Source organism: Poseidonocella sp. HB161398, from assembly GCF_005870025.1.
In the GTDB taxonomy this organism is placed as follows: domain Bacteria; phylum Pseudomonadota; class Alphaproteobacteria; order Rhodobacterales; family Rhodobacteraceae; genus Mangrovicoccus.
Genome location: NZ_VATA01000057.1, coordinates 1 through 40,829, shown reverse-complemented (window position 1 = coordinate 40,829; position 40,829 = coordinate 1). Strand labels below are relative to the sequence as shown.

At 68.2% G+C, this 40,829-nt stretch carries 37 protein-coding genes and 1 other RNA gene; 25 read left to right on the top strand and 13 right to left on the bottom strand.

What is annotated here, in order from left to right; all coding sequences use genetic code 11:
• Window positions 1–66: 66 nt before the first annotated feature.
• Together FGX59_RS28750 and FGX59_RS28745 are read right to left on the bottom strand one after the other, a co-directional pair.
• On the bottom strand, window positions 67–369 hold the full coding sequence (locus FGX59_RS28750; RefSeq protein WP_138470853.1) for a hypothetical protein: 303 nt from the start codon (window positions 367–369) through the stop codon (window positions 67–69).
• Window positions 366–590 carry a helix-turn-helix domain-containing protein gene (locus FGX59_RS28745; RefSeq protein ID WP_138470852.1) on the bottom strand — a complete coding sequence of 75 codons (225 nt, stop codon included), beginning with the start codon at window positions 588–590 and terminating at the stop codon, window positions 366–368. Before FGX59_RS28745 ends, FGX59_RS28750 begins: the two co-directional genes overlap by 4 nt.
• Before the next feature lie 80 nt (window positions 591–670).
• Between FGX59_RS28745 and FGX59_RS28740 the strand changes: the two genes are divergently transcribed.
• The 4 genes from FGX59_RS28740 to FGX59_RS28725 all read left to right on the top strand — a co-directional run bounded on the left by FGX59_RS28740 (window position 671) and on the right by FGX59_RS28725 (window position 2,864).
• A complete protein-coding gene (locus FGX59_RS28740) occupies window positions 671–907 on the top strand; it encodes a hypothetical protein (protein ID WP_138470850.1) in 237 nt (78 codons plus the stop codon).
• 96 nt (window positions 908–1,003) lie between these two features.
• Window positions 1,004–1,534, top strand: a complete 531-nt coding sequence (locus FGX59_RS28735; RefSeq protein WP_138470849.1) for a hypothetical protein — start codon at window positions 1,004–1,006, stop codon at window positions 1,532–1,534.
• A 12-nt stretch (window positions 1,535–1,546) separates the two neighbouring features.
• Window positions 1,547–1,795 carry an AlpA family transcriptional regulator gene (locus FGX59_RS28730; RefSeq protein ID WP_138470847.1) on the top strand — a complete coding sequence of 83 codons (249 nt, stop codon included), beginning with the start codon at window positions 1,547–1,549 and terminating at the stop codon, window positions 1,793–1,795.
• Complete coding sequence (locus FGX59_RS28725) at window positions 1,788–2,864, top strand: integrase (protein ID WP_138470845.1); 1,077 nt, start codon at window positions 1,788–1,790, stop codon at window positions 2,862–2,864. The genes FGX59_RS28730 and FGX59_RS28725 overlap by 8 nt, the downstream gene beginning before the upstream one ends.
• A 33-nt stretch (window positions 2,865–2,897) precedes the next feature.
• On the opposite strand, the gene ssrA is transcribed toward FGX59_RS28725, so the two are convergent.
• Window positions 2,898–3,246: a transfer-messenger RNA gene (gene ssrA, locus FGX59_RS28720) on the bottom strand.
• Between the two features lie 202 nt (window positions 3,247–3,448).
• On the opposite strand from ssrA, the gene FGX59_RS28715 reads away from it, so the two are divergent.
• The 5 genes from FGX59_RS28715 (at window position 3,449) to FGX59_RS28695 (ending at window position 9,366) form a co-directional block, all read left to right on the top strand.
• Window positions 3,449–4,879, top strand: a complete 1,431-nt coding sequence (locus FGX59_RS28715) for a sodium:alanine symporter family protein (protein WP_138470844.1) — start codon at window positions 3,449–3,451, stop codon at window positions 4,877–4,879.
• Window positions 4,880–4,984: 105 nt separating this feature from the next.
• Window positions 4,985–5,962: an iron exporter MbfA gene (gene mbfA / locus FGX59_RS28710; RefSeq protein WP_138470842.1), complete on the top strand. Its 978-nt coding sequence runs from the start codon at window positions 4,985–4,987 to the stop codon at window positions 5,960–5,962.
• Window positions 5,963–6,028: 66 nt separating this feature from the next.
• Window positions 6,029–6,535 (top strand): DinB family protein, encoded by a 507-nt coding sequence (locus tag FGX59_RS28705; protein WP_138470840.1) that lies wholly within the window; start codon window positions 6,029–6,031, stop codon window positions 6,533–6,535.
• 61 nt (window positions 6,536–6,596) lie between these two features.
• Complete coding sequence (locus FGX59_RS28700) at window positions 6,597–8,009, top strand: deoxyribodipyrimidine photo-lyase (RefSeq protein WP_138470838.1); 1,413 nt, start codon at window positions 6,597–6,599, stop codon at window positions 8,007–8,009.
• 115 nt (window positions 8,010–8,124) lie between these two features.
• Window positions 8,125–9,366: a cyclopropane-fatty-acyl-phospholipid synthase family protein gene (locus tag FGX59_RS28695; RefSeq protein WP_138470836.1), complete on the top strand. Its 1,242-nt coding sequence runs from the start codon at window positions 8,125–8,127 to the stop codon at window positions 9,364–9,366.
• A gap of 114 nt (window positions 9,367–9,480) precedes the next feature.
• Here FGX59_RS28695 and FGX59_RS28690 read toward each other — a convergent pair whose 3' ends face one another.
• The 3 genes from FGX59_RS28690 to FGX59_RS28680 all read right to left on the bottom strand — a co-directional run bounded on the left by FGX59_RS28690 (window position 9,481) and on the right by FGX59_RS28680 (window position 12,126).
• Window positions 9,481–10,227 (bottom strand): DUF502 domain-containing protein, encoded by a 747-nt coding sequence (locus FGX59_RS28690; protein WP_138470834.1) that lies wholly within the window; start codon window positions 10,225–10,227, stop codon window positions 9,481–9,483.
• A 94-nt stretch (window positions 10,228–10,321) separates the two neighbouring features.
• Window positions 10,322–11,236: a pseudouridine-5'-phosphate glycosidase gene (locus FGX59_RS28685; RefSeq protein WP_138470832.1), complete on the bottom strand. Its 915-nt coding sequence runs from the start codon at window positions 11,234–11,236 to the stop codon at window positions 10,322–10,324.
• Complete coding sequence (locus FGX59_RS28680; protein WP_138470830.1) at window positions 11,236–12,126, bottom strand: PfkB family carbohydrate kinase; 891 nt, start codon at window positions 12,124–12,126, stop codon at window positions 11,236–11,238. The genes FGX59_RS28685 and FGX59_RS28680 overlap by 1 nt, the downstream gene beginning before the upstream one ends.
• 355 nt (window positions 12,127–12,481) lie before the next feature.
• Here FGX59_RS28680 and rpsB point away from each other — a divergent pair, with 355 nt between their 5' ends.
• From rpsB to FGX59_RS28660, 4 genes are all read left to right on the top strand, one after another.
• Window positions 12,482–13,270, top strand: coding sequence for a 30S ribosomal protein S2 (gene rpsB / locus FGX59_RS28675; protein ID WP_138470828.1), 789 nt, complete (start codon window positions 12,482–12,484; stop codon window positions 13,268–13,270).
• A gap of 92 nt (window positions 13,271–13,362) precedes the next feature.
• A complete protein-coding gene (tsf, locus tag FGX59_RS28670; RefSeq protein WP_138470826.1) occupies window positions 13,363–14,238 on the top strand; it encodes a translation elongation factor Ts in 876 nt (291 codons plus the stop codon).
• An 88-nt stretch (window positions 14,239–14,326) separates the two neighbouring features.
• Window positions 14,327–15,493 carry an RsmB/NOP family class I SAM-dependent RNA methyltransferase gene (locus tag FGX59_RS28665; protein ID WP_138470825.1) on the top strand — a complete coding sequence of 389 codons (1,167 nt, stop codon included), beginning with the start codon at window positions 14,327–14,329 and terminating at the stop codon, window positions 15,491–15,493.
• 109 nt (window positions 15,494–15,602) lie between these two features.
• Window positions 15,603–17,912: an ATP-binding protein gene (locus tag FGX59_RS28660; protein ID WP_240722788.1), complete on the top strand. Its 2,310-nt coding sequence runs from the start codon at window positions 15,603–15,605 to the stop codon at window positions 17,910–17,912.
• 75 nt (window positions 17,913–17,987) lie between these two features.
• Here FGX59_RS28660 and FGX59_RS28655 read toward each other — a convergent pair whose 3' ends face one another.
• From FGX59_RS28655 to FGX59_RS28645, 3 genes are all read right to left on the bottom strand, one after another.
• Window positions 17,988–18,260, bottom strand: a complete 273-nt coding sequence (locus FGX59_RS28655) for a hypothetical protein (protein ID WP_138470823.1) — start codon at window positions 18,258–18,260, stop codon at window positions 17,988–17,990.
• A 570-nt stretch (window positions 18,261–18,830) separates the two neighbouring features.
• The gene (locus FGX59_RS28650; RefSeq protein WP_138470820.1) at window positions 18,831–20,498 is read right to left on the bottom strand and encodes a sulfotransferase family protein; all 1,668 of its coding nucleotides are present in this window, start codon (window positions 20,496–20,498) and stop codon (window positions 18,831–18,833) included.
• Between the two features lie 71 nt (window positions 20,499–20,569).
• Window positions 20,570–21,988: a short-chain fatty acyl-CoA regulator family protein gene (locus FGX59_RS28645; protein WP_138470818.1), complete on the bottom strand. Its 1,419-nt coding sequence runs from the start codon at window positions 21,986–21,988 to the stop codon at window positions 20,570–20,572.
• Between the two features lie 154 nt (window positions 21,989–22,142).
• Here FGX59_RS28645 and FGX59_RS28640 point away from each other — a divergent pair, with 154 nt between their 5' ends.
• From FGX59_RS28640 to scpA, 6 genes are all read left to right on the top strand, one after another.
• A complete protein-coding gene (locus tag FGX59_RS28640) occupies window positions 22,143–22,688 on the top strand; it encodes a biotin transporter BioY (protein ID WP_138470817.1) in 546 nt (181 codons plus the stop codon).
• 23 nt (window positions 22,689–22,711) lie between these two features.
• Complete coding sequence (locus tag FGX59_RS28635; RefSeq protein WP_138470815.1) at window positions 22,712–24,244, top strand: acyl-CoA carboxylase subunit beta; 1,533 nt, start codon at window positions 22,712–22,714, stop codon at window positions 24,242–24,244.
• Between the two features lie 123 nt (window positions 24,245–24,367).
• Window positions 24,368–24,739 (top strand): hypothetical protein, encoded by a 372-nt coding sequence (locus FGX59_RS39385; protein WP_255471653.1) that lies wholly within the window; start codon window positions 24,368–24,370, stop codon window positions 24,737–24,739.
• A 121-nt stretch (window positions 24,740–24,860) separates the two neighbouring features.
• The gene (locus FGX59_RS28625; RefSeq protein ID WP_138470813.1) at window positions 24,861–26,855 is read left to right on the top strand and encodes an acetyl/propionyl/methylcrotonyl-CoA carboxylase subunit alpha; all 1,995 of its coding nucleotides are present in this window, start codon (window positions 24,861–24,863) and stop codon (window positions 26,853–26,855) included.
• A gap of 162 nt (window positions 26,856–27,017) precedes the next feature.
• Complete coding sequence (locus FGX59_RS28620; protein WP_138470812.1) at window positions 27,018–27,539, top strand: hypothetical protein; 522 nt, start codon at window positions 27,018–27,020, stop codon at window positions 27,537–27,539.
• Between the two features lie 148 nt (window positions 27,540–27,687).
• Window positions 27,688–29,817, top strand: a complete 2,130-nt coding sequence (scpA, locus tag FGX59_RS28615; RefSeq protein WP_138470810.1) for a methylmalonyl-CoA mutase — start codon at window positions 27,688–27,690, stop codon at window positions 29,815–29,817.
• 57 nt (window positions 29,818–29,874) lie between these two features.
• Here scpA and FGX59_RS28610 read toward each other — a convergent pair whose 3' ends face one another.
• Complete coding sequence (locus FGX59_RS28610) at window positions 29,875–30,735, bottom strand: hypothetical protein (protein ID WP_138470808.1); 861 nt, start codon at window positions 30,733–30,735, stop codon at window positions 29,875–29,877.
• A 136-nt stretch (window positions 30,736–30,871) separates the two neighbouring features.
• Between FGX59_RS28610 and FGX59_RS28605 the strand changes: the two genes are divergently transcribed.
• Both FGX59_RS28605 and FGX59_RS28600 read left to right on the top strand, forming a co-directional pair.
• The gene (locus tag FGX59_RS28605; protein ID WP_171060875.1) at window positions 30,872–31,717 is read left to right on the top strand and encodes an AraC family transcriptional regulator; all 846 of its coding nucleotides are present in this window, start codon (window positions 30,872–30,874) and stop codon (window positions 31,715–31,717) included.
• Window positions 31,718–31,962: 245 nt separating this feature from the next.
• The gene (locus tag FGX59_RS28600) at window positions 31,963–32,442 is read left to right on the top strand and encodes a VPLPA-CTERM sorting domain-containing protein (protein ID WP_138470804.1); all 480 of its coding nucleotides are present in this window, start codon (window positions 31,963–31,965) and stop codon (window positions 32,440–32,442) included.
• Between the two features lie 475 nt (window positions 32,443–32,917).
• On the opposite strand, the gene FGX59_RS28595 is transcribed toward FGX59_RS28600, so the two are convergent.
• Both FGX59_RS28595 and ftsZ read right to left on the bottom strand, forming a co-directional pair.
• Window positions 32,918–33,277: a hypothetical protein gene (locus FGX59_RS28595; RefSeq protein WP_138470802.1), complete on the bottom strand. Its 360-nt coding sequence runs from the start codon at window positions 33,275–33,277 to the stop codon at window positions 32,918–32,920.
• A 184-nt stretch (window positions 33,278–33,461) separates the two neighbouring features.
• Window positions 33,462–34,970, bottom strand: coding sequence for a cell division protein FtsZ (ftsZ, locus tag FGX59_RS28590; protein WP_138470800.1), 1,509 nt, complete (start codon window positions 34,968–34,970; stop codon window positions 33,462–33,464).
• 421 nt (window positions 34,971–35,391) lie between these two features.
• On the opposite strand from ftsZ, the gene FGX59_RS28585 reads away from it, so the two are divergent.
• The 4 genes from FGX59_RS28585 (at window position 35,392) to FGX59_RS28570 (ending at window position 39,463) form a co-directional block, all read left to right on the top strand.
• Window positions 35,392–37,098, top strand: a complete 1,707-nt coding sequence (locus FGX59_RS28585) for a chloride channel protein (protein WP_138470798.1) — start codon at window positions 35,392–35,394, stop codon at window positions 37,096–37,098.
• A gap of 79 nt (window positions 37,099–37,177) precedes the next feature.
• Complete coding sequence (locus FGX59_RS28580) at window positions 37,178–37,483, top strand: ATP-dependent Clp protease adaptor ClpS (protein WP_138470796.1); 306 nt, start codon at window positions 37,178–37,180, stop codon at window positions 37,481–37,483.
• A 98-nt stretch (window positions 37,484–37,581) separates the two neighbouring features.
• On the top strand, window positions 37,582–38,715 hold the full coding sequence (locus FGX59_RS28575) for a Ppx/GppA phosphatase family protein (RefSeq protein WP_138470794.1): 1,134 nt from the start codon (window positions 37,582–37,584) through the stop codon (window positions 38,713–38,715).
• 10 nt (window positions 38,716–38,725) lie between these two features.
• A complete protein-coding gene (locus FGX59_RS28570) occupies window positions 38,726–39,463 on the top strand; it encodes an RlmE family RNA methyltransferase (protein ID WP_138470792.1) in 738 nt (245 codons plus the stop codon).
• A gap of 69 nt (window positions 39,464–39,532) precedes the next feature.
• Here FGX59_RS28570 and FGX59_RS28565 read toward each other — a convergent pair whose 3' ends face one another.
• The gene (locus FGX59_RS28565) at window positions 39,533–40,669 is read right to left on the bottom strand and encodes a calcium-binding protein (RefSeq protein WP_138470790.1); all 1,137 of its coding nucleotides are present in this window, start codon (window positions 40,667–40,669) and stop codon (window positions 39,533–39,535) included.
• Window positions 40,670–40,829: the final 160 nt, after the last annotated feature.

Genomic DNA, 40,829 nt, shown 5'->3' with positions numbered 1-40,829 from the left:
ACCGCGCTCGGCATACCCGTCACTGTGGCCGTAGGATAAGTCCGTCCGGGGAAAGGGGAACCGCGCTCAGCCCCCGATTTGTGCAACAAGGCCGAGTTGATCCTGAAATTCTGGCTTCTTTGAGTAGAATGGATTGCTTCCTTCCCAATGCTTTATCCTATTTAAAAGGTTTGTTTGGCTGCTCAGCTCAACGTCAGCTCGTCTGCTTGCAACTCTCGCTCTATGGTAGGATTTCAAAAGAGATATTCTTAGGTCAAGTAAGTTTTTATTGCTGTTGAATCGGAACGACTGAACGGCAACGAAAATTGCAATTAGCGAAAATGCCGGGGAAATATTTTTGAGGAAGTTCCAGAAGTCGCTCAAAGTCATTTTTTAAGCCTTACTCCTACCCCGCCGCCATTCTCCGGGATGAACTCGACACCGGCTGCTTCGAGGGCAGCGCGGATGGCTGCGATTGCCTGATTTGAAACGACCCTGCGACTCTTCTCCAAATCAACGACCGTCGAAAGCCCCAGGCCGGCCGCTTCCGCAAGCTTCGGCTGTGTCATTTCAAGAAGTGCACGAGCGGCACGGCACTGCGCAGGCGTCATTTCAACATTTTCTGTTGACTGGTGGAGGGAGGCGAGAGTAGCAACATAAACTGTTGATACCACAACCGGAGAACAGATCAATGACCGAAGACCGCGCCCGCGCGAACGATTTCTCCTTGCCCAACGCCCGCACCCTGTCCGACGCCCTCTGCGAGATTGGAAATCTCGCCCTGGTGGGCCGCAGCGCCTGCGATGGTGACCTTGCAGATGTCCCCGTGGGCTCCCGCATGCGCGCCTTGGAATGCCAGTTCGAGCACATCGAGCGCCTTGTAGAGGAAGCGCTGGATATGGCGAGCAAGGCCGGGGCGCTGGAATAGGGCTGTTGATGGGCCGAATAAAGAACGTAGGAGCGTCGTATTTTTCTTGCCAGCCAAAAACGACGCTGCTACGTTCTATGTATAGGAGATCGGCTCATGATGTACGAAGACAAATTCACCTTGGCGAAAGTGGTCGAAGTCCTTGAGGCCGAGCCCCGCGCCGTCCAGACGTGGTGGAACAAGCATCTGCCCGGCGGAGCCGTCGTCGGCGGTGGCAGCCCTGGCAAGCGCAAGACCTGCGACTTCCCCGCCCTGATGCACATGGCGACTGCGAAAGCTCTCATCGATGGGTTTGGCATCAATGCCACGCGTGCCTTCGAAATGGCGGTGGAATTCGCTCATTTCGGCGCGGCTGACGAAGAAGAGCCGGAGATGGTCCGATACCCGAGCTTGCCCTACCGGGAAGAATGGCACGACCCGACGCTGTTGGTGGTCACGCCCAAGGGCAGCAAGGTGGTTCGGAAAAGCAACTTTGCGAACACGGTGAAGCCTCGTGACCACATGAACATCTCCGACGCGGGCGGGGTGTTGGCCCTCAACGTGTCGGAAGTCTTCAACAGCCTCGTCGCCAAGATCGAGCCCGGGCGCGACCCGCAAGAGATCTTGGCCGAGACCTACGGGAACTAGGAGAACTGGCAGATGGCAGAGCGTAAGCCCATCTTCGGAGATCGCCCGCCGGCATATCCCGGCAAGGCAACCTTGGCGGCAGAGCTCGACATGAGCGAGTCCACCGTGGACTCCTACGTCAAGCGCGGGTTGCTGCCGCCGCCGGTTATGCGTGGCGGTGCTGTTCGCTGGTGCTGGGCTGAGGTGGTCTCGTATCTCGACGCAGGCGCCAAGGGTGCGGACGGCGAAGATCCCTTCATGACGGGGATCAACAATGTCTAAGGTTTCGCTCCCGCCGCATGTCCATAAGGTAACGTCTGGCGGTCGCGAGTATTTCTACTATCAGGAGGGCAGGGGCACGCCTCATGCAGGCGAACGGATCCGGCTGCCGAATGACCCTCAGACCCCGGAATTTTGGCACGCGGTTCGGCAGGCACAGGGCACGTTCGGCCCGACCCCGACCGGTACGATTGGCGCTCTGATCGACGCCTATGAGGTTGCATGGCCGACGCTGCAACGGAAGCTGAGCGAGGGCACGCAGGACCAGTACCGACGTTATCTCAGGCCAATCCGCGCTGCGTGGGAAAACCTTCCGGCCAGCGAGATCAGGCCGAAGCACGTCGATGCCCTTATCCGCAAGATCGGGATGGAGACGCCTGGCGCCGCGAACAACACGCTCGACGCTTTCAAGGCGATGTGTGCTTGGGCGAATGGGCCGGTAGAGCTGATGATCCACGATCCGACCAAGGGCGTGCATCGGTTCGCGAAGGGCGAGGGGCATCCGCCGTGGACGCCCGAGCAGCTTGCCTTTGCCGAAGAGAACTTCACCGGTGTTCTGCGGCGTTGGTACTTTCTCAGCCGCTACACCGGTCAGCGGATCAGTGACGCGGTGCGCCTCGGGCCGAACGACGAGGACGATGGCGGGTTCAGCCTTCCCCAGAAGAAGACCGGTGTAAGGCCGTGGTGCCCGATCTTCCCGGAGCTGGAAGCCGAGATGGCGACATGGGAGCGACGCCCCGGCCCGTATCTTCTGCAGGAGGAAGGCAAGAGCAAAGGCAAGCCGTTTGGCCCCAACCAGATGTGGAAGGTCTTCAACAAGGAGCGGAAGAAGCACCCGATCTTGGAGGGCGCGGTCCCGCACGGTCTCCGAGCCAACGCCGTGATCCGTCTTCGGTTCGCCGGTTATACGGCCGAGCAGATCTCGGACATGGTCGGTATGTCGGTCGAGATGGTCGAGCACTACTGCCGATATGCAGACCGTAAGGCAAGCGGGCAGGAGGTGTTGAGGGAATTCCGGGAACGTCAGGAAGCCAAGATTGTAAAACCCTTGAAAAATGGAAAAGGGAAATGATGGAATATCAAGACGTTAAGATGTGGAAAGAAGAGTGCAGGTTTCTGTTGCCAGGTACCTGCGAACCCCGCCTTACGCTGCTAGGCGCAAGGGCTTAAAGATCGATGTTTCGCACAGCTTACGCTGCGAGAGCCATCGGAGCACGATTGTTGTTGGCAATTATGCTTAGCGAACCGATAACGGTGGTATCTCACCGGGACAAAGCTAACACCTTTAGACGTCCGTCGATCCTATTTCGGCCCCAAGATCCCCCAACAAGGGATATTTGGTGGAGCCGCCGGGTACCGCCCCCGGGTCCGATCCGCTTATTACGTGCGCGTTTATGCCCATAGTCCCGAAGGACAAGCCGAAGATAGGGGCCCGCGCGCCCAGGTTCAAGGGGAGATTTCGCCAACTGCCTGCCGGACCGGCAGCGCTGCCCGGAAGCAGGCAGGAACCGGGCCCGGGCCCGCGACACATGTGCCGATAATTCAGGCCGATGGCGAAATTCGCGGCTGCGGCGCCGGAACTTGCGGGTTAAGGATGGTTTACGCGGCTCCGCAATGACGGAGGCGAGACGATCTATAGCAGGGAAGGTGCCCGAAATGGGTCTATTGGAAGGCTTTTTCAACAGGATAAACGACCTCACCTGGGGCTGGTCGCTGATCCCGTTCCTCGTCGTTCTCGGCGTGTTCTTCACGCTGGTCTCTAATTTCGTCCAGATCCGCTTTTTCAAGCAGATGTTCGCCGTGCTGAAGGGCGATCCCGAAGCGGGCAAGCACGACCATGTCAGCTCGCGCGAGGCGCTGCTGGTCTCGGTCGGCGGCCGGGTCGGCGGCGGCAATATCGCGGGGGTCGCGGTGGCGATCACGCTCGGGGGGCCGGGCGCGGTGTTCTGGATGTGGATGATCGCGCTCGTCGGCATGGCCACCAGCCTGTTCGAATGCGTTCTGGCGCAGGTCTACAAGGAGGCCCAGCCCGACGGCACCTACCGCGGCGGGCCCGCGCGCTACATCACCCACGGGCTCGGGCCGGAATTCCGCTGGCTCGCCGTGGTCTACGCGATCTGCCTGATCGCCGCCTTCGCGCTCGGCTTCAACGCCTTCCAGGGCAATACCGTGGCCGGCGCGATCGAGGAGAGCCTGGGCGTCAAGCGGCTCTATAGCGGCATCGCCCTGGCGGCAGTGGCCGGGCTCGTGGTCTATGGAGGCATCAAGCGGATCGCCAAGGTCGCGGATGTCATCATCCCGATCATGGCGATCGGCTATCTCGGCATGGCCCTGATCGTCATCCTGCTCAACATCCTGCACGTGCCGGGCATGATCGTGGACATCGTCGCCAATGCCTTCGGCCTGCGCGAGGCGGTGGCCGGCGGCATGGGCGCGGCGATCGCCCAGGGCCTGCGCCGCGGGCTCTTCTCCAACGAGGCCGGGCTCGGCTCCGCCCCGAACGTCGCCGCGGTCGCCTATGTGCCGCATCCGGTGAACCAGGGCATCGTGCAGTCGCTGTCGGTCTTCATCGACACGATGGTGATCTGCACCTGCACGGCCTTCGTCATCCTGCTCAGCGATGTCTACCAGCCGGGCGCCGAGGGCATGGACGGGGTGGTGCTGACCCAGCAGGCGCTGGCCAGCCATGTCGGCGAATGGTCGAAATACTTCCTGACCGCGGCGGTGCTGCTCTTCGCCTTCTCCTCGATCATCTACAACTACTACCTGGGGGAGAACGCGCTGAGCTTCCTGACCGGCAAGCCCGGGGCGCTGCACGGGCTGCGGATCCTGGTGATCTTCCTGGTCTTCCTCGGTGCCACGGCGCCGGCGGCGACTTCGGTCTTCTTCTTCTCCGACCCGATGATGGGGATCCTGGCCCTGGTCAACCTGATCGCGCTGGCGATGCTCTTCCCGACGGCGATGCGCATCCTCAACGACTACCGCGCGCAGCTGGCGGAAGGGAAGACGCCGGTCTTCGACCCCGAGAAGTTCCCGGACCTGGCCATCGACAAGGCCGCCTGGGCGGACGCCAAGGAAGACGTCTGACACGGCTGTGGCCCCGGCGCGGCAGATGCGCCGGGGCCCGCCGAAACCGCTTGCGGCAGGCCGCCGGCTCTGGTTTGGAATGATTCTAAATCAAGAGGGCCAGCCATGAGATTCTTCCAGCCAGCCAAGAAGCACTTCAGCGATCTCACCGAGAAGGAGATCGTCGCGCTCGCGATTTCCTCCGAGGAGGATGACGAGCGGATCTACCGCTCCTATGCCGAGATGCTGCGCGACGACTTCCCCGCCTCGGCGGCCGTCTTCGACGGCATGGCCGGCGAGGAGACGCAGCATCGCGACATGCTGATCGAGCTCTTCCGCGCGCGCTGGGGCGAGGTGATCCCGCTGATCCGCCGCGCCCATGTCACCGGCTTCTACAACCGCCGTCCGGTCTGGCTGGCCGAGGCGATGCCGCTCGACGAGATCCGCGACCAGGCGAAGATCATGGAACGCGACGCGCAGCGCTTCTACGCGCTGGCGGCGCGGCGCTGCGAGGATGCCTCGACCCGCAAGCTGATGGGCGACCTGGCCGCGGCCGAGGCGGGCCATGTGCGCGCCGCGGTGTCGCTCGAGCACGAGCATCTGGACCCCGAGACCCGGCAGGCCGAGGACGATTCCGAGCGCCGGCAGTTCATCCTGACCTGGGTGCAGCCGGGGCTGGCAGGGCTGATGGACGGCTCGGTCTCGACGCTGGCGCCGATCTTCGCCGCCGCCTTCGCCACCGGCGACACCTGGCAGACCTTCCTCGTCGGCCTTGCCGCCTCGGTCGGGGCGGGGATCTCGATGGGCTTCACCGAGGCCGCCTCGGATGACGGCCAGCTCTCGGGCCGCGGCTCGCCGCTCAAGCGCGGCATCGCCTCGGGGGTGATGACCGCCATCGGCGGGCTCGGCCATGCGCTGCCCTACCTGATCCCGCATTTCTGGACGGCGACGATCATCGCCTTCTGCGTGGTCTTCTGCGAGCTCTGGGCGATCGCCTGGATCCAGAAGAAGTACATGGAGACGCCCTTCCTGCGCGCGGCGCTGCAGGTCGTGGTCGGCGGCGCGCTGGTGCTGGCGGCGGGGATCATCATCGGCGGGGCGTGACGGCGCGGACCTTGACGCGGGCGCCCGCGGGGGCGCAGGCAGGGCGCGAGCAATGGGAGAGGCCCGATGATCACGCCCGACTGGATGCGCGTCATGGCACGCTACAACCGCTGGCAGAATGCGGGCCTGATGGCCGCGGCCGGCACGCTGACGGAGGAGGCGCGGCAGGCTGATCGCGGCGCCTGGTTCGGCTCGATCTCGGGCACGTTCAACCACCTGCTCTGGGGCGACCTGACCTGGCTGTCGCGCTTCGGCCGGAACGACCGGCCGGAGGTCGCGCTGAAGGACAGCCCGCGGCTTTTCCCGGACTGGGAGGGCTTCCGGGCCGCGCGGATGGCGCAGGACGCGGTGATCGCCGTCTGGGCGGAGGCGGCAACCCCGGCCGATCTGGAGGGCGACCTGGTCTGGACCTCGGTGGGCGACGGCGCAGAGCTGCGGCGTCCGCGGGCCATCTGCATCATGCAGATCTTCAACCACCAGACCCATCACCGCGGCCAGATCCACGCGATGCTGACCGCGGCGGGGGCGCGGCCGGGCACGACCGACCTTCCGTTCCTGCCGGATGACGCCTGAGCCATTGACCTTCGCGCCGGCGTCCTAGCTACCTCTCACGGCAAGGTGACGGAGAGACTTCATGGGCGAGGCGGTGATCTGGTGGGTGCGCAAGGATCTGCGGCTGGCGGACAATCCCTGCCTGGCGGCGGCGATCGCGCAGGGCGGGCCGGTGATCCCGGTGGCGATCCTCGATCCGCTGCATGAAAGCTGGGGCGCGGCGCCGCGCTTCCGCTGGGGGCTGGGGCTGGGGCGCTTCGCGCAGAGCCTGGAGGAGATCGGCGGACGGCTGGTCCTGCGCCGCGGCGATCCGCTGGAGATCCTGACGGCGTTGTCAGAGGAGACCGGCGCGCGCAAGGTCCTGTGGTCGCGCCATTACGATCCCGACTGCATCGCCCGCGACACCACCGTGAAGGCCGGGCTGGAGGAGGCCGGGCTGGCGGCGAAAAGCCATGCCGGGCACCTGCTTTTCGAGCCCTGGCGGGTGAAGACCAAGACCGGCGGCTTCTACAAGGTCTTCACGCCGATGTGGAAGGCGCTGCGCAGCACCGACCTGCCGGCGCCCGAACGCGCCCCGGCGCGCTGGCCCGCCCCCGGGCGCTGGCCCGCCTCGGAGGCGCTCGCCGACTGGGCGCTCGGCGCCGATATGCGCCGCGCCCAGCCGATCCTCGAAAGCCACCAGCGCGTGGGCGAGGCCGCGGCGCGCGAGCGGCTCGACTGGTTCATGGAAGGGCCGGTCGACGATTACGACGCGGCGCGCGACATCCCGGGGCAGGACGGCACCTCGCGCATGAGCCCGCATCTGGCCTGGGGCGAGATCGGCCCGCTGACCTGCTGGCATGCCGGGCTGCGCCGCCGCGAGGAGGGCTCTAAAGGCGCCGAGACCTTCCTGAAGGAGCTGGTCTGGCGCGAATTCGCCTATCACCTGGCGTGGCACACGCCGCAGATCACGCGCGAGAACTGGCGGCCGGAATGGGACGCCTTTCCCTGGTCGGAGGAGATCACCGGCAAGGTCCGCGCCTGGCAGCAGGGCCGGACCGGCATCCGCTTCGTCGATGCCGCGATGCGCGAGATGTGGGTGACCGGCACGATGCACAACCGCGGCCGGATGATCGTGGCGAGCTACCTGACCAAGCACCTGATGACCGACTGGCGGGTCGGGCTCAGATGGTTCGAGGACTGCCTGACCGACTGGGACCCGGCCTCGAACGCGCTCGGCTGGCAGTGGTCGGCGGGCTCGGGCCCGGATGCGACCCCCTATTTCCGCGTCTTCAATCCGGTGACGCAGCTCGACAAGTTCGATCCGCGCCGCCTCTATGCCGATGCCTGGATCGCCGAGGGCAAGGCCGAGCCGACGGAGACGGCGCTGTCCTATTTCGACGCCGCGCCGCTGAGCTGGGGGCTGAGCGCCGCCGACCGCTATCCCGCACCGGTCGTGACGCCCGAAGCGGGGCGGAAGGCGGCGCTCGAGGCCTATCAGGGCCGCGGATTCTGACATGGCGACGGGAGGAATTGACAGGGCGGGGCCCGGCACGGAAAAATTAACTGGTCTTAATGATCCGGCAGGGGGGCGGGTCCGTATCTCTCCATATGTCCAGCGAGGAAGAGGCATGTCGGTTCCCACGAGCATTGACGGGCAGGCGGATCTGCCCCGGTATTTCGCCCGGGTCTTCGCCCAGGCGCAGGCGATCAATTCCGGGCAGCTCGACGTGCGGCTGCCCGACGGGCGGCAGTTCCGCGTCGAGGGGGCCGCGCCGGGCCCGGTGGCCGAGATCGAGATCCATGACCGCGATCTCTTCGCCCGGCTGCTGCGCGAGGGCGAGCTGGGTTTCGCCGAATCCTATCTCGAAGGCGGCTGGTCGACGCCCGACCTGCAGGCGCTGATGGATTTCCTGCATGCCGACAATGACGTGCTGCTCAACGGCTTTCCCGGGATCGGGCTGGTGCGCGCCTGGGAGCGGCTGCGCTTCGCGCTGCAGCGCAATTCGAAGCGCCAGGCGCGGCGCAACATCGCCCGCCATTACGATCTGGGCAACGAGTTCTACCAGCTCTGGCTCGACGGCACGATGACCTATTCCTCGGCGCTGTTCGAGACCGGCCAGGAAAGCACCGAGGCTGCGCAGATCGCGAAATACGCGCGGATGGTGGACCAGATTGGCGCGCAGCCCGGCGAGCATATCCTGGAGATCGGCTGCGGCTGGGGCGGCTTTGCGGAATATGCCGCCCGCGAGCGCGGACTGATGGTGACCGCGCTGACCATCTCGGAGCGCCAGGCGGAGTTCGCCCGGGCGCGGATCGCGCGGGCCGGGCTCGAGGAGATGGTGGAGATCCGGCTCTGCGACTACCGCGACGAGACCGGGCTCTATGACGGGGTGGTCTCGATCGAGATGTTCGAGGCGGTGGGCGAGCGCTACTGGCCGGTCTATTTCGACACGCTGCGCGCGCGGCTGCGGCCGGGGCGCACGGCGGTGCTGCAGGTGATCACGGTCGAGGACCAGCGCTTCGAGAACTACCGCAGGAGCGTGGATTTCATCCAGAAGTACATCTTCCCGGGCGGCATGCTGCCCAGCCCCTCGGTGCTGGCGCGCCAGGCGGAGGCGGCGGGGCTGCGGGTGGCGCGGAGCTTCGAATTCGGCGAGAGCTACTCGCAGACGCTGCGCCGCTGGCACGGCAGTTTCAACGCCGCCTGGACGGAGGTCGCGCGGGAGGGGTTCGACGAGCGGTTCCGGCGGATGTGGAACTACTACCTGACCTCCTGCGCCTCGTCCTTTGCCAACGGGGTCTGCGACGTCACCCAGATCACGGTGGAGAACCCGCTGCCGGTCGCGGTGCCGGTCCGCGCGCGCCCCTGATCCAGCGGAGCGCGTCCCCTCCGGGGCCGCGCATTCCTTTCACGGAGATATCGTCGAGCCCATGGGATCGCTGGCGCGATCCCGGGACGCCATCGGCCGGGGCGTGGCGCGGGCTCAGCCGCGGGTGGAGGCGACGGCCTTTTCGTTGATCTTCACGAGCTCGCCGCCATCGGGGGCGGGGGTGGGCGCCGCGCCGCGCTCGGGCGGGTAGACGAGACCGGCGGAGATCACCAGCTTGGCCGCATCCTCGACCGACATGTCGAGCTCGATCACGTCGCGGCGCGGGAAGTAGAGCAGGAAGCCCGAGGTCGGGTTCGGCGTGGTCGGCACGAAGACCGACAGCAGGTCGTCCTCGGTCGGGGCGCGGCGGTTGATCTCGCCCTTGGCCGGGGTCGAGATGAAGCCGAGCGCCCAGACGCCGCGGCGCGGATACTCGATCATGCAGGCCTTGTCGAAGCTGGTATCCTGCTGGGCGAAGACGGTCTCGGCGATCTGCTTCAGCCCGTTGTAGATCGAGCGCACCACCGGCATCTGGCCGACGAGTTCCTCGGCGGCATTGATCAGCGAGCGGCCGATGATGCCCTTGGCGACCCAGCCGACGAAGATGGTGAAGAGCAGGAAGAAGATGACGCCGACGCCGCGCAGGTTGATGCCGATATACTGTTCGGGATTGAACCGCGCGGGCACCAGCGGCAGCACGAAGCCGTCGATCCACCCGACCACCGACCAGATCAGGTAGATCGTCAGCCCGATCGGCGCGATCACCACCAGGCCTGTGAGGAAGCTGGCGCGCAGATTGGTCAGCAGCCGGTGCTTGCGCGGCTTGGGGCTATGGTTCGGATCTTCGAAGGGCTCTAGCATCTGGGGGTCCTGGGGACGGGTCAGGCCAAATTTAGGCGCTGGGGCAGGGGCGTACAATGGCCCGCTGCCCAAGTTCGAGGCAGGGATGCCCGGTTCAGCGGAGTCTGGTGAATTCTTTGGCAATCGCCGCGGCGAGCCGGGCGTTGCTGCGCACCAGCGCGATATTGGTCTCCAGCGAGCGCCCGCCGGTCAGCTCGAGGATGCGTCCGAGCAGGAAGGGCGTGACCGCCTTTGCGCGGATGCCCTGGGCGGCGGCCTCTTCGGTGGCCTGGGCGATGACCGGGGCCATCTCTGCGGCGGGGATCTCGTCGGCCTCGGGCACCGGATTGGCGACCAGCTGGCCGCCCGGCACGCCGAGCAGGGCGCGCATCTGCGCGGCGGCGGCGATCTCGGCGGCGCTGTCGAGGCGCAGCGGCGCGGCGAGCCCGCTGTCGCGCGACCAGAAGGCGGGGAGCGCATCCTGCCCGTAGGCGATCACCGGCACGCCGAGGGTTTCCAGCACTTCGAGCGTCTTCGGCAGGTCGAGGATCGCCTTCGCCCCGGCGCAGACCACGGTGACGGCGGTCTGGGCGAGCTCCTGCAGGTCGGCGGAGATGTCGAAGCTGTCCTCCGCGCCCTTGTGCACGCCGCCGATCCCGCCGGTGGCGAAGACCTGGATGCCCGCGGCGCGGGCGGCGATCATCGTGGCGGCGACGGTGGTCGCGCCGGTCATGCCGCGCGCCATCGCGACGGCCATGTCGGCACGGCTGAGCTTGGCGGCGTCCGAGCGCTGCGCCAGCGCCTCGAGCTGGGCGCCGTCGAGCCCGGCATGGAGCCGCCCGTCGAGCACCGCGATCGTCGCCGGGACGGCGCCCGCGGCGCGGATGTCGTCCTCCACCGCGCGGGCGGTCTCGAGATTGCGCGGATAGGGCATGCCATGGGTGATGATCGTGCTTTCCAGCGCGACAATCGGCGCGCCGAACTGGCGGGCGGCGGCAACCTCGGCGGAATAGGAAATGTCGAGGGTCATCAGATGTCTTCTCCGGCAACGTAGCGGGCGGCGGACTGGGTGGCGTGGAACAGGGCCTCGCCCCGGCCCATGCCCTGGAGTTCGGAGGCGATATGCACGGCCATCAGCGTGTCCCCGGCTCCGGTGATGCGGCGCGGCTCCACCAAAGGCGGGGTCGCGCGGTAGCAGTTGGTGGCCGAGAGGTCGACGGCCTCGCCGACCCCGTCGGTGACGATGCAGCGTTCCGCCCCGGCTTTCAGCAGCGCGCGCGCGGCGCCGCCGGCATCGGGGGCGTTGCTGCCCGAGAGGAGGTTGGCCTCTTCGCGGTTGACATAGAGTGTCCCGCGCCCCGCCTCGAGGAAGGCGAGCAGCCGGTCGGCCTTGCCCGGCGAGGCCGGGGCGATCCGCAGGTCGGCGGCGGCGAAGAGCGGGCTGGCGGCGATCACGCCGAGAAGCGGCGCGGTCAGATTGCCGTCGAGCGCGATCGTGCCGCCATAGGGCGCCGCGGCACTGCCCAGCCGCCCGTCGTCGAGCGGCGCGAGGATCGCGTCGCCGGCCGCCTCGAGCGAATGCGCGTCGGCGATCGCGGCGACCAGGCCGTTGGCGCCCTCGACGGCCATGTAGGCGTCGGTCGGCAGGTCGCTGCGGCGCACCGCCAGCGACAGGTCGACGCCGAGCCGGCCGCAGGCCAGGGCCAGCGTGTCGCCCTCGGGATCGGTGCCGAGCACGGTCAGCACCTGCGGGAACATGCCGAGCCGCGCCAGCGCGACGGCGATATTGAGCGCAACCCCGCCCGGCACGCGCCGGATCCGGCCGGGCCGGTCATGGCCGACCGCCATCGCGTGGTCATGGCGTCCGATCGTGTCCCAGAGCGCCGAGCCAATGCACAGGATATGTCTGTTCGGGATCATGGCCGATCATCTGACCGGGCGGCGGCCGGACTGCAAGGCTTTCCTGCGCGGACCGCCGGTTTTGTTCACGACTGTTTCCCATCTGCGCGCGCTGCCTTCCCCCGGCGGGCGCAACGGCGTAGAAGGACGGACCCGGCGCGGAACGGGCACAGGCGGCGCGGCTGCCGGCCGGTTCCGGGGCGTCCGCGCGAAGGCAGGGGCGAATGCGCTTGCACCTTCCCGCCGGAGGCTCTATAGGCGCCGCTATCTCGCAGGCGGGGTACGGGCCCATGGGGGAGACATCCTCATGTTGTCCACCGGTTGGGGCATCCGCCCCTCAAGACCCCGCCAAGGCTCAAACCGGAAAGGATAGGACATGAGCGTCGATTTCTCCATGCGCCAGCTGCTCGAAGCGGGCGTCCACTTCGGCCACCAGACCCAGCGCTGGAACCCGCGGATGGCCGAGTACATCTACGGCGACCGCAACGGCATCCACATTCTCGACCTGACCCAGACCGTCCCGATGCTGGACGCCGCTCTGCAGGCCGTCAAGGAAACCGTCGCCAAGGGCGGCCGGGTGCTCTTCGTCGGCACCAAGCGCCAGGCGCAGAAGCCGATCGCCGACGCCGCCGAGAAGTGCGCGCAGTACTACATGAACCACCGCTGGCTCGGCGGCACGCTGACCAACTGGAAGACCGTCTCGCAGTCGATCAACCGCCTGAAGGCGATCGACGAGCAGATGGCCCTGGGCGCCGAAGGCCTCACCAAGAAAGAGCGCCTGGGCATGGAACGCGAGCAGGCCAAGCTGCAGGCGTCGCTGGGCGGCATCCGCGAAATGGGCGGCGTGCCGGACATGCTGTTCATCATCGACGTCAAGAAAGAGGATCTGGCGATCCTCGAAGCCAAGAAGCTGGGCATCCCGGTCGTCGCCGTCGTCGACACCAACTGCTCGCCGGAAGGCGTCGACTACGTGATCCCGGGCAACGATGACGCCGCGCGCGCCATCGGCCTGTACTGCGACCTGGTCGCGCGCGCAGCCCTGGACGGCATGACCGCCCAGATGGGCGCCGCCGGCATCGACCTGGGCGAGTTCGAGGATCTGGCCGAGGAAGACCTGGGCGCGGCCGAAGAGCCGGCGCTTGCCGAAGAGTCTGCCGAAAGCTGATCCGTCGCGGGGGCCCTGGCGGCCCCCGTTACACAAATGACATGACCTGCGGCTAGTGCCGCGGGGACCCAGACGATAACGAGGAGAGCACCATGGCGATTACCGCAGCACTGGTGAAGGAACTTCGCGACAAGACCGGCGCCGGCATGATGGACGCCAAGAAGGCGCTGACCGAGAATGGCGGCGACATGGAAGCCGCTGTCGACTGGCTGCGCACCAAGGGTCTGGCCAAGGCCGCCAAGAAATCCGGCCGCACCGCCGCCGAGGGCCTGGTGGCCGTCGCCGTCGACGGCGGCAAGGGCGTTGCCGTCGAAGTGAACTCCGAAACCGACTTCGTCGCCAAGAACGCCGAGTTCCAGTCGATGGTCAAGGCGATCTCCGCCGCGGCGCTGAACGCGTCCGACATCGAGGCGCTGAAGGCGGCCGACCTGGGCGGCAAGACCGTCGAGGCCACGCTGACCGACAAGATCGCGACGATCGGCGAGAACATGACCCTGCGCCGCATGGCGTCGCTGGAAGGCGCGTCGGTCGTGTCCTACGTGCACAATGCCGCCGCTGACGGCATGGGCAAGATCGGCGTCCTGGTCGCCCTGTCGGCCGAGAACGAGGCCTTCGGCCGCCAGGTCGCGATGCATGTCGCCGCGATCAACCCGGCGTCGCTGTCCGAAGCCGATATCGACCAGGCCCTGGTCGAGCGCGAGAAGGCCGTCCTGACCGAGCAGGCCCGTGAATCCGGCAAGCCCGAGAACATCATCGAGAACATGATCAAGGGCCGGATGAAGAAGTTCTTCTCCGAAGTCACGCTGCTGAACCAGGCCTTCGTGATCAATCCCGACCTGACCGTCGGCGCCGCCGCGAAAGAGGCCGGCGTCGAGATCACCGGCTTCGTCCGCATCGAAGTCGGCGAAGGCATCGAGAAGGTCGAGGAAGACTTCGCGGCCGAAGTCGCCAAGGCTGCCCAGGGCTGATCCAGTCCTAGACGATCCGGGGGCCGGATCCGCCATGCGCGGGTCCGGCCCTTTTCTTTTCCGCACGCTGCCCCGAGGAGTTCGCGCCGTGATCCCAGCCGCCCGCATCGCCGCCGCCATCGAGATCCTCGACCGGGTCCTGCAGGGGGAACCGGCCGAGAAGGTGCTGACCACCTGGGGCCGGGCCAACCGCTATGCCGGCTCGAAGGACCGCGCCGCGATCCGCGACCATGTCTTCGGCGCGCTGCGGCGGCGCCGCAGCTTCGCTGCGCTCGGCGGCAGCGAGACCGGCCGCGGGCTGATGATCGGCGCGCTGCGCGCCGACGGGGCGGCGGCGGACGCGGTCTTCACCGGGCTGGGCCATGCCCCCGCGGCGCTGTCGCCCGAAGAGGCCACCGCCGGGCGCGCGCCGCGCGAGGGCGCCGAGGCCGCCGACTGCCCCGACTGGCTCTGGGACCTGACGGAGGCGCAGCTCGGTCCCCGCGCCGCCGCGGCCTGGCAGGTCCAGCAGCAGGCCGCGCCGGTCGGGCTGCGCGCCAATCTCGCCCGCATTTCCCGCGACGCGCTGGCCGGACGGCTGGAGCGGCATGGCATCGCCACGCGCCCCGATCCGCGCAGCCCCTCGGCACTGGTTGCCGAAGGCCGCCCGCGCGGGCTGGCGCAGCTCGGCGAATTCCTCGACGGGCTCTTCGAGCTGCAGGATGCGGGCTCGCAATGGGTGTCCGACCTGGTGCCGCTGGCGCCCGGCCAGGCGCTGATGGACTACTGCGCCGGGGGCGGGGGCAAGACGCTCGCCGTGGCGGCGCGGGTGCCGGGCGGGGTGTTCCACGCCCATGACGCCCTGCCGCGGCGGATGGCCGACCTGCCGCAGCGCGCCGAGCGCGCCGGGGTCCCCGTCCGTCTGGCGCCGCCGGGCGCGAAGCTGTCCCCCTGCGACACGGTTCTGGCCGACGTGCCCTGTTCCGGCACGGGCACCTGGCGTCGCGCGCCGGATGCCAAATGGCGGTTCTCTCCTGCGGATCTGGAGGAGATCACCGCGCTGCAGGCAGAGATCCTCGACAAGGCGGCCGCGCTGGTGCGGCCGGGCGGCCATCTGGTCCATGCCACCTGCTCGATCCTCGCCGAGGAGAACGAGGCCCAGGCCGAGGCCTTCCTCGCCCGCCATCCGGAATTCTCCGCGGCTTCGCAGGCCGCGCTCCTGCCGGACGAGGGCACGGACGGCTATTTCGCGGCGGTTTTCTCCAAAGCCGGATAAATCAGCGGCAGACAGAATCCGTTAACCCTTTCCGCCGACGATCTTCGTAAGGTGCCATTAACCAGGCGCGCGCCTTAGTGGTGTGAAGGAATTGGAAACGGAGGGGCCGTTGAGCGCCACGTCACTCGAAATGCCCGGGCCGCTCCGCCAGGCCTGCGCCCGCGTCCGCGGCGGCGCCTTCCCCGTTCTGGCTGCCGGGATCGGGCTGCTGCTGCTGACCGGCTGGCTCTATCCCCATCCGCGTTGGGTGCTGGCGGCCACGGCGGCGGCGACGCTCTGCGCGCTGGCGCTCGGGGTTCTGCTTCTCGCCGCCCAGCAGGCCCGGATCAATGCCGAGGTCTTCGAGACCATGCGCCGGATGCTCGCCTGGGACCCGGTGCCGGTCTACACCACCGATGCCGCTGGCCGCATCCTGTGGAGCAACGAGGAGGCGCGGCTGCAATCTCCCGCTCCTCCGGCGGGACCGATTTCCGGCCTCCTGTGCGAGATCGTCGCCGACCATGCCAAGTTCACGGCCGACCTCCAGGCCCGCGCCGCCACGCATGGCCATGCGAGGGAGACCCGCGCCGCGCTCGGCCGGATCGTCCATGTCTCGGTGCTCAAGGGGGCCGACGGCACCTTCCTGTGGCGGATCGAGGAGGTCGCGCCGCAGGAGGAAGCCGGGCTCGACACGCTAGACATCCCGATGATGCGGGTCTCGGGCTCGGGCCTGGTGGTCGCCGCCAACCGCGCGATGCAGGGGCTGCTGCACCGGCAGGTCTCGCGGCTCGACCAGGTTTTCGGCAGCCTGCCGCTGGTCTCGGGCGCGGTGCATCTGGTGCAGACCGGCAATGGCGAAGTGCCGATGCAGGTCTATTTCAACGACACGAAGATCGGCAAGGACGTCTATCTGGTCCCGGCCGCCTCGGCCGCCGTCTCCGACGATGCGCGGCTCTTCGAGACGCTGCCAGTGCCGCTGCTGAAGCTCGACAGCAAGGGCGAGATCGTGCTGGCCAATCGCGGCGCGCGCGAGCTGCTCGAGGACCCGATTCCGCCCGGGCGCCGCCTGTCCGAGCTGGTCTCGGGGCTGGGCCGCTCGGTCACCGAATGGCTGGAGGACGCGACGGAGGGGCGGGGGCTCAACCGCTCGGAATTCCTGCAGGTGACCAAGCAGACCAAGGATGTCTTCGTCCAGGTGACGCTGAAGCCCCTGCCGGAGCACGAGGAGGCCGACCTGGTCGCCGTGCTCAACGACGCGACCGAGCTGAAGACGCTGGAGGCGCAGTTCGTCCAGAGCCAGAAGATGCAGGCCATCGGCCAGCTCGCGGGCGGGGTGGCGCATGATTTCAACAACCTGCTGACCGCGATTTCCGGCCATTGCGACCTGCTGCTGCTGCGCCATGATCAGGGCGATCCGGAATATGGCGACCTGGTGCAGATCCACCAGAACACCAACCGCGCCGCCTCTCTGGTGGGGCAGCTGCTGGCCTTTTCGCGCAAGCAGACGCTGCAGCCCGAGATGGTCGACCTGCGCGACACGCTCTCCGAGCTGACCCATCTTCTCAACCGGCTGGTGGGCGAGAAGATCACGCTGCAGCTGCGCCACGATCCGCGGCTCTCGCCGATCCGCGCCGACAAGCGCCAGCTCGAGCAGGTGATCATGAACCTGGTGGTGAATTCGCGCGACGCGATGCCCGAGGGCGGCGAGATCATCATCGAGACCCAGGCCCAGACGCTCGACCGCGAGATCAAGCGCAACCGCGCTGCGATCCCGGCAGGCGACTATTCCGTGGTCAAGGTCGTCGACCACGGCATCGGCATCTCGCCCGACAAGGTCACCAAGGTGTTCGAGCCCTTCTACACCACAAAGCGCACCGGCGAGGGCACCGGCCTCGGCCTCTCGACCGCCTATGGCATCGTCAAGCAGACCGGCGGCTTCATCTTCGTCGAGAGCGAGCCGGGCCAGGGCACGACCTTCATCCTGTATTTCCCCGCGCACCGGCCGAAGGAGGCGCCGCTGCCGGAGATCGCCAAGCCGCAGGAGCAGGAGCGGGGCGGCCAGGCCGAAGGCGTCGTGCTCCTGGTCGAGGACGAGGCCCCGGTCCGCGCCTTCGCCTCCCGCGCGCTGCGGCTGCGCGGCTATACCGTGCTCGAGGCGGAGAATGCCGAAGAGGCGCTCGACCGGCTCTCGGACCGCGACCTGGAGGTCGACGTCTTCGTCACGGATGTGGTGATGCCGGGGATGGACGGGCCGAGCTGGGTGACGCAGGCTCTGAAAGAGCGGCCGGACACGCGCGTGGTCTTCGTCTCGGGCTATGCCGAGGATGCGCTGGCCGACCACAAGAGCCGCATCCCGAATTCGGTCTTCCTGCCGAAGCCCTTCTCGCTCAACGACTTGACCCGGACGGTGCAGGCGCAGTTCGCCAACCGGATGCACTGAGCGGCGGCAGGAAAACGGCCCCGCCGCGTGTTGCGGACGGGGCCGTGGCAAGGCGGGCGGAAAGGGACGGAGCGGCTACCAGAGACAGACGATGCCGGTGGCCGTCGTGCCTGTGGCCAGCACCTTGCGCACCCGCAGCGGGTAGATCATCCCGGCCTGGACATTCTGCAGCGTCAGCACGTCCCCATTGGCGCTGCCGGTGAGCTCCACGGCGAGCGTGCCGGTCGTCCCGACATAGATGGCCCGCGAATGGGTGGGCAGCGCGGCGGTGTCGCTGGGCGAAACCGCATCGCCGGCGCTTGCAGGGGAAGTCAGGCCCGGGGAATGGTTGTCGAACTTGTCAGACATTGTCTGCTCCTTGCGCGAGGCCCGCGCACTGGGATGCGGGGGGCATGTGGGACGGTGCGCCTCCGGCGGGGCAGCTTGCTCCGGCGGATGGCACGGAGCGGATGGTGCGGCGAAAGCCTTAACGCTGCCGAAATCCAGCGCGCGCCGCGTGGGGCATGGATAGCCCCCGGACATGGCCAGCGCCGAAGAGGGCAATGCGGGCGGGACGCCTCGATGGCCATGCATCCGAACCGGAATCGGACCTCCCCAATTCGGAAGGACAGATGGACATGATCTGCAGCGTTCGGGGAACGGTGGCCTGGCCTCGTCTCCGGGTTTGAGCAACTGCGGGAAACATGGCCTGCGGCTCAAGTCGAGCTGCCAGGCGCGCTGGGGCGATAGCGGCTCTTGCCGCGCCTTGCTGGCACGTGCCGGTCACGCATTCCTGCAACCGCATCCCGCGGCGCGCCATTTGCGGTCGCGAGGCACCGCCGTCGTCGCGTTTGGCGTCGGGGCCGGGCGGTGGCATGCAGGCAAGAGCTATTGGTGGCCAGTGGCACACAGCATCACGGGCCGCTTCGCAGCATCCATTCAGGCGCTCTCGATGATGCTGGCGGGAACGGGGCCGGGGGACTGGGCGGCGATGAGGGCTTCGACCTCCACCTCGTAGCGGGCGATTTCCTCGATCAGTTCGGCCATCAGCGGTGCGAGATAGGGGGCGTAGAGCTTCCAGGCCTCGGAGCTGCCGCGGTAGATGCCCTTGCGGACCTGGCGCAGGCTCGCGGTTTTCACAAGCGCGTCGCTGCCGCGGAAATCGGCGAGGCCCTCCTCCATATCGAGACCGCAGAATTCGGCCATGCGGGTGATCCAGAGCTCCGGCGCTTCGGTAAGGGGCTCGTAGGGAAGCGACAGGATCCGGCCGGGGAAATCCATGCTCCAGCGGGCCATGGCGGCCTCTGTCAGCCGGTGGAATTCCGCGATCGAGTCGAAGCGGTGGGAGAATTCGTAGCCCTCGGCGAAGCGGATGCGGAAGGCGGAGAAGGCGCTGGCCATCGGATGGCGGCGGCAATGGATCACCTTCGCCTCGGGCATCGCCGCAAGGGCAAGGCCGCAGAGGAAGGCGTTCGAGGGCATCTTGTCGAAGACCACCTCGGCCCCGGCGGTTTCGGGGGGCAGGGCGGAGAGATAGGCGTCGCGGAAGGCGGCGGCCTCGATGGGCGCGTCGCCGGTGCACAGGGTGTTGTAGATCTCTGCGAGCCGCGTGCTTTCGCCGATCGAGATGGCGCGGCTGTGGCGCAGCAGGATCTGCTCGGCCAGCGTCGTGCCGGAGCGCGGCATGCCGAGGATGAAGACCGGCCGCGGGGCGCCGGGCGGGGGCGGTGCGGGATGGCGGATGCGGGCCGCGGCTGCGGGCGCGCGGCTGCAGGCGTCGCGGATCGTTTCCATGTAGCGGCGGATCTCGGCGTCGGGCTTCAGCGCATTGGCGAGCGCCATGTATCGGAAGGCGGCGTCGCGCTCTCCCTGGGTCTCGCGGATGCGGGACAGCGCATAGGCGGCCATTTCGCGGCTCTGGCGCGGGCTGGCCTCCGCCTCGAAGATCGCCTCGATCTGCGCGGTGATGCCGGGCTCCTCCGACAGGTCGGCCTGTCGGGAGAGGTTGTAGAGACCTGAAATCGCCAGCTTTCCGTCCCGCGCAGCCGCCAAGAGAAGCGACCGGGCCTCGTCGAGTTGCCCGAGGAAGGCGAGCGAGCTGCCAAGCACGTTCAGCACCTCGGGATCGGCGGTTCCGGCGGCGGCCAGGGGCGCGAGATGGTCGATCGCGGCCGCGTGCGACCCGGCGAAGGCCAGCGCGATGCCCCGGCTGGCGGCGATCTCGGCGTCATCGGCATTGCCGCCGAGGAAGGGCGCGAGCCGCGCCAGCGCCGCCTCGGGATCGCCGAGGACGACCAGGGCGCGGGCCTCGAAGGCGGCCAGGGATGCGTCGCCGGGATTGGCGCGGCCGAGAATGCCCGAGAGCGCCAGCGCATGGGCCGCGGCGCCGCTGCGCACCAGGGCGGTGCAGGCGGCGAGGATCGCCTTGCGCTCCGCCCGGGTGGTGCCGCGCAGCGCGGCCAGCGCCCTTGCGTTGCCGGGATCGCGCTCCAGCACCTTGCCCCAGGTCAGGACCGCGCCGGGCAGGTCGCGCGTCCGCAGCGCCTGGGCCCGGGCGAGGGGCCCCGCGAGCGGATCCGTCTTCCGCGTCTTCTTCCGTCGCGCCACTAGGTCCGGCCTCCGCTCTGCCTCGATCGGCGCAGGCTAGGCTGCGGGCACTTGCGGAGCGGTTAACCGCGCTAGGAGATCTCGAAGGGCACGACCCGTCGCACCCGCGCATCGACCGAGATCTGGGCATGGATCGGCGGGACCGAGCGCTGCGGGCATTTGGTGCGCTCGCAGATCCGGCAGGAGCTGCCGATCAGGTCGTAATCCCCGGCCTGGTCGATATTCAGCCCGTCGGCATAGACCATGTCGGGCGCGTGGCTGACCGAGCAGCCGAGCGCGATCGCATAGCGGCGGATCGGCGCGCGGAAACCGACGCCGCGCTTGGTGATGGTGCGGGCGATGCAGATATAGCGTTCGCCGTCGGGGGTCTCGGCAAGCTGGCGAACGGTCTCTTCGGGGCGCTCGAAGGCCTGGTGCACGCCCCAGAGCGGGCAGGCGCCGCCGAAGCGGGCGAATTGCAGCCGCGTCGCGGAATGGCGCTTGGTGATCGTCCCGGCCCGGTCGACCCGGAGGAAGAAGAACGGCACCCCGCGCGAGCCCGGGCGCTGCAGCGTCGAGAGCCGGTGGGCCACCTGTTCCAGCGAGACGCCGAACCGCTCGGCCAGCAGCTCGATGTCGTGGCGCAGCTCGCGGGCGGCAGCGAGGAAGGCGCCATAGGGCATCACCGCCGAGCCCGCGAAGAAATTCGCGAGGCCGATCCGGGCGATGGCGCGGGCCTCCTGGGTGCGGAAGCGGGCGTCGTCGAGGATGCGCTCGATCGCATCCTTCTCCTCGGCCAGGGCGATCTGCTGCCAGATCTGGAAGCTCTGGGTCGGGCGCGGCGCATCGGCATTGACCACCAGGCGCCGGTTCTCGGGGTCGAAGATGCGGAAGACATCCGCCTCCATCGTGCCGCGCTCGAAGACCACCGACATGCCATGGACGCGGCGCAGCCGCTCGGCGCCGAGCTTCAGGTGGTTGCCGCCCTCGACGCCGATCTCCTCGGCCAGGGCCTCGGCGCCGCGGTCGAGCCAGTCGATGTAGTTGTTGGCGTAGTTGAAGAAGTCGCGGACCTCTTCATAGGGCAGGGGCGCGGCGTCGATATGCTCCTGCTGCAGCGCGTCGTCGAGCGAGGCCATCCGGTCCTTCGCCGCCTGGTAGGCGCGCTGCAGCGTCAGGAAGGCATGGGCGAAATCGGGCGTGTTCGAGATCGCGATCTTCAGCTCCTGGCGCGAGGGCCGCCGGTCGGCGAAGATCGGATCGGACAGTGCCTCGTGCAGGTCATTGGCGATCCGGTCGCCGTCATCGGAGGCGAAGGAGGCGATATCGACGCCGAATCCGTCGACCAGCGCCAGAATCACCCCGGCCGAAAGCGGCCGCTGGTTGTTCTCCAGCTGGTTGACGTAGCTTGTCGAAATGCCCAGCCGTTCGGCAAACTGCCTCTGGGTGAGCTTGCCCGCCTGGCGCAGATTCCGCAGCCTGGCCCCGGCAAAGAGCTTCCTGCCTTCCATCACTGGCCTTTTCGCAAATTCGCAATTCACAGTTCGCAATATACAAACATTGGCAGTCACACATGTCCAGACCTTCTCGCATCGCCGGCCGGATGGCAGGAGGTACGGTAAATGCGGCTCTGCAGCAAAACGGGCCCGGACCAGGAGGACATCCATGCATCACGGCACTGACACCCGTTCCCGCCCGCTCTGGCAGGAGGCGGCCGTCATTCTCGGCGCGGCGGCGGCCATGGCGGCGGCGGCCAATATTGAGGTTCCGTTCTATCCCGTGCCGATGACGCTGCAGACGCTGGCGGTCACGGGCGCCGGGCTGGCGCTGGGGCTGCGCCGCGGCGTGGCCTCGGTGGCGACCTATATCGGCGCCGGTCTGGCCGGGCTGCCGGTCTTTGCCGGGGCGAAGTTCGGGCTGGCCGCGCTGGCCGGGCCGACCGGCGGCTACATCCTGGGCTTCGTGATCGCGGCCGCCTTCGCCGGGATGGCGCGCGACCGCGGCTGGACCCGCAGCCTGCCCGGCGCGCTGGCCGTGGCGCTGATCGCCACCGCGCTCGTCTTCCCGACCGGGCTCTGGCACCTGGGCAATGTCATCGGCTGGGACAAGCCAGTGCTCGACTACGGGCTGACGCCCTTCATCTTCGGCGGCATCTTCAAGTCCCTGATCGCCGGTCTCGGCGCCTGGGTGCTTGCCCGCCGCTCCGCCTGACACATCGCGCACGAGAGGTCACGATGAAAGAGATACTTGAGAAGCTGCAGGAACGCCGCGAGGAGGCCTATCTGGGCGGCGGCCAGCGCCGCATCGACGCGCAGCACGCCAAGGGCAAGCTGACCGCGCGCGAGCGCATCGAGCTCTTGCTCGACGAAGGCTCCTTCGAGGAATACGACACCTACATCACCCATCGCTGCACCGATTTCGGCATGCAGGACCAGAAGATCACCGGCGACGGCGTGGTCACCGGCTGGGGCACGATCAACGGCCGCATGGTCTACGTGTTCAGCCAGGACTTCACCGTCTTCGGCGGCTCGCTGTCGGAAACCCATGCCCAGAAGATCTGCAAGATCATGGACAAGGCGGTGCAGAACGGCGCGCCGGTGATCGGCATCAACGACTCGGGCGGCGCGCGCATCCAGGAGGGCGTGGCCTCGCTCGCGGGCTATGCCGACGTGTTCAAGCGCAACGTGGTGGCCTCGGGCACGATCCCGCAGATCTCGGTCATCATGGGCCCCTGCGCGGGCGGCGCGGTCTATTCGCCGGCCATGACCGACTTCATCTTCATGGTGCGCGACAGCTCCTACATGTTCGTCACCGGCCCCGACGTGGTGAAGACCGTGACGAACGAGATCGTCACCGCCGAGGAGCTGGGCGGGGCATCGACCCATACCCGCAAATCCTCCGTCGCCGACAAGGCCTTCGACAATGACGTCGAGGCGCTGGCCGAGGTCCGCCGCCTGGTCGACTTCCTGCCGCTTTCCGCGCGCGAGAACCCGCCGAAGCTGCCGGTGATCGACGATCCCGACCGCCAGGACGAGAGCCTCGACACGCTGGTCCCCGACAACCCCAACATGCCCTATGACATGAAGGAACTGATCGGGAAGATCGCGGATTGCGGCGAGTTCTACGAGATCCAGGAGGATTTCGCGAAGAACATCCTGACCGGTTTCATGCGGCTCGAAGGCTCGACCGTCGGCGTCATCGCCAACCAGCCGATGGTGCTGGCCGGCTGCCTCGACATCGACAGCTCGCGCAAGGCGGCGCGCTTCGTGCGCTTCTGCAACGCCTTCAACATCCCGATCCTGACGCTGGTCGACGTGCCGGGCTTCCTGCCGGGGACGTCGCAGGAATACGGCGGCGTCATCAAGCACGGCGCGAAGCTGCTCTTCGCCTATTCCCAGGCCACGGTGCCGATGGTGACGGTCATCACCCGCAAGGCCTATGGCGGCGCCTATGACGTGATGGCTTCGAAGCATATCGGCGCCGACGTCAACTATGCCTGGCCGACCGCCGAGATCGCCGTGATGGGCGCCAAGGGCGCGACCGAGATCCTCTACCGCTCCGAGCTGGGCGACCCCGAGAAGATCGCCGCGCGCACCAAGGAATACGAGGACCGCTTCGCCAACCCCTTCGTGGCGGCGGAACGGGGCTTCATCGACGAGGTGATCATGCCGCGCTCGACGCGCCGCCGGGTCGCCAATGCCTTCGCCGCCCTGCGCACGAAGCATGTCGAGGTGCCCTACAAGAAGCACGACAACATCCCGCTCTGACGAGCCGGGAGACCCGGCGCCGCCTTGGGAGGGGCAGGCGCCGGGCGAATTCCGACGCCCGAACGACCACAGATCCGATGACCACGGAAAGGACCATGGGACCGATGCAGGACGCCTGCCGCCTTGACCACACGACCGCTCCGGCCGGGCCGGAAGACCGCGGCGCGGGCCGGGGTGCGGGAAATCCTGCCGAAATGGCAATCCAGCGAAACTTTCCTTGCCTCGCAAGCGTTAATCACGCAATGCTCCGTCACCTTGGCGAAGCCACTGAAGCGAATGAGGCTCAAGATGAAGAAAGTGACGTTGGTCCTGGGGACCTGCGGGCTGCTGGCCCTGACGGCATGCGGTCAGACCGACCTGGAACGCACTGCGACCGGCGCCGTGATCGGCGGCGCGGCGGGGCAGGTGATCACGGGCGACCCGGTCACCGGTGCCCTGATCGGCGGTGCGGCGGGCGCAAGCTGCCGTGCGCTGGGGACCTGTCCGAACAACTGATCCGCGCGACCTCGCGCGCGGCCGACCAGATCCGCGCGCGGTCCCTCCGCGCGACCGACACCAATCGAACCCGTCGTGGCCCCGTGCTGCGGCGGGTTTCCTCTGTCCTGCGGAGAGACGAATGTTCAAGAAAATCCTGATCGCCAACCGCGGCGAGATCGCCTGCCGCGTGATCAAGACCGCGCGCAAGATGGGCATCCAGACCGTCGCGGTCTATTCCGATGCCGATGCCAATGCGCTGCATGTGCAGATGGCCGACGAGGCGGTGCATATCGGCCCGCCGCCCGCCAACCAGTCCTACCTGATCGTCGACAAGATCCTCGACGCGGTCAAGCAGACCGGCGCCGAGGCGGTGCATCCGGGCTATGGCTTCCTCAGCGAGAACAAGGGCTTCGCGGAAGCACTTGAAGCAGCCGGCGTCGCCTTCATCGGCCCGCCCTCTGGCGCGATCGAGGCGATGGGCGACAAGATCACCTCGAAGAAGATCGCCCAGGAGGCAGGCGTCTCGACGGTTCCGGGCTACATGGGCCTGATCGACGATGCCGAGGAAGCGGTGAAGATCTCGAAGGAGATCGGCTATCCGGTGATGATCAAGGCCTCCGCGGGCGGCGGCGGCAAGGGCATGCGGATTGCCTGGAACGACACCGAGGCGCGCGAGGGCTTCGAGAGCTCGAAGAACGAGGCGGCCAACAGCTTCGGCGACGACCGCATCTTCATCGAGAAATTCGTCACCCAGCCGCGCCATATCGAGATCCAGGTCCTCGCCGACAAGCACGGCACCTGCCTCTACCTGAACGAGCGCGAATGCTCGATCCAGCGGCGCAACCAGAAGGTCGTGGAAGAGGCGCCGAGCCCGTTCCTCGACGCCGCCACCCGCAAGGCGATGGGCGAGCAGTCCTGCGCGCTGGCCCAGGCGGTGGGCTATGCCTCTGCGGGCACGGTGGAATTCATCGTCGACGGCGAGAAGAACTTCTATTTCCTCGAGATGAACACCCGCCTGCAGGTGGAGCACCCCGTCACCGAGCTGATCACCGGCATCGACCTGGTGGAGCAGATGATCCGCGTCGCCTATGGCGAGACGCTGTCCTTCGGGCAGAAGGACGTGAAGATCAACGGCTGGGCGATCGAGAACCGGCTCTATGCCGAGGATCCCTACCGCAACTTCCTGCCCTCGATCGGGCGGCTGACCCGCTACAAGCCGCCGGTGGAGGGCGACACGGCCGAGGGCTGCATCGTGCGCAACGACACCGGCGTCTACGAGGGCGCCGAGATCTCGATGTACTACGACCCGATGATCGCCAAGCTCTGCACCTGGGGGCCGACCCGCGAGGAGGCGACCGAGGCGATGCGCAACGCGCTCGACCAGTTCGAGGTCGAGGGCATCGGCCACAACCTGCCCTTCGTCGCGGCGGTGATGGACCATCCGCGCTACATCTCGGGCGAGATCTCCACGGCCTTCATCGCCGAGGAATATCCCGACGGCTTCGGCGGCGTGACGCTGCCCGCGGCGGACATGGAGATGCTGGCGCGGGTCGCGCTGGGGCTCGCGGCGATCGAGTTCGACCGCAAGTCGGCGATCACCGGGCAGCTGCGCGCCAAGCCGCAGGTGCTGGCGGCCGACTGGGAGGTCGCGATCGGCGACGCGCATGTGCCGCTGTCGATCTCGGTGCGCGACGGCGGCCGGATCACTTTCGAGGACGGCGTTTCCATGGCGCTGGCCTGGCGAGCGGGCGAGACCGTTGCCCAGGCCGAGATCGGCGGCCGCACCGTGATGGTCAAGGTCGACCCGATCAGCCAGGGCTGGCGGCTGCGCTGGCGCGGGGCCGACCTGAAGGCCTGCCCGCGCAGCCTGCGGGCGGCAGAGCTGGCGAAGCTGATGCCGGTCAAGCTGCCGCCCGACACCTCGAAGCTGCTGCTCTGCCCGATGCCGGGCCTCGTCGTGCGCATCAATGTCTCCGAAGGGGACGAGGTGCAGGAGGGCCAGGCGCTGGCGGTCGTGGAGGCCATGAAGATGGAGAACACGCTGCGTGCCGAGAAGCAGGGCGTGGTCAGGAAGGTCAATTGCGAGGCCGGTGCCAGCCTCGCGGTCGACGACGTCATCATGGAATTCGAATGATGGCCCCGGCCCGCATCTCCTGCGCCGCGGCCCGGGCCTGCGGGTCCGGTGCCGCGGCCGGGCTGCGGGCCGGTCCGCCTTCGCCGCGGCGCGGCAAAGGCGATTGTCAATATTCTCCGTCTAGGGTCCCGGGGCGTCACCGTCTTCCGGAGGGACCTGGCCATGCCGAACCGGCTCATCCGCGCCGCCATGCTGATCGCGGCTCTTCCCGTGCTGCCGGGCTGCACGCTCGACCGCGAGGCGGCGCTGCGCGAAGAGCTGTCGGCCTGGCTGGCGCTGCAGGACACGCTGTATTTCCGGTCGCGGTCCAGCTGCACGGCGGCGCTTTTCGCGCTGGAGACGGAGCGGGTGCAATTCGCCGGCGGGCTGAGCCGGGCCGGGGGCACCGCCACCGGACTGGCGCTGATCGAGCGCGGCGTCCCGGTCTATTTCGACTTGATGGCCATGAGCCCCTCCGAGATCTCCGAGGGGCTGATGACGCGCGATCTGGCGCGCGGGATCGGGCTTCTGTCCAGCGGTCTCGGACCGGTTCTGGACTGCGCGGGCTCGGGCGAGGAGAAGGCGCGCATCATCGAGATGTTCGTCAGCACGCGGACGCGGCTTATCTACGTGCCGGGCGGCAATGCGCTGATCCTGGTGTCGCGGCCGGACCGGGTCGCGGCCTTCCTGCGCGGCAATGTCTGAAGGCCCGCTGCCCGGCTGAGCCCGGGCGCAGGGGCCGCTTTCCCTTTCCGCAGGACCGGCGCCCCGGCGCCGGAGCCGCTCCGGCCGGGGCGCGGGAAGGCCATTCGCCGGAGGAGGGTTCCGGCTCCTATCTATTCAAGGGTGGAAGATGAGCGACAATCTCGACAAATGGCGGGCGCTTGCCGAAAAGGAACTGCGCGGCAAGCCGCTGGAGAGCCTCGAATGGCAGACCCTCGAAGGCATCAAGGTCAAGCCCCTCTATACCGGGGCGGATACCGCGGAGCTGCCGCATATGGGCGGCATTCCCGGCGTCGGCCCCTATACCCGCGGCGTGCGCGCCACGATGTATGCCGGGCGCCCCTGGACGATCCGGCAATATGCCGGCTTCTCCACGGCCGAGGAGTCGAACGCCTTCTACCGCAAGGCGCTGGATGCCGGGCAGCAGGGCGTCTCGGTCGCCTTCGACCTGGCGACCCATCGCGGCTATGACAGCGACCATGCGCGCGTGGTCGGCGATGTCGGCAAGGCCGGGGTGGCGATCGACAGCGTCGAGGACATGAAGATCCTCTTCGACGGCATCCCGCTCGACAAGATCTCGGTCTCGATGACCATGAACGGCGCGGTGATCCCGGTGCTGGCGAATTTCATCGTCACCGGCGAAGAGCAGGGCCATGACCGCAAGGTGCTGTCGGGGACCATCCAGAACGACATCCTCAAGGAGTTCATGGTCCGCAACACTTACATCTATCCGCCCGAGCCCTCGATGCGGATCATCGCCGACATCATCGAGTACACCTCGAACGAGATGCCGAAGTTCAACTCGATCTCGATCTCGGGCTACCACATGCAGGAGGCGGGCGCCGACCTGGTGCAGGAGCTGGCCTTCACCATCGCCGACGGCCGCGAATACGTGCGCACCGCGATCGCCGCGGGGATGGATGTCGACAAGTTCGCCGGGCGGCTGAGCTTCTTCTTCGCCATCGGCATGAACTTCTTCATGGAGGCCGCCAAGCTGCGCGCCGCGCGGACGCTGTGGCACCGGGTGATGGAGGAATTCGCGCCGAAGGATCCCAAGTCGCTGATGCTGCGCACCCATTGCCAGACCAGCGGTGTCAGCCTGCAGGAGCAGGACCCCTACAACAACGTCATCCGCACCGCCTACGAGGCGATGTCGGCGGCGCTCGGGGGCACGCAGTCGCTGCACACCAATGCGCTGGACGAGGCGATCGCGCTGCCGACGGAATTCTCCGCCCGGATCGCGCGCAACACCCAGCTGATCCTGCAGGAAGAGACCGGGATCACCAACGTGATCGACCCGCTGGCGGGCTCCTACTATGTGGAAAGCCTGACCGCCGAGCTGATCGACAAGGCCTGGGCGCTGATCGAGGAGGTCGAGGAGATGGGCGGCATGACCAAGGCCGTCGCCTCGGGCATGCCCAAGCTCAGGATCGAGGAGACCGCGGCGCGCCGCCAGGCGATGATCGACAAGGGCGAGGAAGTGATCGTCGGGGTCAACAAGTACCGCAAGGACAAGGAAGACCCGATCGACATCCTCGATATCGACAACACCGCCGTGCGCAAATCGCAGGTCGCGCGGCTGGAGAAGATGCGCGCGACGCGCGACGAGGCGGCCTGCACCGCGGCGCTGGCCGAGCTGACCCGGCGCGCGTCCGAGGGCGGCAACCTTCTGGAGGCGGCGGTCGAGGCGGCGCGGGCGCGCGCCTCGGTCGGCGAGATCTCCATGGCGATGGAAGAGGTCTTCGGACGTCACAGAGCGGAGGTGAAGACATTGGCAGGGGTCTACGGATCGGCATACGAGGGCGACGAGGGCTTCGCCGCCATCCAGCGCGAGATCGGCGAATTCGCCGCGAAGGAGGGCCGCCGGCCGCGGATGCTGGTGGTCAAGATGGGCCAGGACGGCCATGACCGCGGCGCCAAGGTGATCGCCACGGCCTTTGCCGATATCGGCTTCGATGTCGATGTCGGGCCGCTGTTCCAGACCCCGGCCGAGGCCGCGCAGGACGCGATCGACAACGACGTCCATGTCGTCGGCATCTCCTCCCAGGCGGCGGGCCACAAGACGCTGGCGCCGCAGCTGATCGAGGAGCTGAAGGCGCAGGGCGCGGGCGACATCCTAGTGGTCTGCGGCGGGGTGATCCCGGCCCAGGACTACCAGTTCCTCTACGATGCCGGCGTCAAGGCGATCTTCGGCCCCGGCACCAACATCCCCGATGCCGCCTCCAAGGTGCTGAAGCTGATCTCCGAGGCGCGCGGCTGACACCCGCGCCCGTGGGGACTAGGGCCGGGGGGCGGCGCACCGCCCCCGGCTTGTATCTCAGCGGCCGGGCAGGGGCAGGACATGGACCGCGCCCTCGGGCATGGCCGGGATCCAGAGCTGCCCCGTGCCGCTGTCGAGCGCGAAATCCGCCGGCCCGGCGATGGCGGCGGAAAGCTCCGCCGGGCGGGTCTCTCCGGTCTCCGGATCGACCGAGAGGAAGCGCCCCGGCATCGGCGGGTCGAGGCTCTGCCAGTCCGAGACGAGCACCCGGCCGTCTGGCAGCAGCGCGATGCCGTCGAGAAGTCCCCGGGGGCTGTCCGGCACCGGCGCCGCCCCGTCCTCCGGGCTCCAGGTGTAGATCCGGCCGCCGCGGAACTCCGCACCGACCGCGACGATCACCGCCCGGCCCTTGCCGCTTTCCCAGGCCACGCCATTGGCGCCGGGCATGTCCCCGGCGAGCCTGGCGAAGCTCTGCGTGGCGGGATCGAGCGCCCAGAGGCTGCCGCCGAGCGTGTCGGTGACCAGAAGGCGCGTGCCGTCGCTGGCGATGTCATTGAGCAGCGCCGGCCCCTCCGCGGGCAGCGGGAGCGAGGCGATCTGCGCCCGGCTCTCGGGGTCGAAGACCGCCACGCGGTCGATATCGGCGACGTAGAGCCGTCCGTCGTGCAGTGCCATGCCCTTGGGCGCGTCGAGGCCGGTGAAGGCCCTGCGCTCCAGCACCTTGCCGTCATCGTCGAGCAGGCTGACGAAGCCGTCGCCGTCCTTTTCGAGCGGTGCCAGCGCGGCGCCGAGATTGGAGACATAGCGCGCGCCGGGGGCGATCAGCACGCTTTCGGGATTGGCGAAGCCCTGAAGCTCCGAGGCCTGCGCCGCAGGGGCGGCGGCGGCAAGGAGGAGGGCGGGAAGAAGCCGGGACATTGGAATGCTCCTGTGGTCGTTGTCCCTCTGCTCTGCCACGGGGGCCACTGGGCGATGCGCCGGCTCCGGCCGGGGATGGACCCGTTCCGGTCAATTCGCGTTTCCGCCGCCCGGCCCGGGGCGCTATCCTGCCGCAATGAAGGACTTCCAGCATCCCGCCCCCGAAACGGCCTTCCTCGAGGCTCTGCGCCGCTACCGGCGGCCGCAGCTTGCCGGGTCCGAGCCGCACGGGCCGGGGCTCTTCTCCTACTGCGCGCTGGAACGCGAGCGGCTGGTCTCGGTCGTGCTGCCGCATCCGGTGCTGGCGGTTCTGCTGTCGGGGCGCAAGGAGATCTGGCGGGGGCTCGACCAGGACTGCCTGACGCCCGGCACGCTCTTCGCCCTGCCGGGCGGGGTGGAGCTCGACATCGTCAACGAGCCCGACCCGGTGACCGGCAGCTACCAGTCGCTGATCCTCGAGATCACGCCGGAGATGCATGGCGGAGCGCCTGCCATGCCGGCGGGCCGCGCATCCGCCGGGCCCGCGATCCCGCTGCGCCCGGATCTGGCCGAGGCGGTGGTCCATGCGGCTGCCGCCATCGCCGCCGGGCCTGCGTCGGGCGCCGTGCGGCAGGCGCGGCGGGCCGAGCTGCTGGCGCTCCTGGCCGGAGAACCCGCGGCGCGGCCGCTCTTCGCGCTCTCGGTGGCGGAGCGGGCCGCGCAGGAGATCCGCGCGCGTCCCGGGGCGCCCTGGCGGGCCGCGGAGATGGCGCGCCTGCTGGGCCTGTCGGAATCGACCCTGCGGCGGCGGCTGCGTGGCGAGGGCTGCAGTTTCGCCGCGCTGCTGCGCCGCGAGCGGATGCAGGCGGCGGCCCGGCTGATCGGCCAGGGGCTGTCCAGCGGGGCGGCGGCGGCCGAGGTGGGCTATGTCTCGCGGGCGCATTTCGCCCGGGCCTACCGCGCCGAATTCGGCACCGCTCCGGCCGCCCAGACACAGGGCTGAGGCGCCTCCGGCGGGCCTTTCGTACCCATCTACCTCTTTGTTAACTATGATCAAATCCGGGTTAACCACTCGTTTAGTAAAAATTTGTACAAACACGCTGTTTGTTCAAAGAAACCATTGTGTGTATTCAATCCGGAGCATCCGAAATGACATTTCCTACCAGGCTCGCCCTGGCAGTTGCGCTGGCTGGTGCTGCTGCTTCTGGCACGGCCTCTGCCGCTACCGTCCTTGACGTCCAATCGCCCGTGACCGAGCTCGGCATTGCCGATGGCGGCACCTACGGGACCGTCCTCAATGTCGGCCAGGTGGCCTCGGTGGACGTGTCCACCGATGCGGGCGATACCGACGCGGTCCTGGGCTTCTACTACTCGCCCGCCACCGCCTCGCAGCGGGTGGACCTGTCGCTGAACTTCGCCGAGACCGAGCTCTACGGCGCGATCACCGCCTATATCTCGGCGGATCCCTTTGTCGACGCGGCTGACGCGAGCGCCTCGGGCACCTATTTCACCGTCGCAGGCTCGGGCGACCTGCAGTATCTCGATCTCTCCGCGGATCTCGATACCGGCCTGTTCTACGTGATCCTCGAATGGGAGAACGCGGTGCAGAACAGCTTCAGCTACGACGTCTCCATCCAGCCGGCCGCCGTGCCGCTGCCGGGGGCTGCGCTGCTGCTGGGCGGCGGCCTGGCCGGGCTGGGCGCGGTTGCGCGCCGCCGCCGCGGCTGACCCTTGAAAAGGCAGGCAGCCGGGCTCCGGCTGCCGCCAGCGGGCGGGGATCACCCCGCCTGCGCTGCCACCGCTTCGACTCGGCGAGCAGGACCCGCCGGCCGGCCGCGGCGAGGCCGGAGCCGGGCAGGGGAGCCTGCGGCAGCTCCGCGTTCAGTGTCACGATCACGCCGTCAGCCAGCCGTAGATCGCAATTCCCATTGATCAGCGAGAGCAGCGCGAAGCCGCCCAGCTGATGAAGCCCATCCGCGCTTTCGCGGCCGAGGGCGACGCTCACCGTTCCATCGGACCGGCGCGGCTCCGGCATCCAGGCCATGCAGTGCTCCGTGGCGATCTGCAGGCCGGGATTGGCGGAGGAGGGGATCATGCCGGTGTCCCGCAGGAAGTCGTCGCCGATCTGGTAGCAGATCGCGGCCAGCTCCTGCTCCCGGGAGAATTCGCGGACCAGCCGGATGTCCGGATAGCCCTCGGTGGGTCAGACCCCGCCGCTGGAGACATCCGCATCGACGAGCGGCAGCAGCCCATCCTCCAGCGAGATCGAGACAGTCTCCGGCGCGACCGCCCGCAGGATGGCATGGTCGCCATCCGCGGTGGAGACCCAGCTGAATCCGGTCGTCATCTCATGGGTTTCGGTCAGCGCCTGCTCGAAGGTCCCGCCCTCGACCAGCGCGCCATCTGCGGCGGCCTGATGCCAGCTGGAGGCAGTGACGGTGATCTGCAGGGGCAGCGCCGGGAATTCGGCCGGATCGGCCGTGCCGGCCTGGGCGAGGGCAGGCAGGCTCAGGGGAAGGCAGCGGGCGGCGGCCCTCAGCGCGGGAGGAAACCGCGTTGTCATCCGATGACCTCGGCTGCAGAACCGCGATAGTCCCCAAGCAGCGCGACGCGAGCTGCCGGGCCGGGCCCAAGTTCACGCTCCGGCCGACCGGGCGGTGCGCCTTCCGGCGGCTTTGGCAATTGCGCAAAAGCAAGGGGCCGGTCTTTCGAGCGGCCCCTGCGAACTCCGTGACGGCGATGCCGGCTCAGTTGGCCTGGCGCCGCAGGAAGGCCGGGATCTCGATGCGGTCGAGCTCTTCGTCGGCTTCCAGCGCTTCGTCCTGCACCAGCTTCGGACCGGCCGCCGCGGCGGGGCGGCCATGCTCGGCGCCATGGCCGGTCATCCGGTTGATCAGCGAGTTGATGCCGAAGCGCGACTTGTCGGCATGCGGCGGGTGCTGCGGCGAGGCGGCGCGCGGCGCGGCGGGCGCACCGGAGGACGGCTCCTTGCGGACAGCGGCCTGCAGGCGGGCCAGCGCTTCGGGCGTCGGCGTGCCGGGGACAGGGCGCTCGGCAGCAGCTGCGGCGGCCGGGTCGTAGGCCGGCGGCGGCAGGTCGTCCTCGTCGACTACCTTGGAGGCAGGCGCCTGCGGCTCGAGATCCTGGAACAGGGTCGGCTCTTCGCGGGCGACGGCGGCCGCCGGAACGTCCTGGGCCGGGTCGTCGAGACCGGCATGCTCGCCCGCGACCTGCTGGGTCAGCGGCTCGGACATGCGGCGGCGCGGCAGCGGCACTTCCTCGGTCTTGGCGATCGCGTCGATGCCGGTGGCGACCACGGAGACGCGCATCGCGCCGTCCAGCGTGTCGTCCATGGTGGAGCCGACGATGATGTTGGCGTCCGGGTCGACTTCCTCGCGGATCCGGTTCGCCGCCTCGTCGAGCTCGAACAGGGTCATGTCGGAGCCGCCGGTGATGTTGATCAGAACGCCCTTGGCGCCCTTCAGGCTGATCTCGTCGAGCAGCGGGTTGGCAATCGCCTTCTCCGCGGCCTGGATCGCGCGATCCTCGCCATTGGCCTCGCCGGTGCCCATCATCGCCTTGCCCATCTCGTCCATCACCGAGCGGACGTCGGCGAAGTCGAGGTTGATCAGGCCCGGGCGCACCATCAGGTCCGAGATCCCCTTCACGCCCTGGTAGAGGACGTTGTCGGCCAGCGAGAAGGCCTCGGTGAAGGTGGTCTTCTCGTTGGCCAGCCGGAACAGGTTCTGGTTGGGGATGATGATCAGCGTGTCGACGACCTTCTGGAGCGCTTCGACGCCCTCCTCGGCCTTGCGCATCCGCTTGGAGCCCTCGAACTGGAAGGGCTTCGTGACCACGCCGACGGTCAGGACGCCGAGCTCGCGCGCGGCCTGGGCGATGATCGGCGCTGCGCCGGTGCCGGTGCCGCCGCCCATCCCGGCGGTGATGAAGCACATGTGCGAGCCGACGAGGTGATCGACGATCTCCTCGATGGTCTCTTCCGCGGCAGCCGCGCCGACGGCCGGTCGCGCGCCTGCGCCGAGCCCCTCAGTGACGCGGACGCCCATCTGGACCTTCGCGGCCGACTTGCTCTGGGCGAGGGCTTGCGCGTCGGTATTCGCGACGACGAAATCCACACCTTCGAGCTGCTTTTCGATCATGTTGTTGACGGCGTTGCCGCCAGCCCCACCAACGCCGAACACCGTAATCTTCGGCTTCAGCTCGTCCTGGTCGGGCATCACGAGATTCAGAGTCATATCTCTATCTGCCTGTTTGTTTATCCTGCGAGCTCTCCGGCCCGCGACTGCTCTGCTTGTGTGGCCACCTTACATCGGTCCCGGTGGCCGGTCATCTGAAAAAGCTTGCAATTAAGCAAAAAGCGGCATGTCGGCGGAATTCTGCGGCCTTTCCGGGGCGGGACGCGGCGGGGCTGGACAGGCGCGCGCCCGGGTGCCGCGTCCCGCGATTCCCGCTTGGGTGGCAGATTGCGGCACGACATCAACCGCTTGGCCGCCAGGCGGGGAGGCGGCGGTGCTGCCCCAGGGGCATTGGCGGGACAGATGCGCGCAAGGTCCAAGAAATGCGCGGTTTTTCTACAGTTGAGCAATTCGCACCGGGTTCTGCGACAGCCCTGTCCCTTTACACTGGCGGCGCGCTCGGCTTCGCTTGGCACGGGACATGCAGGCAATACGGCGGAGACGGACCTTGGCACGGCAGCGCGGCTTCCTTCACGATCACCTGGAGGAGGCGGCCAGCGCCTGGCGCGACGGCTGGTACGTCGTGCGCCATCGCGGGCCAGACCGGATCCAGTTCTGGTTCATCGCGCTCATCGTCGGGGTCGTCTCGGGGCTGGCGACGCTGGCCTTCCGCAAGGGCATCGAGAATCTCCAGACGCTGGTCTACACCACCTCCGACATCCACCTGCATTCGGCGGCGCGCGAGCTGCCCTGGTACTGGCTCCTGGCGGTGCCGGTGCTCGGCGGGCTGGTGGTCGGGCAGATCCTGCACCGCTTCACCCCGGACGGCCGGGTGCGCTCGGTCGCCGACGTGATCGAGGGCGCGGCCCTGCGCGACGGGCGGGTGGAGATCCGCGCCGGGCTCGCCTCGGCCGCGGCCTCGCTCATCACGCTGTGCACCGGCGGCTCGGCCGGGCGCGAAGGGCCGGTGGTGCACATGGCCGGGACGATCTCCACCTGGGTCTCGTCGAAGATGAAGGCGGACGGCATCACCGGGCGGGACCTGCTGGGCTGCGCGGTGGCGGCGGCGGTCTCGGCCAGCTTCAACGCGCCGATCGCCGGCGCGCTCTTCGCGCTCGAGGTGGTGCTGCGCCATTTCGCGGTCCATGCCTTCGCGCCGATCGCCATCGCCTCGGTCGCGGGGACGGTGGTCAACCGCATCGAATACGGCAATGTCACCGAGTTCCGCCTGCCCGAGCCCGGCGCGCTGAACTTCTACGAGGAACTCCCGGCCTTCCTGCTGCTCGGCCTCGTCTGCGGCGTGGTGGCGGTGATCCTGATGAAGTCGATCTTCATGGCCGAAGACGCGGCGGCGCGGGTGCAGGCGGTGACGCGCATGCCGCGCTGGCTGCGCCCGGCGGTCTCGGGCGCGATGCTGGGCGGGATCGCGATCTGGTTCCCGCATATCATCGGCGTCGGCTACGAGACCACGGCCGCGGCGCTGACCGGGCAGCTCGCGCTCGGCACGGCGGTGGCCTTCGCGCTGGTCAAGGCGGCGGCGGTCTCGATCACCTTCGCGGGCCGGATGGGCGGCGGGGTGTTCTCGCCCTCGCTGATGATGGGGGCGCTGACCGGGCTGGCCTTCGGCCATATCGCCACGGCGGTCTTCCCCAATGTCTCGGGCAGCGAGGTGGTCTATGCGCTCTCGGGCACCGGCGCGGTCGCGGCGGCGGTGCTGGGCGCGCCGATCTCGACCACGCTGATCGTCTTCGAGCTGACCGGCGACTGGCAGGTCGGGATCGCGGTGATGACCTCGGTCTCGCTGGCCTCGGCGCTGGCCAGCCGGATGGTGCGGCGGTCGTTCTTCCTCACCCAGCTGGAGCGGCGCGGGATCGGGCTGGCCGACGGGCCGCAGCACTACATCCTGGCGATGTTCAAGGTCTCGGCGGTGATGCGGCCGGTGGGCAGCCCCAATGCCGCCCCGCGCGAGGCGCTGGAGGAGCTCGTCTCCCGCGGGACGGCGGCCGACCAGGGCGAGACGCTGCACCGGGTGATGCCGCTTTTCGAGCAGAGCGGCACCGCCGTCCTGCCGGTGATCCGCGCCAATGCCGCGGGCGAGCCCGAGCTGGTCGGATCGCTGCACCATCTCGACGCACTCAAGGCCTATTCGCGGGCACTTGCCGCGACGGCGGCGGAAGAGCATTCCTGACCCGGCCTGCCGGCTGGATCCGCGGGGGCGCTCCGTGATAGGGTCGGGCATTGTCTGCCATGCCCGGGAGTGCCCGAAGATGGAAGAGACGGTGTTCAAGCCGAAGGAACGCGCCAAGGCGCGGGCGGAGCGGCCGAAGCTCTACAAGGTCATCCTGCTCAATGACGATTTCACGCCGCGCGATTTCGTGACGGCGGTGCTGATGGCGGTGTTCCGCATGACCGACGGCGAGGCGCTCGCCGTGATGATGGCGGCCCACCGGAAGGGCGCCGCGGTGGTCGCGGTCTTCACCCGCGAGATCGCCGAGACCAAGGCGCTGGCGGGGACCGAAATGGGCCGCGAGCACGGCTATCCGCTGGCCTTCACGACCGAGCGGGAAGACTAGATCCGCCTCCGATAACGCGACAGTTGACCCGTTGCATGCTTGCAACGCGACCGGTTGGGGACTAGATTCGTGACCAACTTGTGACATCGGAGGCAATGATGCCGCCAAAGCCGACCGGGGCTTCCGGCGTGGCGCGCAGGACTGCGGCGCCGCCGGTACCCCATGGAAACCGGGACGAGGTCTATGCGGCCCTCGACCTCGGAACGAATAGCTGCCGCATGCTACTCGCCCAGCCCAGGCTTGGCGGTCTGGACGTGATCGACAGTTTCTCGAAGGCCGTGCAGCTCGGCATCGGCCTGGAAGGCAGCGGGCGGCTGTCCCGCCCGGCCATCCAGCGCACGATCAATGCCCTGCGCATCTGCCGCCGGAAGCTGAACCAGCACAATGTCCGCCACATGCGCCTGGTCGCGACCGAGGCCTGCCGGCGCGCGAGCAATTCGCGCGCCTTCATCGAAACCGTCCGGCGCGAGACCGGGCTGTGCCTCGACGTCATCACTGCCGAGGAGGAGGCGCGGCTGGCCGTGATCTCCTGCGCGCCGCTGGTCAAGCCCGAGACCGAACAGCTGCTGGTCGTCGATATCGGCGGCGGCTCGACGGAGCTCGTCTGGCTCGACCTTTCCGGCCTGCCGCCGGCGCGGCGCCGCGACGCGATCCTCGACATGCATGGCGGTTCGCTGACCGGCGATACCGGCTCGGTGCGGGTGGTCGACTGGATCTCGGTGCCGCTCGGCGTCGCGACCCTGCGCGACCAGTTCATCGACGTCGAGGATGACTGCGGCTGCTTCGCGCTGATGTCGTGCCATTTCGAGGAGCACCTGTCGGACTTCCTGCCCTACGGGCGCGAGCATGACCGCTCGGGGTTCCAGATCGTCGGCACCTCGGGAACGATCACCACGGTGGCCGCCTCCTTCCTGGGGCTGAAGCGCTATGACCGGGCGCTGGTCGACGGGCTAGACATGACCTCGGACCAGATCAACCGGGTGATCCGCGAATACCTGTCGCTCGGCCCAGAAGGGCGCCGCTGCGACCCGCGGATCGGCCGCGACCGGCACACGCTGATCATGCCGGGCGTCGCGATTCTGCAGGCGCTGCTGCGCAGCTGGCCGACCGATCACCTGCTGGCGGCCGATCGGGGCTTGCGCGAGGGGCTGCTTTACGCGCAGATGCGCGCCGATGGCGTGATGGAGCCTGCCGTGCCGAAACCGGCACTGGCGGCGGGAAAGACGATCTAAGGACGCGGATGTGGCGAAGAAACCGGGAAGCAGCGGGCGCGGACAGCGCGACCTGCGGGTCAAGGTCAAGACGGCGCGGGGGCGCAAGCTGAGCTCGACGCTCTGGCTGGAGCGGCAGCTCAACGACCCCTATGTGCAGCGCGCGCGCCGCGAGGGCTTCCGCGGCCGCGCGGCCTACAAGATATCAGAGATCGACGACAAGTACCGCTTCCTCGTTCCGGGGGCCCGCGTGGTCGATCTGGGCTGCGCGCCCGGCGGCTGGTGCCAGGTGGCGGTGCAGCGGGTCAATGCGCTCGGCGAGAAATCCGGCAAGCGCGTCGGCACCGTGCTGGGCGTCGACCTGCAGGAGGTCGAGCCGATCGCCGGCGCCGAGCTGCACCAGCTCGACTTCCTCTCCGATGGCGCCGACGACCTGGTCAAGGAATGGCTGGGCGGCGAGGCCGATGTCGTCATGTCGGACATGGCGGCGGCAAGCTCGGGCCACAAGCAGACCGACCACCTGCGCATCATCGCGCTGGTCGAGGCGGCGGCAGAGCTGGCCTTCGACGTGCTGTCCCCTGGCGGGACCTTCGTCGCCAAGGTGCTGGCCGGCGGGGCAGAGCAGGGGCTGCAGGCGCTCCTGAAGCAGCGCTTCGAGAAGGTCGCCCATGTGAAGCCCGGGGCGAGCCGCTCGGACAGTTCCGAGAAATTCGTGGTGGCGACCGGCTATCGCGGCCGCCCCGCAGCGGCGGAAGACGACGAGGACTAGGGCGCTGCCGGTCCCGCGGGGGACCGGCTTTCCGCCCGGGCCTTGCGTCCTGCCCCGGCCGGCACAGGCTCAGGTCGCGGCGAAGATGAAATCTCCCGGGTCGAGATCGCCGACCGAGATGGCGTGGATGTCGCCGGAGAGATGGACGCTCTCGTTGGCGAAGCCCGCCGGGCTGAACTCGACCCCGCCGCCGGCAATGGAGGCGAAGCCCAGCTGGTCGATGGAGGTGATGCCCCAGGCGGAAATGTCGATCCGGTCGACGCCGTCCTGGTAGTCGAGCACCTCGTCGCCGATATTGTCGGCGAGGAAGACGAAGACATCGGGGCCGTTGCCGCCCATCACCGTGTTGTAGCCGCCGCCGATATAGAGCGTGTCGCTGCCATTGCCGCCGTCGATATAGTCGGCGCCTGACGCGCCGCCCTGGGCGCTGTCCCAGAAGATGTCGCGGCCATTGCCCAGATGCACCTCGTCGCGGCCCTTGCCGGAGCGGACGGTGTCGTCGCCGGAGCCTGCCTCGATCGTGTCGCTGTTCAGCCCGCCCTGGATGCTGTCATTGCCCGCCCCGGCCCAGATCTCGTCATTGCCGGCCCCGCCCAGGATCAGGTCGTCGCCGCCGCCGGTCTCGATATAGTCATTGCCGTCCTCGCCATGGACCGTGTCGCGGCCGTGGATGCCGCCCTGGGCCATGTCCCAGTAGACGTCATCGCCCTCGCCGAGCCGCGCGAGGTCGGAGCCGAGCCCCCCATTGACGGTGTCGTCGCCCAGCCCGCCATGAAGCGTGTCCCACTGGCGGCCGCCGTCGATATAGTCGTTGCCGGCATTGCCGAAGATCAGGTCGCTGCCGTCGTCGCCATGGAGGTCGTCGCCGCCCTGGTAGCCGTAGATCGTGTCATTGCCGCCGAAGCCGTAGATGTAGTCCGGACCGGGCGTGCCTTCGAGGACGTCGTCACCCTCCGTCGCTGCGGGAAGGACCGGGCCCAGGCTGAGCACGTAGGCGCCGGTATTCCCGGCATAGCCCCCGGCGCCGAGATAGAGCGTCCCGGTCTCCTCCGCGGTGTGGCCGATATAGGAATCTAGCCCGTCCCAGTCGTCATTCTCGGCGATCAGGCTGCCGGTGCCGTCGAAGAGGCGCAGATAGGGGTCATCCAGCGGCTTGGGCCGGTCGTCATTGCCGTAGAGGTAGAAGCCGTAGCTCGTCCCCGCCACGACCTCGACCCGGAACCAGTCCTGGCCGTAGGGGGAGAGGAGGCTGCCATAGCCGGGGCTGCCGGCCGGCCTTGTTGCACAAATCGGGGGCTGAGCGCGGTTCCCCTTTCCCCGGACGGACTTATCCTACGGCCACAGTGACGGGTATGCCGAGCGCGGT

Bases quoted from the DNA above. Each gene is read 5' to 3' on its own strand.
- FGX59_RS28625 (WP_138470813.1), top strand. From the start codon at position 24,861: ATGTTCAAGAAAATCCTGATCGCCAACCGCGGCGAGATCGCCTGCCGC.
- FGX59_RS28740 (WP_138470850.1), top strand. From the start codon at position 671: ATGACCGAAGACCGCGCCCGCGCGAACGATTTCTCCTTGCCCAACGCC.
- FGX59_RS28730 (WP_138470847.1), top strand. From the start codon at position 1,547: ATGGCAGAGCGTAAGCCCATCTTCGGAGATCGCCCGCCGGCATATCCC.
- FGX59_RS28605 (WP_171060875.1), top strand. From the start codon at position 30,872: ATGAAGGACTTCCAGCATCCCGCCCCCGAAACGGCCTTCCTCGAGGCT.
- FGX59_RS28610 (WP_138470808.1), bottom strand. From the start codon at position 30,735: ATGTCCCGGCTTCTTCCCGCCCTCCTCCTTGCCGCCGCCGCCCCTGCG.
- FGX59_RS28640 (WP_138470817.1), top strand. From the start codon at position 22,143: ATGCATCACGGCACTGACACCCGTTCCCGCCCGCTCTGGCAGGAGGCG.
- FGX59_RS28575 (WP_138470794.1), top strand. From the start codon at position 37,582: ATGCCGCCAAAGCCGACCGGGGCTTCCGGCGTGGCGCGCAGGACTGCG.
- scpA (WP_138470810.1), top strand. From the start codon at position 27,688: ATGAGCGACAATCTCGACAAATGGCGGGCGCTTGCCGAAAAGGAACTG.
- FGX59_RS28595 (WP_138470802.1), bottom strand. From the start codon at position 33,277: ATGACAACGCGGTTTCCTCCCGCGCTGAGGGCCGCCGCCCGCTGCCTT.
- FGX59_RS28745 (WP_138470852.1), bottom strand. From the start codon at position 590: ATGACGCCTGCGCAGTGCCGTGCCGCTCGTGCACTTCTTGAAATGACA.
- FGX59_RS28695 (WP_138470836.1), top strand. From the start codon at position 8,125: ATGTCGGTTCCCACGAGCATTGACGGGCAGGCGGATCTGCCCCGGTAT.
- FGX59_RS28715 (WP_138470844.1), top strand. From the start codon at position 3,449: ATGGGTCTATTGGAAGGCTTTTTCAACAGGATAAACGACCTCACCTGG.
- FGX59_RS28705 (WP_138470840.1), top strand. From the start codon at position 6,029: ATGATCACGCCCGACTGGATGCGCGTCATGGCACGCTACAACCGCTGG.
- FGX59_RS28635 (WP_138470815.1), top strand. From the start codon at position 22,712: ATGAAAGAGATACTTGAGAAGCTGCAGGAACGCCGCGAGGAGGCCTAT.
- tsf (WP_138470826.1), top strand. From the start codon at position 13,363: ATGGCGATTACCGCAGCACTGGTGAAGGAACTTCGCGACAAGACCGGC.
- FGX59_RS28735 (WP_138470849.1), top strand. From the start codon at position 1,004: ATGATGTACGAAGACAAATTCACCTTGGCGAAAGTGGTCGAAGTCCTT.
- FGX59_RS28580 (WP_138470796.1), top strand. From the start codon at position 37,178: ATGGAAGAGACGGTGTTCAAGCCGAAGGAACGCGCCAAGGCGCGGGCG.
- FGX59_RS28655 (WP_138470823.1), bottom strand. From the start codon at position 18,260: ATGTCTGACAAGTTCGACAACCATTCCCCGGGCCTGACTTCCCCTGCA.
- FGX59_RS28685 (WP_138470832.1), bottom strand. From the start codon at position 11,236: ATGACCCTCGACATTTCCTATTCCGCCGAGGTTGCCGCCGCCCGCCAG.
- FGX59_RS28620 (WP_138470812.1), top strand. From the start codon at position 27,018: ATGCCGAACCGGCTCATCCGCGCCGCCATGCTGATCGCGGCTCTTCCC.
- FGX59_RS28750 (WP_138470853.1), bottom strand. From the start codon at position 369: ATGACTTTGAGCGACTTCTGGAACTTCCTCAAAAATATTTCCCCGGCA.
- FGX59_RS28725 (WP_138470845.1), top strand. From the start codon at position 1,788: ATGTCTAAGGTTTCGCTCCCGCCGCATGTCCATAAGGTAACGTCTGGC.
- mbfA (WP_138470842.1), top strand. From the start codon at position 4,985: ATGAGATTCTTCCAGCCAGCCAAGAAGCACTTCAGCGATCTCACCGAG.
- FGX59_RS28690 (WP_138470834.1), bottom strand. From the start codon at position 10,227: ATGCTAGAGCCCTTCGAAGATCCGAACCATAGCCCCAAGCCGCGCAAG.
- FGX59_RS28645 (WP_138470818.1), bottom strand. From the start codon at position 21,988: ATGGAAGGCAGGAAGCTCTTTGCCGGGGCCAGGCTGCGGAATCTGCGC.
- FGX59_RS28585 (WP_138470798.1), top strand. From the start codon at position 35,392: ATGCAGGCAATACGGCGGAGACGGACCTTGGCACGGCAGCGCGGCTTC.
- FGX59_RS28700 (WP_138470838.1), top strand. From the start codon at position 6,597: ATGGGCGAGGCGGTGATCTGGTGGGTGCGCAAGGATCTGCGGCTGGCG.
- FGX59_RS28680 (WP_138470830.1), bottom strand. From the start codon at position 12,126: ATGATCCCGAACAGACATATCCTGTGCATTGGCTCGGCGCTCTGGGAC.
- ftsZ (WP_138470800.1), bottom strand. From the start codon at position 34,970: ATGACTCTGAATCTCGTGATGCCCGACCAGGACGAGCTGAAGCCGAAG.
- rpsB (WP_138470828.1), top strand. From the start codon at position 12,482: ATGAGCGTCGATTTCTCCATGCGCCAGCTGCTCGAAGCGGGCGTCCAC.